The sequence below is a fragment of the Nocardia sp. NPDC050175 genome (assembly GCF_044459885.1).
Taxonomy (GTDB): Bacteria; Actinomycetota; Actinomycetes; order Mycobacteriales; family Mycobacteriaceae; genus Nocardia.
On record NZ_JBITJI010000014.1, the window covers coordinates 111,911 to 169,581 of the forward strand.

Consider the following 57,671-nt stretch of genomic DNA (forward strand, 5'->3'; position numbering starts at 1 on the left):
TCCTGCGGCAGGGCGGCCTTGGCGATCGCGACGAGACCGGCGAACGCCTCGGCGTCGGAGACGGCGAGCTCGGCGAGGATCTTGCGATCCACCTCGACACCCGCGGCCTTCAGGCCCTGGATGAAGCGGTTGTAGGTGATGTCGTTCAGACGCGCCGCTGCGTTGATACGGGCGATCCACAGCTTGCGGAAGTCACCCTTGCGCGCCCGGCGGTCCCGGTAGGCGTAGGTGAGCGAGTGCAGCTGCTGTTCCTTGGCCTTGCGGTACAGGCGCGAACGCTGCCCGCGGTAGCCCTTGGAGGCCTCGAGGATGGAACGACGCTTCTTCTGAGCGTTGACGGCCCTTTTGACGCGTGCCATGGGTCAGTCCTTTGTCGATCTAGGGGGCGCATGCGGCACCCGGCGGTTGGTCAGTTCGGTCGGCGTCCGGAATCCGGAACGCGGTGTGCTTACGGGCTCTTTCGAGCGACCGGCAAGCAATCGCTACCGGTCTCTCAGAGACCGAGCAGCCTCTTCACGCGCGGGACGTCGACGGACGCGACGGCCTCCGTGCCATCCAGACGACGAGTCCGGCGGGACGACTTGTGCTCGAGCAGGTGGCGACGGTTCGCCTGCTGGCGAAGCAGCTTGCCTCGGCCCGACACCTTGAATCGCTTCGAGGCGCCGCTGTGGCTCTTCATCTTCGGCATGGATTCCTCTATCTGTCTCGTCCCGGCGGCCCTCACGGACCGCCGGCTCTTATCGGTATTACTGCGGCGACTCGGCCTGCTCGGCCGGAGCCGCAGCGGGCGTCGTGTCTGCGGCGACGGCTTCAGCGGGCGCGGGGCTCGGCTGCGCAGCGGGCTGCTGCGGCCGCGGAGCTGCGGACTCCTGCTGTGCCTTCACTCGCGTCTTCGCACCCTTGTGGGGCGCGAGGACCATGGTCATGTTGCGACCGTCCTGCTTGGCCGAGGTTTCGACGAACCCCAAGTCAGCCACGTCCGCCGCGAGGCGCTGCAGCAGCCGGTAGCCCAGTTCGGGCCTCGACTGCTCACGTCCACGGAACATGATGGTGACCTTGACCTTCGACCCGGCCTCGAGGAAGCGCATGACATGGCCCCTCTTGGTCGCGTAGTCGTGGTCGTCGATCTTCGGGCGGAGCTTCTGCTCCTTGATCACGGTCTGCACCTGGTTCTTCCGAGACTCGCGCGCCTTCTGCGCCGTCTCGTACTTGAACTTGCCGTAGTCCATGATCTTGCAGACCGGCGGACGTGCATCCGGAGCGACCTCGACGAGATCGAGATCTGCCTCCATGGCGACGCGTAGTGCATCTTCAACACGCACGATCCCAACCTGCTCGCCGCTGGGTCCGATGAGCCGAACCTCGGGAACACGGATGCGATCGTTGATGCGGGTCTCAGTGCTGATGGGGCCTCCTAGGTCAAGCGGTGTCGTCAGGACGACCGCACGCAATAACTGCAACCCCTTTTCAACACAAAAGCCCCGGAGCGGTATTCCGCTACGGGGCCCGAGTCGACCGGTCAGCGCACGCCAAAGCCTCGCGTGCGATCTTGTGCGCGGCTCTCGCGAGAGAACCCCGGCACAAGAAACCCGCCTTCGAGAAGGCGGGTGACCGGACCGTTTGACCTGACGATCGCTCGTCGGCAACGGTGGGAGTCGGGCTCCACTTATCAGCCCCAGGCTCGAAATCTTGGAAGAAGACACAACCAGGGGCGGTCGTCAGCGGAAAGTCTAACATTCTGTTCGGCTATCGCCGAATCGGCCCGGCGACCGCGCGTCGAGCTCGGCCGATTCATCCGGCCGCAGGTCGCGTCGCTAGCCTGATGAGCATGACAGAAGAGCTCGACAACTCCGTGCGCGAACTGGCCGACATCCCCGCGGTCGAGGTGATCAGCCGGGCCGCGGTGATGCTGATGAGTTCGGCGGCGGAGAAGCTCGGGCTCGCGGACGAGGATCCGGAGACCAGCTCGCGGCGCGATCTGGACGAGGCGCGACGGGTGATCACGGCGTTGGCCGGGCTGGTCACGTCTTCGGTGGAGTACCTCGGGCCGCACGCGGGGCCGATTCGTGAGGGGTTGCAGTCGCTGCAGCGCGCGTTCCGGGAAGCGTCGGCGCATCCGGATGAGCCAGGTAAGGGGCCGGGCGAGAAGTACACCGGTCCGGTCTACTGATTCTTCGGCGCTGACCTCGCCTTTCGGCGGGCGCGCACTCCTTGCAATATTGCCCGGTGGGAAAACTTGCCCACCGGGCACGTTTTTTCGGTAGGCTTGGGTCATGCCGGAAGAAGAAGTGCTCGGACTGCGCGAACGCAAGAAGCTCGACACCCGCATGGCGTTGAGTACCGCCGCGCTGGAGCTCGCCTTCGAGCGCGGCATGGAGAACGTCACCCGCGAGGACATCGCGGCGCGCGCCGGGGTTTCGGTGCGCACGTTCAACAACTACTTCACCGGCAAGCACGACGCGATCGTCTATCGGCAGTCGGTGCGCATACGGCGCAGTCTCGCGATATTGCGGGAGCGTCCGGCGGACGAACCGCTCTGGACCGCAATCACCGCCGCGATGCTCGAGCCGCTGGAGTTCGACGGCGCCCAGTTCACCCTGCCGAGTCCGCAGCAACTGGCCGAGATCCGCAAGCTGTTCAACGCGCCGGAGCTGCGGCACGCCTTGTCCAAAGAGATCTCCGACGATTGGCTCGAGCTGATCGCCGAACGCACCGGCACCGACCCGCTGCGCGACATCTATCCGCGCCTGGTCGCCGGCACCGTCGCCACCATCGCGGAAGCGGTCATGGTGGCGTACGCCAATGCCGACCCGCCGGTCCACATCACCACGCTGTTCCGCCGCGCCCTCGCCCAAGTGGCCGCCGGACTACCCGAACCTCCGCGCTGACCTGACAACGCTCACACCACTCTAAAACCCACCATCGAACAAAAGGTGTATTTGTCATGCCCGAAAACTCTGTCGACGTAGTCATTTCCGGTGCCGGACCGAACGGGCTGATGCTCGCCGGCGAACTCGCACTGGCCGGGGTGCATGCCATCGTGCTCGACGAATTGCCCGCGCCCAGCACTCAACCGAAAGCGAACGGCCTTATCGGGCAAGTGATTCGGCTGCTGGACATGCGTGGGCTCTACCACGAGTTCGGCGGCGCGCCCGGTGCGCCGCAGCCGCTACCCGCCTACTTCTTCAGCGGGTTGCCGCTGTCGTTCGCCGAGCTGGCGGACAATCCGATGACCTTGCTCGGCATTCCGCAGCCGAAACTCGTTCGGCTGCTGGAGAAGTGGACAGCCGGGCTGGGTGTGGATATCAGGTGGGGGCACCGGCTCAGTGCGCTGACCCAGCACGACGACGGCGTCGACATCACCGTGACGGGACCTGACGGCGACTATCGCCTCGGCGCTCGATACCTGATCGGCGCCGACGGTGGCAAGAGTTTCGTCCGCAAACAGGTCGGCATCGACTTCCCCGGCTACACCGCGACCGACGGCATCGCGCGGATGGGGCATGTCTGGTTGCCGGACGAGTTGCGGACCAGTGACGGCGGCCTCGAAATTCCCGGGTTCAGGCGACTTCCCTTCGGGCACAACAGACTAGAGCGTGGCGGGTTCGTCTTCGCCGAGTTGGATCCGGGCAGGCCGCTCATCGCCAGCATGGAGTTCGGCGGCGAACCGGTGCCCGAGGGCACACCGATGACCTTCGAAGAACTGCGCGAGAGCGTGCGGCGGGTGCTCGGCGTAGACCTACCGATGGAGCCGCCGCGCGGTCCTGGCCCACATGCACTGCGCCGCATCGACAATCAGAACACCCGCCAGGCCGACCGGTACCGCGAGGGCAACGTGTTCCTCGTCGGCGACGCCGCCCACGTGCATTCCGGCATGGGCGGCCCCGGACTCAACCTCGGCCTACAGGATGCGGCCAACCTCGGCTGGAAACTCGCCGCCTCGATAAATGGTTGGGCCCCAGCAGATTTGCTCGACACCTACCACACCGAACGCCACCCGATCGGCGTCCGCGTAATGATGAGCTCCCTAGCCCAAACCGCCCTCTTCGCCCCCGGCCCCGAAGTAACCGCAATGCGCACCCTCCTCGGCGAACTACTCCAGCAGCCGGAAAACACCGCGTACATCGCCCGCCTGATGTCCGGCTCCGACACCCGCTACGAAACCGACGACCCACACCCACTGGCCGGCCGAATGGTCCCCGACCTCACCCTCGAAACCGCCGACGGCACACAGCGAGTCGCCGAGCTACTACGCAAGGCACGACCGGTCCTGCTCACACTCACCGACGACCCAGCCATCACCGGTGCCACAGATGGATGGCGCGACCGAGTCGACATCGTTCCCGCGACCAGTCCCGACGCACCCGCCACCGCATTGCTGATCAGGCCGGACGGGTACGTCGCATGGGCATCCGACGGACTCGACCAGTCCGACTCGAACCGCCTGCACACAGCGCTGACCCACTGGTTCGGCTCACCACTAACCTGACGCCCCAATAGGTAGTGCCAACACCGCGCGCGGATTGGCCTGCCGCGCATGGATTTGCCAGCCAATTCGCGCGCGGCTGGATAATCCATGCGCGGCAGGGTGCAGTCGGGTGGCGAGTCAGCGGGCGGTACTCGTGCGCGTCGCCAAGGAGAAACTTCGATACCGCATCGGTCCGATCGAGGATCGAGCGTCCGACTCTCGCAGCGCCTGCCCTGGCGCGCACGGATTAGCCTGCCGCGCAACAACTAGCCAGCCAATCCGCGCGACGCCGGACAATCCGTGCACCCAGCACCGCGACGAAGGCCGCACGCATCAGCGGCTTCGGGGCACATGATGCTGACCCGCCGCGCACGAATCATCCGGCCGCGCACGGATTCGTCAGCGAATCCATGCGCGGCCAGACAATCCGTGCGCGGCGGTGCGCTGTGCCTACTCACGGCACGCGCACCCACCGACACGCCGCGCACAGTTTGGTCTGCCGCGCACAGTTTGGTCTGCCGCGCACGGATTAGCTTGCCGCGCATGGGTTTGCCGTTCAATTCGTGCGCGGCCGGACGAATCGTGCGCTGCGCGGTGGGGGCAGTTGGTGGATCAGTGGCGGACGGGCCGACGCTCATCGAGGAGGAACTTCGATACCGGGTCGGCCTGGCCGAGGATCGCGTGGCCGACCTCGGGGAGCACTTGTACTGACGCGTTGGGGACGCAGTGGCGGACGCGGTCGGCGGTTACTGCGGAGTCGAGCATTACGTCGCGGGCGCCGACCATTACCAGCATTGGCATGGTCAGGCTGCGTAGGGCGTCGTCGGAGAATATGGGGAGTCGTTCGGTGCGCGGTTTGTACTGGGTGAAGGTGAGCACAATGTCGTCGAGGACTTGTTCGGTCAACTGTGTGTCCAGGCCGGTGGCGATGCGTGCGGTCTGCCGGACGCCGCGACGTCCGAAGAAGCGGAGGAACAACGCCAATGGGAGCCAGCCCATTTTCTGCGCGCCTATGCCGCCGGGGCACAACAGGGCAAGGCGCGTTATCCGCCCCGGCCTGCGGACGGCATAGTCCAGTGCCACCCAACCACCGAGGGAGGCGGCGACCACCGAAAAGGTCTCGAGCCCAAGGTCTTCCAGCACATCGTCGAGCCACAGCGCGAGTCGATCGGAGTCGAGAGGCGGGCGCGACGGCGCACTGGCGCCGGCCTCGCCGATGATGTCGACCGCGTAGGTGCGGAAATGGCTTGCCCAGGAAGTGATCTCGGCGCGCCACATCGTCGCGTTCGCGCCGGAACCGTGCAGTAACAGAAGCGGCGGCGCGTCCTGCGGGCCCGAGACGACGACGAAGGTCTCCCCCTCGCGAGTCGGCACGAGCAGGTGTTCAGCGGGTACAGGCCATTCCCCAAGCAGTTCCTCGTAACGCTCACGGACCTTGGCCGCCCCGCGCTCGGACTTGTAAATCTTGGTCATGCCACCCCGACGCTCGGTGGCGATGTCTCGCTCGCTCATGACGCGAGCACTCCTTCCATGTATTCGAACAGCCGAGCCGTATCAGCAAGACCGCCAAGGACAATCACTTTCATGCGCGCCCGCTCCGCGTCGTACGCCGTCTCGATCCGCAGCGGCTCGTCATCGGGCGACCGAGTGTTGGCCGCACCCATCAGCAGAGTGGTCAAGCGGTCGGCCATCTCGGCACTGATCGCCTCGACCTGCACGATGCTCGACACCTCGGTGTGCCGCTGCCGCCCCACCGTCTCGCGCACCGGCGCAGGCACCGGCAGCCCCGTGAACGCCTCGAGATCCGCCTCCGCGATCCGATACTGCTTCCCGATCCGCACCGCATTGAGCCGCCCGTCCCGCACGTAGGTGCGGATCGTCCGGACGTGCAGGCCGAGACGCTCGGCGACTTGCTCCACTGAGTACAGGCGATCTGTCACTAAACGACCCTAAACTTCCCTATCGAACATCGCAATAGGGAAGTTTAGGGAAGTTAGATGTGTCTATGGTCCTGACTACGCGCTCGAACGTGTCATGCCGCACTGCGTGGCGGGTTCACGGTGACGGTGTCGATGTGGCAGCGGCGGCCGTCGGTGGTTGTGGGCGGGGTGATGGTTCCGCCGGTTCCGGTGTAGGTGAGCTCCGGGGTGAGGCAGCTTTGCTTGGCTTCGTTCTGGAAGGTGATAGTGGTGTCGGAGAAGACCAGCCGGTTGGGAATCGTCGCGTTGTCCCAGGGCTCGATCGCGAACAGGGCCATGTTCTGCGCCTGCTTGGCCATATTGATGGAGTAGCGCACCGAACCCGATTGTCCGGTAATGGTTTGCGTCCATACACCGGTCGCCGAGTCCAGGGCGATGTCGATGTCGAGGGCCTCGCCAACCTTCAATGACATCGCCCGCCCGGAGTGACAGTCGGCGTAGCGGGGATCTCTGGAGTACACGTTGACGTACTGTCCGGAAATCCACCAGGTCGAGTAGGTCGGCGGCTGCTGCACCGGGGCGCAGGCATCACCCCACGTGAGCACGGGCTGCAAAACACCGAGGCCGATCGGGTAGTAGTTTCTGCCACCGTCGCGAGGCTCGAGCCCGGGCCACAAAAACATTGTTCCCACCCTGGGCGGTTTCGGCGGCACCGTGAAATGCGTCTGCAGCCGCACCATTTCGTTGGCAGCCGGAATCTTGAAATAGATCCGCGACTGCTGATCCGGCTGCAGCGGTATCGGCTGCGTCCTCGGCGCCATCGCTCCGGGCGGCGCCGGAGCAGTCGGCGGCTCCGCCAACGAACTGGGCACGGCAACGAACCCCGCTGCCACTATTGCGATTACGACCGTGACGAGATGACGAGCCGCAGCTCTACGTTTAAGGTTCACACTTGCAAATGGAATCACACGTTATCGCCACCACGAACACCATCGACTGGGGAAACCCAAAAGCCCAGGCCCACCCTTCCCCAATTGCCTTCCCCCGAAAGCAATTACCGAAACCCAACACCCCATTCACCCCAAATCCCTTCGCACACTTAGTTGATTCTTCGAATACCCCCAACAGGTTGAACGAAGCTCACACCCTTTGGATAAGCTGCCCACCTGCTATACCGGGTGTGCAGCTTATCCAAAGGGTGTACACACCACACAAAGAGTGTGTGCATTTCGACCAACGACCAAACCATCGCCTAATATCCCAACTCCCCGAAAGAGTCCGAAACAGCACCACAGCCAGATGACCACCTCGGGAACGCGACATCGTGCACCTGACGCACACCTAAAGCCGGGTACGGCAGGCGACGCGCCCACACTACTCACGGGAAAACGTGGACAGGTCTTCAGCTTCTATGGACTGTCCACCTTTGGAGTCCTAAGAAGCACTTGCCCGGAAAGGTCCACCTTTCCGAGGGTCTCTGGGTGTACTGGTCCGGGTTGGTGTGCCGAGAGATCTCCGGTGGTGTGCTGTCCCAGAGGTTGTCGACTGGTTCATCGGATGACCGGAGTAGTGCTGGGCACGTGAGGTGGGGTCCCCGACCTTAGTTATCGGTCAGGTGCGTGATGTCGCGTTCCAGCGTGGTCATCTGGCTGTGGTGCTGTTCTCGAGCGCTTTGGAAGAAGAGGGCGTGTCGCGTGGAGGTTTGGCGGCCGCTGGGGCTCCGATGCGCGCCCTTTGCGGTGGCCGAACACCCTTTCCTCAACCTGCACACCCGCTGTCCCCGGTGTTCGGCTCACAGAAACGGTGAGCGGCTGACAGAGACGGTGCGGGAGGTCGCTGGGCTCCGATGCGCGCCCTCCCTGTCAGCCGAACACCCTTTCCTTAACCTGCACACCCGCTACAGCGGGTGTTCGGCTCACAGAAACGGTGTTCGGCTGACAGAGACGGTGTGCGGCGGTCCGGGGTCCACGACCACCGGGACCGCTGTCGGCAACAGACGCACTCTCACTCGGGATCTGCACTCGGAATAGGGCCCTAGAGCGAGTGCAGATCCCGAGAGTCAGTGCGGATTTCTAGAGGTGGTGCGGGGTGGGGGGCGGGGCGAGGTCAATAGGTGTGTAGGAACGTGATCGCGCCCTGGCCGTTGGGGCCAGGGCGCGATTGCGTGGTCGGAAGCGGTTCGCTTGCTGCGTGATCAGCGCAGGGCTGCGGCCTTTCGGGCTAAACGCTTCGTGGCGGTTTTTGCTGCGGCTTGCGCTTCGGTCGGCTTGTCGGCCGCGGCTTTGGTGGCCTTCTTCGCAGGTGCTTTCTTCGCAGGAGCCTTGGTGGCCGATGCCTTCTTCGCAGGTAACTTCTTCGCGGACGCAGGTGCGCTCGCTTGTTCCAGTGCATCCCGGAGGAACTGGCCGGTGTAGCTTTCGGCTACGGCGACAATGTCTTCCGGGGTGCCCTGGGCGACGACCATGCCGCCGCCGGAGCCGCCTTCGGGGCCCATGTCGATGACCCAGTCGGCGGTTTTGATGACGTCGAGGTTGTGTTCGATGACGATGACCGTGTTGCCCTTGTCGACCAGGCCGTTGATGACCTTGAGGAGCTTGCGGATGTCTTCGAAGTGCAGGCCGGTGGTGGGCTCGTCGAGGATGTAGACGGTGCGGCCGGTGGAGCGTTTCTGGAGTTCGGCGGAGAGTTTGACGCGCTGGGCTTCACCGCCGGACAACGTGGGCGCGCTCTGACCGAGCCGCACGTAGCCGAGCCCAACGTCCACCAGCGTCTTGAGGTAGCGGTGGATCGAGCTGATCGGCTCGAAGAACTCGGCGCCCTCCTCGATGGACATGTCGAGGACCTCGGCGATGGTCTTGCCCTTGTAGTGCACCTCGAGGGTTTCCCGGTTGTAGCGGGCGCCGTGGCAGACCTCGCACGGGACGTACACGTCGGGCAGGAAGTTCATCTCGATCTTGAGCGTGCCGTCGCCGGAGCATGCCTCGCAGCGACCGCCCTTGACGTTGAAGGAGAATCGGCCCGGCTGGTAGCCGCGCACCTTCGCCTCGGTGGTCGACGCGAACAGAGTGCGGATCTTGTCGAACACGCCGGTGTAGGTGGCCGGGTTCGAGCGCGGAGTGCGGCCGATCGGCGACTGATCCACCTGAACCAGCTTGTCCAGGTCGTCGAGCCCCTTGATCCTGGTGTGCCTACCCGGCACCTGCCGCGCGCCGTTGAGCTTGTTCGCCAGCACGGTCGCCAGGATGTCGTTGACCAGCGTCGACTTGCCGGAACCGGAGACGCCGGTGACCGCGGTGAGCACACCCAGCGGGAAGTCGACGTCGATACCGCGCAGGTTGTGCTCGGTCGCGCCGACCACCGTGAGCAGCCGCTTCTTGTTGACCGGACGGCGAACCAGCGGCAGCTCGATCCGCTCTCGGCCGGAAAGGTAAGCGCCGGTGAGTGATTCGGGCTCGGTGAGCAGCTCCTGGTACGGACCGCTGTGCACCACCCGGCCACCGTGCTCGCCGGCCAGCGGGCCGATGTCCACCACCCAGTCCGACGCGCGGATGGTGTCCTCGTCGTGTTCGACGACGATCAGCGTGTTGCCGAGATTGCGCAGCCGGGTGAGGGTTTCGATGAGCCGCCGGTTGTCCCGCTGATGCAGGCCGATGGACGGTTCGTCGAGCACATACAAAACACCGACCAACCCGGAACCGATCTGGGTGGCGAGCCGAATACGCTGCGCCTCACCGCCGGACAGCGTCGCCGCGGCCCGCCCGAGCGACAGGTACTCCAGACCGACATCGAGCAAGAACCCGAGCCGCGCCTGCACCTCCTTGAGCACCTGCCCGGCGATCGCGGCCTCGCGCTCCCCCAGCGTCAACGAGTTCAGGAACTTCGAGCACTCCCCGATGGACAGATCACTGACCTCGGCGATGGACTTGTTGTCACCGCCGGCGCTGATGGTGACCGCGAGGATCTCCGGACGCAGCCGGGCACCGTTGCAGACCGGGCACGGCACGTCGCGCATGTACCCGTCGTAGTGCTCCTTCATCTGCTCGGACTCGGTGCTCTCCATGCGCCGCTGCAGGAACGGCATCACGCCCTCGAAATCGGCGTAGTACGAACGCTTCCGGCCGTACCGGTTGGTGTAGGAGACGTGCACCTGGTCGGAACTGCCCTCGAGCACGGCCTTGCGCGCCTTGAGCGGCAGGTCTTCCCACGGGGTCTTCATCGAGAAACCGACGGACTCGGCGAGCCCGGACAGCAGCCTGGTGAAGTACTCCGCGGTCTGCCCGCGCGACCACGGCGCGATGGCGCCGTCGTTCAGGCTGAGCGCCGGGTCGGGCACCACCAGGTCCGGGTCGACCTCCTTGCGAATGCCGAGACCGGAGCAGTCCGGGCAGGCGCCGTAGGGCGAGTTGAACGAGAACGACCGGGGTTCCAGGTCTTCGATGTCGAGCGGGTGCCCGTTCGGGCAGGCCAGCCGCTCGGAGAAGCGGCGCTCCCGATCGTGCGCGTGCTCGTCGCGGTCGACGAAGTCCAGCACCACGATGCCGTCGGCCAACCGCAGCGCGGTCTCGATCGAATCGGTGAGGCGCTGTTTGGAATTCGTCTTGACGGCCAGGCGGTCGACGACCACCTCGACGTCGTGCTTCTCCTGCTTCTTCAGCTTCGGCGGATCGGTCAGCGGATACACCACGCCGTCGACCCGCACCCGGGAGTAACCCTGGCTGTTCAATTGGTCGAAGAGATCGACGAATTCGCCCTTGCGGGTACGCACCACCGGCGCGAGCACCTGGAACTTGATGCCCTCCTCCATGGCGAGCACCTGATCGACGATCTGCTGCGGCGTCTGCTTCTCGATCAGCTCGTTACACACCGGGCAGTGCGGCGTGCCGGCCCGCGCGTACAGCAGGCGCAGGTAGTCGTACACCTCGGTGATGGTGCCGACGGTCGAGCGCGGGTTGCGGTTGGTCGACTTCTGGTCGATCGACACCGCGGGCGAGAGACCCTCGATGAAATCGACGTCGGGCTTGTCCATCTGCCCGAGGAACTGCCGCGCGTACGCCGACAGCGACTCCACGTATCGCCGCTGTCCCTCGGCGAAGATCGTGTCGAACGCCAGACTCGACTTGCCGGAGCCCGACAGTCCGGTGAACACGATGAGACTGTCGCGGGGCAGGTCGAGGTCGACCCCCTTCAGGTTGTGTTCCCGAGCTCCGCGCACAGTGAGGCGTTCCGCCACCAGGTGAGTCCCTTCTTGATCGTGTTCGGGTGAACCGACAAACGGGTCCAGACGTATCCGGCCGTCATGCTAAACACACCCACCGACAAGTTTGGCTCGTCCGGGGCGTACCAGCTACAACAGCGCTCGCATCGGCGATATTGCGGTGCGTTCGACGCTAGGTCCGCCGCAGGTCACCGGACAAACCGCGGACCTGCCAGCCCGCCGCGTCCACCGTGACCGACAGCACGTCCGAGCCGACACGCAACCCGCCGACCCGCAACGGCAGGTAGCGAGCGGGGACCACCGGCGCGACCGACAGCACCCCCTCCGGAACACTCGGTTCCAGTCTCAACAGCGTACGCAAAAACAGCAACGGCGCGGCAGCGGCCCACGCCTGCGGCGAACAGGATGTCGGATAGGGCACGGGGATGTCGAATTCGGCGCGGTCGAAACCGCAGAAGAGTTCGGGCAGCCGGTAGCCGAAGCGGGTCGAGGCGTCGAGCACGGCCGCGACCACCTGATTCGCGTGTTCGGTGAACCCGTAGCGCATCAGGCCCGCGGCGCAGATCGCGTTGTCGTGCGGCCAGACCGAACCGTTGTGATAGCTGACCGGGTTGTATGCGCCCATTGACGTGGCCAGCGTGCGGATCCCCCAGCCGCTGAACATCTCCGGCGAGAGCAGGTGGTCGGCGACCCGCTCGGCCTTGTCGTCGTCGATGATCCCGGTCCACAGGCAGTGCCCGATATTCGAGGTGAGCGCGTCGATCGGGCGCTTGTCCCGGTCCAGTCCGATCGCGAACCAGCCGCGATCCGGCAGCCAGAATGCCTCGTTGAAGGCGGTTTTCAACTGTGCGGCCTTGGCGCGCCAGCGTTCGGCGGCCGGGTGATCGCCGGTGCCCGCGGCGAGCGTGGCGCGTGCGACATACGCCGCGTAGGTGTAGCCCTGCACTTCGGCCAGGGCGATCGGCGCTTCGGGCAGCGTGCCGTCGGCGAAGTTGACTCCGTCCCAGGAGTCCTTCCAGCCCTGATTCGCCAGGCCGTGCTCGGCGGCGCAGTGATATTCGACGAAACCGTCGCCGTCCAGATCGCCGTAGCGTTCGATCCACTCCAGCGCGCGATCCGCATGCGGCAGCAACTCGTCGCGGATCCGCGCATCCAATCCCCAGCGGTACAGCTCGCCGAGCAACATCACGAACAGCGGAGTCGCGTCGGCGGTGCCGTAATACGCGGTGCCGCCGCCGAGCAGCAGCGTCGCCGCACGCCCGAACCGCACCTCGTGCGGGATCCGGCCCGGCTGTTCTTCGGTCGCCGCATGCACTTTCGTCCCCTGCAGATCGGCCAGGCTCTGCAACGTGCCGACCGCCAACCTGCGGTCCAGCGGCAACACCATCCACGAGGTGAGCAGCGAGTCGCGCCCGAACAGCGCCATGAACCAGGGCGCGCCCGCGGCCACCACCGCACGTTCCGGATGGTCTGGATCGAAGATGCGCAACGCACCGAGATCGGTGAGCGTGCGTTGCAGCACCGACGCGAAGGTCTCGTCCTCGGTGTGCACGGTCGGCGAGTTCGCATACCACTCGCGCAGTCGTTGCGCTGGCGCGCTGCGGTTCACCGGTGTGCCACAGGGATAGCGCGGCGGAGCGGGATCGGCGTCAAGCGCGGGCAGATACTCGATGCACGCCGACCATTCACCACGTCCGGGAAGTGTTACCTCCCAGCACAATTCACGATCCGTCGCACTGGCTCCGCTACCACTGACCGTCACCGCCACGCCCAGCTCGGCCCGGCTGATCCGAATAGCGCCGTCGATCGCACGCGCCGAGGTGACCACCTCGTGCTCGTGGCCGATGCGACCTTCCTTGACCTCGAAGAGATCAGCGAAATCGGCATCGAGTTCCAACCGAATCGCACACTCCAGCGGCGCACCAGAAAGGTTGCGCACCACTAGATCCTCGCGCATACCGTCCCCGACATGCCTGCCGACGATCACCAGCGCAGTGCTGTCAGCAGTGCCCGCCCGCGGCACGGTCCGAGCAAGCAACGTCGCACTGTACGGCTCGTCGTACCGCACAGTGAGCGGCTCCGGCTCCTTGCCGTCGACGGTCAGCCGCCAATGCGACAGCACCCTGGTATCGCGAACGAACAAGCCCGCCGCACGATTCGGACTGATCGCACCGCTGACCTCGCTGATGCAGAAGGTCGAGCCCTCGACCAAGGTGACCCCGGCATTGATCGCCGTCGGCGCCTCCGTGTCCGAGCCGTCACCCCACGGATGGGTCACTACGCTGCCCCGAGGGCGCTCGGCAAACTCACGCCACCGTGGTGGGCACCATGACCCGGGTCGTCCGGTCGGCCAGGATGCGGCGATACAACCGCTCGTGATCGCGCGCCATGCGCAGCCTGCCGAACCGCTGCTCCGCCGCCGCCCGGCAGTCGCGGCGATCGATGGTGTGCACCTGATCGAGCGCGTCCACCATCTCGTCGGCGTCGCGGCACAGGAATCCGGTCTTGCCGTGCTCGACGATCTCCGGTGCCGCACCGTTGGGGAACGCGAGAACCGGTGTGCCGCAAGCTAAAGCCTCGGCCATCACGAGCCCGAACGGTTCCGGCCACTCGATCGGATTGATCAACGCGTCGGCGTGGCGCACCAGTTCGACCCGGCGCGCAGTGGCTTCCTCACGCGGCTCGGGATCGTCGGGGCCCATCAGTGGACGCACCCGCTCAGTGTAGTAGCGCTGTTCCTCGGGTTCGCGCATCTTGGTGATCATAAGCAGCTTGCGCCGGGCCAGCCTGGCGATCTGCACCGCGCGGTGCACGCCCTTCGTCTCGTTCATCCGGCCGACGAACACCAGGTAACCGCCGCCGCCAGGGCCGAATCGGTGCGCGTCGAGGTCGATACCGTGATGGATCACCTCGGCGATCGGCACGCTGCCCGCCATCCGGCGCTGCGCCTCGGAGATCGCAACGATGCTGGCGTGGCGCGCCATCGAACGGAAGAGTTCCTGGCGCATCTCCGTGAACGGCCCGTGGTTGGTGACGACAACCGGTGGCCCGTCCTGGGTAGCGCCGACGAACGGGCCGAGCGAGGTGTGGTCGTGAATGATGTCGACATCGGCCAGCGTCTCGTACGCCGCGAGCACGTGCATCAGCTCGGCCTCACCGACGCCGATCTGCACGGTCGGATGCTCGTACAGCGAATACCGCCGCACCGGGCAGGTGGAATCGCCCACCGTGAACAGGTGCACGTCGTGGCCGAGTAGGTCGAGACCGACCGAGAGATTGCCGACCACCGCTTCGGTGCCGCCGTAGGCGGGCGGTGGTACCGGGACCCATGGCGGGACTATCTGCCCGATTCTCATGGGCGCCTGCGTTCTTCGACGCCACACCCTTCCGCTGCTGGTCCCCAGTGCGCGCCACAGCCGCTGCAACGCACAAGGACATCGGGTAGTTCGTCGAAGAGATCGGATCCGCAGCCCGGACAGGCGCGGGGCGATCCGAAGATCGCACTGAAATCTAGTGTCGCTGAATATGTCATCGCTCGAGTTCCCACGTACATATGAGCCTTATGGCTCCGCTGCCCAGGGCCCCTCTGGTTGACTTCATTGCAAGCTTACCCGGAACCTCGTTATCTACTCGTGGCTTTCGGGCGCTGCTTTCGTCCCGGTAGACGACGACAGGGAGGCCGACGTGCTCGAGGTATTTCTGGTCGACGATCACGAAATTGTCCGGCGCGGTCTGATCGATCTGCTGGAGGGTGATCCCGAGCTGACGGTGATCGGCGAGGCGGGTGACGTGGCGCAGGCGATGGCCCGAATTCCCATCCTGCGCCCCGATGTCGCGGTGCTCGACGTCCGGCTGCCCGACGGCAACGGCATCGAGCTGTGCCGCGACCTGCTCGCCGAGGTGGAGGGACTGCGCTGCCTGATTCTCACTTCGTACACCGACGAGCAGGCGATGCTCGACGCGATCCTGGCCGGGGCGAGCGGATACGTGGTGAAGAACATCAAGGGCATGGAGCTGGCCGCCGCGATCAAGGCAGTCGGCGCGGGCCGTTCACTGCTGGACAACCGGGCCGCCGCAGCGCTGCGGGCCCGGCTGCGCGACGGCGCGCCCGACGACGACGGCCCGCTGGCCGGGCTCACCGAGCAGGAGCGCAAGCTGCTCGCGCTACTCGGCGAGGGACTCACCAACCGGCAGATCGCGGCGCGAATGTTCTTGGCGGAGAAGACGGTGAAGAACTACGTGTCGAGGCTGCTTGCCAAGCTCGGCATGGAACGGCGCACCCAGGCGGCGGTGCTGGCCAGCAAGCTCGGCGAGCGCTGACGCGCGACATGACCGACGCCGTGCCGCACACCTTGTTCGACACGTTGCGTGCCGTAGTCGACACCGCGACCCGCATCGCTGTCGACAACGCGCGGCTCTATGAATGGGCCCGCACCCGGCAGGCGTGGATCGCCGCGAACCGGGATATCGCCACCGAGTTCCTCGCGGGCACCGAGCCGGATCGGGTGCTCGCGCAGGTGGTCGAGCACGCGCGCACGTTGACCCGGTCGGAGCAGGCGATCCTGGCGGTCGTCGAACCCGGCATTCCACCCGAGGAGGCCACGGAACTCGTTGTGGCGCAATGGTCCAGGGCGGTCGCACCGGCCGAGGGACAGCACGTGCGACTTGTCGACACCGTCGCGGGCAAGGCCTTCGCCGAGCGCACGACCGTGCATCTGGCCGACGCACGGGGCGTCGACCTCGGTGCCCCGCTCGAGTCGGCCGGACCCGCGCTGATCCTGCCGTTGCAGACGGCGGGCATCGTGCTCGGCGTGCTGATCGTGGTGCGCGCGCCCGACGCAGAGCCGTACTCCGACGAACTCGGCTCGCTCGCCGCGGCGTTCACCGATCAGGCCGCGCTGGCCATGCAGCTGGCCGAGGCGCAGCGCCGGGCACGCGAACTCGATGTGCTCGCCGATCGCGACCGGATCGCGCGCGACCTGCACGACCACGTCATCCAGCGGGTCTTCGCGGTGGGCCTCGGCCTGCAGGGCATGGCCGCGCGGGTCGACGATCCGCAAGTCCAGCAACGACTTTCGGATGAGATCGATCGGCTGCAGGAGATCGTGCACGAGATCAGGACGACGATCTTCGATCTGCACGGCGGCGCGGGCGCCTCGCTGCGGCGACGCCTGGAGGACGCGGTCCAGCAGCAGACCGCGGCGACGCCGATCCGGGCGCGGCTGCGCGTCGACGGGCCGCTGTCGGTGGTCGGGCCCGCGCTGGCCGATCACGCGGAAGCCGTTGTGCGCGAATCGGTCAGCAACGCGGTGCGGCACTCGGGCGGGGACGCGGTGACGATAGAGATCACCGTGGCCGACGAGTTGACCATCGTGGTGCAGGACAACGGGTCAGGCGTGCCGGACGACGTAATCGCCAGCGGCCTGGCCAATCTCGCGCAGCGGGCAGCGGAATCGGAGGGCCGGTGCAGCATCGAGCGCGCCGCGTCCGGTGGGACGCGGGTGCACTGGTCGGTCCCGCTGAGCTGAGGTCGGTTATGCCGGTTCGACCAGGCTGAGATCGCCGTCGTAGCGGCGGTACAGCAGCCGGCCGCGGCCGCCGGCCGGGTCGGTGAAGAACAGGAACGGCAGGCCGTGCCGGCACAGCACGTGCGCGGCCTGTTCCTCATCGAGGACGGGCGCCGGTGTCGAATCCACCGTCAGCGGAAGCAAATTCACCGTCGTCGGGCCGCTCACCGCTGAATCCTGGCGGAACAGCCGGACGCCGAGCGGATCGCCCCAGGCCACCACGGCCTCGGTGCCGGAGTCGCTGTCGGTGAACAGGTAGGCGTCGTAGTCCATCGCGTCCATCAGCGCCGTCGCCTCGGCGGGCGTGCCGGTGAGCAGCTCACATTTCTTGCGCCGCACGATCGGGCGCGGCTCGGTGACCTGGGCCAGCGGCGGGCGGGCCGGATCGGGCCAGTCCCGGGACTGGGTCGTCTGCAGCCGGGCCAGCTGCCGGTCGAGCCGTTCGGCGGCGAAGGTCACCGCGAACCCGCCCGGCCCGGTCACCTGCACCCGGGTGGCGATATCGCGACACCGAATGTTGGCCTGTACCACCGTCGCTTCGCCCGCATCGTCGGGCGCGGTGACGCGCACCCTGGTCGCCGCGTCGAGGTGGTGACGGCGTAGCACCCGGCCGATCGCCCGGACCGCCCTCGTCACGTCCACATCCGGCACCGCACCGAAGGTGGTGACGGCTAGATCGAGATCACTTGCGGTGAGCCAGTGTTGTGGTGACGAAGAATGCAACAGCCCCGACGACTTCATGTGACACGCCCTGCCTTCGATATTCAGATCCCGTAGCCCCATGTCACCATCGCAACGCGGTGGCGAACAGGGCCGAAAGTCCCCGAAGGTCGAACTAGACTGGGACAAGGCGCAGTTCGCGCGCCCACCACAAGGGGAAGCCGATATGACCGACGATCACGGCAACGACCCCTATTCCGTGCGCGACACCCTGTCGCAACTGCGCCTGCGTGAATTGCTCAGCGAGGTCAAGGAACGCGTCGAGCTCATTCTCGATTCCCGGGACCGAATGGACGGTTTGGTCGAGGCGATGCTGGCCGTCACCTCGGGCCTCGACCTGGACGACACCCTGCGCACCATCGTGCGCACCGCGATCAACCTGGTCGACGCCCGCTACGGCGCGCTCGCGGTGCGCGGCCACGATCAGCAGGTGGTGCAGTTCATCGACGAGGGCTTCGACGACGAAACCCGCACTGCCATCGGACGATTACCCGAGGGCCACGGCGTGCTCGGCGTGGTGTTCCACCAGTCGAAACCGCTTCGGCTCGATGAACTCACCAATCACCCTGCCTCCGTTGGACTTCCACCACATCATCCGCCGATGCACACGTTTCTCGGGGTGCCGGTGCGTATCCGCGGCGAAGTGTTCGGCAGCCTCTACCTCACCGAAAAGGCGGGCGGGCAACCGTTCACCGACGATGACGACGTGCTGGTCCAGGCGCTCGCGGCCGCGGCGGGCATCGCGGTGGACAACGCCAGGCTCTACGAATCGGCGCGCACCAGGCAGGCGTGGATCGCGGCGACCCGCGACATCGCCACCGAACTGCTGGCGGGCAACCAGTCCGCCAGCGTGCTCGCGCATGTGGTCGAGCACGCGCGCACGCTGACCGGCTCACACCAATCGTTCCTCACCGGGCCCGACGACGACGGCGAGCCGACCGCGCTCGCGGTCACCACCTGGTGCGGGCCCGGCGAAGGCTACGAGGGCAAGCCGGTGCACACCGAGGGCACCGCGCTCGGCGAGGCCTTCACCCGCCGCACCCCGCTGCGCTTCGACGACGCGGCCTCGGTCAACCTCGGCCTCGCGCTCCCCGACGCCGGACCGCTGCTGATCCTGCCGCTGTGCACGCCGGACACCACGCTCGGCGTGCTGACCACCGTGCGCGAAGTCGGCGACGCCCCGTATTCCGACGAGCTGGTCGAGCTGACCGCCGCGTTCACCGACCAGGCGGCGCTGGCCATGCAGCTCGCCGACGCACAGCAGCGGATGCGCGACATCGACATCATCGCCGACCGCGATCGGATCGCCAGAGACCTGCACGACCACGTCATCCAGCGGCTGTTCGCCGTCGGCATCACGCTGCAGGGTGCGGTCGCCAAGGCCACCGTTCCCGAAGTGCGGCAACGCCTTTCCACCGTGGTCAACGACCTGCAGGAGGTGGTGCAGGAGATCAGGACCTCGATCTTCGACCTGCACGGCGGCAACGATAACCCGCTGCAGCAGCGGATCGAGCACGCGATCCGCCAGCAGACCGCCGAATCCACACTGCGGTCCACCTTTTCGGTGTCGGGCCCGCTGTCGGTGCTGGAGGCCGAGCTGGCCGATCACGCGGAAGCCGTTGTGCGCGAGGCGGTCAGCAACGCGGTCCGGCATTCCGGGGCGGACACGGTCGCGGTGGAGATCAGCGTCGACGACGATCTGACGATCGTGGTGACCGACAACGGCTGGGGCATCCCGAATCACGTGGTACGCAGCGGACTACGGAATCTGGAGCAGCGCGCGGAGAAGGCGGACGGGCACTTCGTCATCGGGACAGCCGGGAACACGACCGAAGCGGGCGACGCCATGCCGGGCACCCGGTTGTGCTGGTCGGTGCCGCTGCCGTGAGGACGGATTCTGTCGACCGGCCCTGACCGCCAACCGTCCGCTCGAGCCGGGCAACAACATCGAGCGGTTCGCTGGCCGCCACCGCAACGCCGAGACGGTCGGCTTTCCGCCGAACAGGCAATGTCACAGCGGGTGGCCATACGCGATGACGGCACCGATCCCGGCCAACGTCATATGATCTTGATGACGCCTCTTGTTCGGTTCGGCTCCGGGCACCACCGCGCTCCCGCACCAACTCTTCGGCCGAACCGTGGTCAGCGAGACAATTCCTGGACACCGGTTCTGTAATGATCACCAGACACTGTCCGATCAAGCGCCTGAACTGTGATCGAGGCAATAGCGTCGAGACTGTAGTCGCGTGCCCGTCGATACGAGAATAATCCCATGCTCCACTGGCCGGAATCGGGTCGATGATCGGGGGTTAGAGGTGAGCGAGGACAAGGCAGCCGCCGCGGTCGAAGCGGCCGAGCAGCTAGCTGAGCGCTACCGTTCTCTGGTCGAGCACACGCCCGACGCCATCTGCGTGCACGAGCGCGGCATCGTCGTCTACGTCAATCCCGCCACCGTGCGGCTGCTGGCCGCCGACAGCGTCGACGACGTGGTCGGTAAACCACTCACCCAGTTCGTCCATCCGAGCTCGGTGCCAGGGATGCTGGCCGGGATCAGCCTGCTGACCACCAACGGGGCCGCCACCGAGCCGACCGAGATCACCCTGGTCCGGGCCAACGGCGTACAGATGCCGGTGGAGATCGTGTCGGTGCTCACCCCCTGGCACGAGCACCTCGCCTACCAGGTGGTCATCCACGACCTCACCGCCCAGCGCCTCGCCGAGGCCGCGCAGCAGCGAGCCGAGCAGCACTTCACCACGGTCGTCTCGCAGTTGGAGGAAGGTGTGGTGGTGATCGATCCGGAGGGCCGCATCGAGTCGGCCAACCCGGCGGCCATGCGCATCTTCGGCAGCGACGACGAGCTCATCGGCAAAACGATCCAGTCGCTGCCGCTCACCCTGCTCGACGCGAACGCGCAGCCGCTGGCAGCGACCCGCCATCCGATCGCCCGCACGCTGGCGACCGGCGAGACCATCACCGACTATGTCTTCGGCGTCGACCGGGCCGACGGGCAGCGGCGCTGGCTGTCGGGCAGCAGCAGGCTGCTCAATCCCGGCGACCGCCGCTCGTCCGCGGTGTCCTCGTTCGCCGACATCACCGAATTCCGGGCCAGCAGGCGGCAATTGGAGTACCAGGCCACGCACGACTCGCTGACCGGGCTGGCGAATCGTTCGCTGATCCTGTCCCAGCTGGCCGGCGCGCTGGCCACCAGCGAGAACCTGCCGGTGTCGACGGTGCTGTTCATCGACCTGGACGGGTTCAAGGCGATCAACGACACGCTCGGGCACGCCATCGGCGACACGGTGCTGCAGATCGTCGCGCAGCGGTTGCAGCGCGCGCTGCGCAGCGACGACATCGTCGGCAGGCTCGGCGGCGACGAATTCCTGGTGCTGCTGTCCGGCGGCACCCGGCGGGTGGACCTCGACGCGCTGGTGGCCCGGCTGCGCTCGACGATGGCCGAGCCGATCATCGCGCGCGGGCACCGGATCGAGGTGAACGCCTCGATCGGCGTCACCCCGCTCAACGTCAACGACCGCCGCACCCCCGAGGCCGTGCTGCACGACGCGGACCTGGCGATGTACCGGGCCAAGCCGTCCGGGCATCGTGAGAGTGCGGCCGGCTCGGTACGCAGGCCGAACAGCACCCACGCGTCCTGACGGGTCCGATCGATGATTCTCGAAGAACTTCGCGGGTCGCCGGAATACCTGCGGTGCCCGAAGCTGTTACACCACTTCTATGACATGTCCACGGTCGCCGAGTCGGTAACCGTCGCGCCCAACGCCCCGTGGCAAGCGACGCGACACCGGGTACACCTGCGGATACGGCGACTCCGCCGCAATCGCAGTAGACTCGACAACCTTGTTTTCCGAACGTTCGCGTGCCTATTGCCATGCGTGTGTACCGTTCGCTCGGCTCATCGCGGTGAAGGAGTTCAGTTTGCCCGACCTCACTCAGGACCGTGCCGCTCACGGCAGCGCCGAGCTGCCGCTCGGCGCTGCCGTTCCCGATGGGCGCTGTGCCGATGGTTCGCTCGCTGCGCTCCCGCACAGCAGCGCCGAGCTGCCGCTCGGCACTGCCGTTCCCGATGGGCGCAGTGCCGATGGTTCGCTCGCTGCGCTCCCGCACGACGGCGCGCCCGAGCTGACCCGCGAGACCGAACAGGAACAGAAATACCTGTCGGTGCTGTATGACCGGCTCGACGAGATGCGCGACTACGCCCGCAACCGCTTACGCACCGTGCTGCTGGAATCCGGTGGCACGCCGCAGGCCCGCAGCGAACGCGAGTCGTTCAGCCAGCTCTACAACGAGGACCTCGCCAAATACGATGCGGCAGAACACGGTCTGTGTTTCGGCCGGATCGATCTGGCCGACGAGTACCGCTATATCGGCAGGCTCGGCATCCTCGACGAGAAGGACGATTACGAGACGCTGCTGCTGGACTGGCGCGCCCCGATGGCCCGCCCGTTCTACCTCGCCACCACCGCGGCACCCGACGGCGTGACCCGGCGCAGGCACATCCGTTCGCGCAACCGCAACGTCACCGCGATCAACGACGAATACCTCGACCTGGATGCCGCACGCCAGGCCGGCGCGACCGACGACGACGGCGGGGTCGGTGCCGAAAGCGCGCTGCTGGCCGCGTTGAACGCCGCACGCACCGGCCACATGAACGACATCGTCGAGACCATCCAGCACGAGCAGGACGCGATCATCCGCTCGGAGCACAAGAGCGTGCTGGTGGTGCAGGGCGGGCCGGGTACCGGCAAGACCGCCGTCGCGCTGCACCGCGCCGCCTACCTGCTCTACACCTTCCGCCAGCAGCTGGCCAAGAGCGGCGTGCTGATCATCGGGCCCAACGCCACCTTCCTCGACTACATCGGCCAGGTGCTTCCCTCACTCGGTGAGACCGGCGTGCTGCTGTCCACCATCGGCGACCTGTATCCGGGCGTGAAGGCGACCCGTGAGGACTCGTTGCGGGCGGGCGAGATCAAGGGCTCGCTCGACATCCTGGAGGTGCTCAAGCAGGCGGTGCGGGACCGGCAGGAGGTGCCTGCCGAACCGGTCCGGCTCAGCTTCGACGGCTACCAAGTGACCTTGGATCGCAAGATCGCCACGCGGGCGCGCGGCCGGGCCCGTTCCTCGCGGCGCCCGCACAACTTGGCCAAGCCGATCTTCACCAGCGCGGTCATCGACGCACTCACCGAACAGCTCGCCGAGACCATGGGCTCGGACCTGTCCGGTGGGCCAAGCCTGCTCAGCCGCACCGACATTGCCGAGATCCGTGACGAGATGCGGGCCGATCAGGAGATCCAGCAGGCCATCGGCAAGCTGTGGCCGCTGCTGTCGCCGCAGGACGTGCTCGCCGACCTGCTGGCCGACCCCAAGCGACTCGACCGCGTCGCAGGCACCCTGTCGGCCGAGGATCGCGCGGAACTGGTGCGACCGGACGACGGCGAGTTCAGCGCCGCCGACGCCCCGCTGCTCGATGAGCTGGCCGAACTGCTCGGCGTGGACGACACCGAGGAACGCGAACGCTCCCGGCGCCGCTGGCGGGCCCAGCTGGCCGAGGCGCAGGACGCGCTGGACATCCTGACCGGTTCCGCCCCACAGGATCTCGAAGACGAGCTCGACCCGGAAATCCTGATGGCCTACGACCTGATCGACGCGAGCCAGCTCGCCGAACGCCAGAACGTGCGCGCCAGCCAGACCACCGCCGAGCGCGCGGCGGGCGACCGCACCTGGACCTACGGGCACGTCATCGTGGACGAGGCGCAGGAACTGTCGGAGATGGCGTGGCGAATGGTGATGCGGCGCATCCCGAATCGCTGGATCACCGTGGTCGGCGACGTCGCGCAGACCGGCGACCCGGCGGGCGCGTCGTCCTGGCAGCGGGTGCTGGAACCGTATGTGGCCAAACGGTGGAAGCTCACCGAGCTGACCGTGAACTACCGGACCCCGGCCGAGATCATGGATGTCGCGGCAGACGTGCTCGCCGCGATCGATCCTGCCGCGTCCGCACCACGCTCGGTCCGCGACAGCGGCAACCCGCCGCGCGGATACCGGGTCACCGCAAGCGAAGTCCGCGACCAAGTCGCGAAACTGGTCGCCGAGGAGACCGGGCCAGGCACCACCGCGGTGATCGCGCCGCACACGTTGGTCGAGGAGTTGACCGAGCTGGCCGATGAATCGGTGCGCGTACTGACCGTGCACGACGTGAAGGGTCTGGAGTTCGACGCCGTGTATCTGGTCGAGCCACAAGCGATCCTGGACGAATCCCCACGCGGCCTCAACGACCTGTACGTCGCACTGACTCGCGCGACCCAGCGCCTAGGCGTAGTCCACAGCGAAGACCTGCCCGACGTCCTGACCTCACTGGCCTAACCGCCCGACCGAAGGCCCCCTTCAGTCGGCCATACAGACCAAAGGCGCCCTTCGGTCGAGACTGTTCACTCGACTGAAGGGCGCCTTTGGTCTGTCTGCCGGGCCGAAGGGGGCCTTCGGTCGGGTGGGATGGCTAGCGGGTGGTGTGCACGATCAGGACGTCCGAGCGGGACTTGCGGGCGACGTCCGAGGGGACGGAGCCGAGCAGGCGGCCGGTGAGGGTGTTCAGTCCGCGGTTACCGACGACGAGCAGGTCGGCGTCGACGTCCTTGGTCAGCGTGAGCAGCGACTCGACCGGCTCGCCGACGACGGCGCGCTCGACGATGTTCTTCGCGCCCGCGGCGACGGCCTTGTCCCGCGCGGTGCGCAGGATCTCGTTGGTGGGGGCGGACCCGCGCACCTGGTAGGCCTCTTCCTTGAGCACGTCCGCGGCGGCGGCCACGTCGCGATCGTCGGTCGGGTAGTAAGCACACGCGATGACCAGGGTCGCGTCGGACACTCCAGCCAGCGCAGCGGCCTTCTCGACGGCGACATACGACGAGTCCGAGCCATCAGTACCGACAACAATGGTCCGGTAGGCGGTCATTCTCTCCTCCAACTGTGCGGGTGTCAGGATGCCTACGTCCGGGTGCATACCAAGACGTGCCCCGGCGCAGCGACTTGCGTCGACCCTAGCGGCAAACAGACCGGAAATATCAGAAATCGCAGCACATCACATTGCCGGTGTCCTGGCATTGGCGCCACATGTTCGCCAGGAAATGCGGGAAGGGCATGAGCAAGCTGGGCAGACACAATTGCCTGGCCGGCAAACTGTGATCAAGCACAATGGCGATGAACGGTCTTGTCCCCCTGGGATATTCGTCACATACCAGCGGGGATCGAACAGACATCGGCCCGCCGCGGCGCGCAGATCACGCACCGGGACGGGCCGCTGGAGCCTGGGACTACCGTGCCGTTACGGCCACTGTTGGTAGTTCGCCCAGAATAAGCCGAGAATCGCTCCGATGATGTCCATGCCTTCCTCTCCCTGCAGTAAAAAGGACGCGCAATATTAGCGCGGCAAGCGGGGTCAGAGGTTGAAAAGCGGTCCGGTGATGGTCAATCCGAGGCAGCTGTCGTGGGCGAAGAACGCGAACAGCATCAACGACGCACCGGCGAGCGCCAGATTCTTGTTGAAGTTGATCATGTCGGCCTGCCGCGCCTGCGGATCCGTCTCCTTCCAGAACTGATGCATCATTACCGCGGTCACCACAAGCAGCACCGCGAGCAGCACCGACCCGAGATCGGCCCACACGCCGAGCAACACGCTCAGCCCACCGAGACCGAACAGGGCTCCCGAACCGAGCACCGACAGCTTCGCCATCGGCACACCCTTGCTCGCCGTATAGCCCGTCATCGCTTCGGTCTGCATGAAGTGCCCTAGCGCGGAGCTCAGGAACAACACCGAGAACAACACCCGTCCGATCAACACCACAACATCCATGTCCAGCTCCCTCAATCGGCAGACAGTAGGTAGTGCAACATTCAACTAAGTGCCACGGGAGCTATGCCCCGGGGCCCGCGGTCGAATGGTCGAAAACGGTCGGCCCAGCAACTACGACCTGGTCGGCATGACCTTTGCCGTGACCTCGTTGCGCGAGCGTAGCGAATTCTTGGCGTATTCCAGTGGAGCCATTCCGACTTCCGCGGTGAACTCCCGCGAGAAGTGCGCCTGATCGAAGTATCCCAGTTCCGCGGCCAACGTGGCGAGATCTTCGGTGCGACCGCGGGCGAGCAGTTCGGCGCCGTCCTGCAGACGGTAGCGGCGCAGCACCCATTTCGGGCCCGCGCCGACGTAGCGGCGGAACATGCGCTGCAAGGTGCGGGTCGGTATGTCGAATCGGTCGGTGATCTGGTCGACCCTGGTCAGGTCCTGGTCCTGGGCCATCGCGTCGATGATGCGCAGCACCAGGCGATAGGTCGGATCGTCGGCGGCGGGACGGGCGGCGAGGAAGTCCTCGAGGATGGCGCGGCGTTGTTCGTCGGTGGGCGCGGCGAGGACGCGGTCGGCCAAGCCCTGTGCGTCGGGCATGACGTCGGTCAGTTCGACGACGGTGTCGCGGAAGGAGCCGACGTCGAGTCCGGTGAAGGCGCCGAAGCCGCCCGCACGGAAACGCAGGCCGAATACCTCGCCTTTATCGCTGAGTTCGCGGATGAATTTGGTGGTGCACACGCCGTTGACGAAACCGCCTGTGCGGCTTGCGGATCGCTCGAACGTGACGTTCACGCTCGGATAAGAGAGCACCTCGGCCCGGTAGGGCGGTCTGCCGCGCAGGTCCCATCGCACCGACCAGTACCACTCGACGAATCGGTCCACGGCGGGGCCGGCGGGCAGCCGGGCCAGCGTGCGGTACTTGGCCTGTTCGTCGGGGTGCAGGATGCCGGTGGTGTCCGCGGGGGCCGCCGGGTTCCGGGGCAGTGGCGCGGAATCAGTGCTGCCGGGCATGGTTTCGCTCCCGCCGAGCACCGTGTCGCGTTCTTACAAGACCAACAGCGCGCGGCCGACCAGGATTGATGTCATGACAAACACCGTGAATCCCATTGCCGAGGGCTACCACTCCATCACCTGTTTCCTCGCGGTCGACGACGGCAACAAGGCCATCGACTTCTACACCGCGGTGCTCGGCGCCGAGGTGATCACCCGCAACGATCTGCCGGACGGCCAGCCCGCGCACGCCGAACTGAAGATCGGCGACTCCACCTTGCAGTTGGGCATGCCCATACCGGACAACAACGTGCTCGCCCCGAACGGCGAGTGGGTGCACACCTCGATCGTGCACTACTGCCCCGACGTCGACGGCGTCATCAAGCGTGCCCTCGAACACGGCGCCCGCAGTGCCGAAGAACCCCAAACCTTCGTCACCGGTGACCGTTTCGGCGTCATGATCGATCCGTTCGGCCACCGCTGGGCCGTCATGACCAAGGTCGAGAACGTCTCCCGCGAGGAAGCCGAGCGCCGCGTCAACGAATGGATGGCCACCCAGAGCTGACGCGGGCAACTCGAGGACAGCCGCACCCTTTGCCGCGCCAGACACGGTGTGTCGCACGGCAAGTCGGGGTGCGGATGCCCAGAGAGGGTGCTCGAATACCGCAGGCCCGCAGCTCGCCCCAGCCCCGTCGGGCGGCTCGCGCCGCTGGCCCTCCGGCCTAGGCGGCGCACCCGCGGTACTCAACTCAATCCGGCGGCGTCCATGCCGCGCAGTTCCTTCTTGAGATCGGCGATCTCGTCGCGCAGTCGGCCTGCGAGCTCGAACTGGAGCTCGCGGGCCGCGTTCATCATCTGCGCGGTGAGTTCCTTGACCAGGTCCGCGAGTTCGGCGCGCGGCATCGACTTGATGTCGCGGCCCTCGTAGACGCCCGCGCTGACCGCGCGGCCCGGTTCGCCCTGGGCGCGGCGGCCGCGGCTGGAGTTACGGCCGGAACCGCCGACCGCGACCTCGGTGTCGTCGGCCTCCAGATACACCTGGTCGAGGATGTCGGCGATCTTCTTGCGCAACGGTTGCGGGTCGATGCCCTTCTCCGTGTTGTAGGCGACCTGCTTGGCTCGGCGGCGATCGGTCTCGTCGATGGCGTGCCGCATCGAGTCGGTGATCTTGTCGGCGTACATGTGCACCTCGCCGGACACGTTGCGCGCCGCGCGGCCGATGGTCTGGATCAGGCTGGTGCTGCTGCGCAGGAAGCCTTCCTTGTCCGCGTCGAGGATCGCGACCAGCGACACCTCGGGCAGGTCGAGACCCTCGCGCAGCAGGTTGATGCCGACCAGCACGTCGTACTCGCCGAGTCGCAACTGCCGCAGCAGTTCGATTCGGCGCAGCGTGTCGATCTCCGAATGCAGATACCGCACCCGCAGGCCGAGCCCGAGCAGATAGTCGGTGAGGTCCTCCGACATCTTCTTGGTCAGCGTGGTGACCAGCACCCGCTCGTCCTTCTCGGTGCGCTGCCGGATCTCGTGCACCAGATCGTCGATCTGGCCCTTGGTCGGCTTGACCACCACCTTCGGATCGACCAGGCCGGTCGGGCGGATGACCTGCTCGACCACCTCGCCGCCGACCTGGCCCAGTTCGTAGGGACCCGGCGTGGCCGACAGGTACACCGCCTGGCCGATCCGGTCGGCGAACTCCTCCCAGGTGAGCGGCCGGTTGTCCACCGCGGACGGCAGCCGGAACCCGAATTCGACCAGGTTGCGCTTGCGCGACATGTCGCCCTCATACATGCCGCCGATCTGCGGCACCGTCACGTGCGACTCGTCGATGACGAGCAGGAAGTCGTCGGGGAAGTAGTCGAGCAGCGTCGCGGGCGCCGACCCGGCCGGGCGGCCGTCGATGTGCCGCGAGTAGTTCTCGATGCCGGAGCAGAACCCGACCTGACGGATCATCTCCAGGTCGTACTGGGTCCGCATGCGCAGCCGCTGGGCCTCGAGCAGCTTGCCCTGCCGCTCCAGCTCGGCCAGCCGCACTTCCAGTTCGGCCTCGATGTCGCGCACCGCGCGCTCCATCCGGTCCGGGCCGGCCACGTAGTGGGTGGCCGGGAAAATGCGCAGCACGTCCACCTGGCGAACCACATCGCCGGTGAGCGGGTGCAGGTAATACAGCGCCTCGATCTCGTCGCCGAAGAACTCGATGCGAATCGCGAGTTCCTCGTAGGACGGGATGATCTCGACGGTGTCGCCGCGCACCCGGAACGAGCCGCGGGTGAACGCCATGTCGTTGCGGGTGTACTGCACGTCGACCAGCAGCCGTAGCAGCGCGTCGCGGTCGACCTCGCCGCCGACCTCGAGCTGCACCGACCGATCGAGGTAGGACTGCGGGGTGCCGAGGCCGTAGATGCACGACACCGACGCGACCACCACCACATCGCGCCGGGACAGCAGGCTCGACGTCGCCGAGTGCCGCAGCCGCTCGACATCGTCATTGATCGAGCTGTCCTTCTCGATGTAGGTGTCGGTCTGCGCGATGTACGCCTCGGGTTGGTAGTAGTCGTAGTACGAGACGAAGTATTCGACGGCGTTGTTCGGCAGCATCTCGCGCAGCTCGTTGGCCAGCTGCGCGGCGAGGGTCTTGTTCGGCGCCATCACCAGCGTGGGGCGCTGCAGCCGCTCGATGAGCCATGCGGTGGTGGCCGACTTGCCGGTGCCGGTGGCGCCGAGCAGCACCACGTCGCGCTCCCCCGCCTTGATCCGGCGTTCCAGCTCCTCGATCGCGGCCGGCTGGTCACCGGCGGGCACGTGCTCGCTGACCACCTGGAAGCGCGCGTCACTGCGCTCGATCTCGCCGACAGGCCGATGCTCGGAGTGCGCCAGCGGGGTCTCGCCCGCGACCCTCTCCTCGTAGCCTTCCGTCGGAATCTCGGTTGCGAATGCCATGCTCACCAGCCTAAGCCCAGCCACCGACAGATTTCAGCGGTCGTGCGGGCGGTGGCTGCCGCGGACCCAGGCATGTGGGCCTCGGCCGGGTGTCACCCGCCGCGCCCCGGTGATAAAACCGCCATCGACCGTCCCCCATTCCCAGGCGGGATAAACCTCTGACGAGTAAGTTTTACCGGAGCAATACCAGGCTTTACCGGGACAATACCGTTTCACTCTCAGGCACCGTTATGTGTCCGAAATGTCCCATGCACCAACACATTTCGTAGCCAAAAACATATCGCGTCAATCCGCCCGATCACCATTTCCCGGGTGTACTCTGGCTTGGTTGTTCGGACAACAAAGTTCGGATGTGGCGAAGGACTAGAGCCATGAGAGGTCTGATTCCATTGCTCAATACCGTGCCGACCACCGGCTTCACTGGAAGTATCGCCCGACACATCCGTGCGGCGGTACCAGGCCTCAACAACAACGCCGCCGCCCCGCCGAACACCGCGTTACCGCCCGGCCATCCCCCGCACCGGCCACACGTCGAGTTCTTCAACCTGGCCGAGCACACCAGCACCGACAGCAAGGGCTTCGTCCGCCAGGTCGAGCGCTACCACCACGAACCGTGGGGCGTATATATGGCGCGCATCGTGCCCGTACCGCACCATCACTACCTGGAGTCCTGGCTGCTGCCCGAACTCTCGCTGCGGGTGACGTGCGCCCGCCGGAACCCGGCGCATCACGTCGACCACGACTTCCACCTCGATATCGGCGAGTTCACCCAGGTCGCGCCGAAACGCTGGAAGGCCGTCGACCACTACCTCGACATCGAGGTGCATCGCGGTCATCACGTCGAACTGCTCGGCGTCGACGACCTACTGGCCGCCCACGCGGCCGGATTGGTGGACACAGCGCAGGCGCATCGGGCCTTCGAGTGCGCGACCGCGGCCCTGGACGGACTCGCCGCCAACGACCACTGCGTCGAGGACTGGCTCGCCACCCAGGGCATCACGCTCACCTGGATGTAACCGCGAGGCCACTCGACTCCGGCGTCGCGGCGGTAGATTCTGAATGCATGACCCAGGCACCATCCGTTGACGTGCATCGGCCCAAGGTCGAGTACTTCGACCTCGCGGACCTGACGAACACGGATCCGAAAGGATTCGTGCGGCCGGTCGAGCAGTACCACGTGGAGCCGTGGGGCCTGTACATGGCGCGCACCTCCGACCATGAACAGTTCCACTACATCGAATCGTGGCTACTGCCCGACTTGGCGCTGCGCGCCTCCGTCTTCCACTACCACCCCGAGCACCAGCGGGACCAGGACTTCTACCTCGACCTCGGCGAGTTCGGTCAGGTAGCGCCCGAACGGTGGAAGTCGGTGGACCACTATCTGGACATCATCGTGCGTACCGGTCGCGGCACCGACCTGCTCGACGTCGACGAGCTGCTCGCCGCGCACGCGGCCGGCCTGCTCACCGCCGTCCAGGCCCAGGCCGCCATCGAGACCGCGACCAGCACCATCGACGGCATCGCCGCCAACGACTACCGCCTCGAAGGGTGGCTCGAGACGCGCGGTATCACGCTGACCTGGAAGTAGTGGGAGGCTGAGGCAAAGCCGTTGCGCTGCTAGCGATCCCGCCAAGCGAGCATGCGAGGGTACGCGGCGGAGAACCACGGTTCCTTGACATCCAGGTACGCGGTGGTCTCCTCCGCGCCGGTCAGCCCGGCCGCCTTCGCCTCTGCCGCGCGCTTCACCTCGAGGTATTCGGCTCGGGCGTCAGCATCGGCGCGCAGCCAATCACGGAACAGCAGCGCGTACTCCTGCCCTGGCGAACCATCCACGCGCACATGCACATTGGCGAGGCGACCAGGGTCGGCGTTCTGGTGAAAACGTTTGGTCCACACAGCGACATCCGTGCCCGCCGGATCCTGCGGAGTCGGCCGCGGGCAATCCTCGGTGACCGCCGGACGAACCGGAAAACCCGCTGCGCCCAACGCATCTCGCAGTCCGTCGGCGGCGGCGAGGTCGGCGACGGTGATCTGCAGATCGATCACATCCTTGGCCGGAAGATCCGGCACCGCAGTCGATCCGATGTGATCTATCCGCGACGCGGACGCGCCGCACGCCACCCACAGCCGCGCGATGAGCCGCTGCGCTTGCACAGCCCACTCCGGGTTGGCGGGCACGACCCGTATCTCCTTCCGACGCGCGGGCGTCGCCGTGCGCAGGTTGTGCTCGAACGGCACCAGCCGCTCCTGCCACAACTGCTGCACCACGCCCTCGATTGCTCCAGGCTCCCCACTGTTGTCGAGCAACACATCGGCAACCGCGCGCCGCTGCTCATCGGTGGCCTGCGCGGCAATTCGGGCCCGCGCATCGGCTTCGGCAACGCCACGGAATTCGACAAGCCGGCGCAGCCGAATTTCCGCATCGACATCGACGACAATTACCAAGTTCATCAATGGCGCGAGACCATTCTCGACCAGCAATGGAATATCTTGCACGACAATGGCATCGCCCGGCGCCGCGGCAATGAGTTCGGCGGTGCGTTTACCGACCAACGGGTGGGTAATCGAATTCAAGGTCGCCCTGGATTCGTCATCGGCAAAGGCCTTGGCCGCCAAGGCCGGTCGATCCAGGCTGCCGTCGGCCGCCAGGATCTCGGTGCCGAACGCCGCGACGAGCGCCGCGAGGCCCTCGGTACCTGGCGCGACGACCTCCCTGGCGATCACGTCGGAATCGACGATCACCGCACCGAGGTCGGCGAGGATCCGCGCCACGGTGGACTTGCCCGCTCCCATGCCTCCGGTGAGGCCGATCCGCAACATTCGACCAGTCTCGCATCCCACGCCCGACGGCGGGCTCGCCGCCCACCACCCCTCGACGGGTGACGCAAGGACCGACGTTCGACTACCGCGACACAATCAGCCCGATTACCCATCCGGGCCGTGGTTTCCACCTACCGCCGCCGTAATTGCCCGATCCGTGACGAGCCCGAGACCAATTCGCAACAATTCCGGCCGGACCGGGTAGGTCGGCGACAACTTTCCGACACGCCGGGGCAATTACTTGCGCAAAATACTCTGCGTGGCACTTTCGTTCGGCTAATCTTCGCCCTGGCGATCGGAGCGCCAGCACCAGCAAGCAAAGGAACACCATTGGGCACCAGAATGAACCAGACGGCTCGCCACCGCCTGGGTATGGCGGACGGCGTGCACTGCATCCACATCCCCGCTGTCGCGGCCGCGTTGGCCGAACACCGTCGTACATGGTTCACCGCACTGCTCAACCCGGCCCGACATAGCTTCGCGGCCATGCGAAAACGCTCCGTCGTACCGTCCGTCCGGTGGGTGCCCGCCACCGCAAGCTGACCGAAGACTTCGCGAACTGGTTCGAGAAGTGGCCCAGCCCCCGCCAGGGCTGGGCCACTCTCATGCCCGAATCAACCCGCTCGGCTTGCGCCGGGTACCGGGTTGCTGTGTCGGCATCGAATTCGGCGGCACCGGATAGGGAATCCCGGTTGTCGCCGTACCCAACGCGATATTCGGGCCGCATTGGGCGACCGCGGCATCCATTTTCGGTTTCGGATCCGGCAGCACCGGCTTAGCGATATTCGGTGCCGAGCCGAAATCGAAGGTGGAGGTCATATCGCCGGTGACGCCGCGTCGCCACGCGGTCACATTCGGCACCTCCACTCCGAACCTGGTTTCCAGCAGTCGCAGCTGTGAGGTGTGGTCGAAGGTCTCCGAGGCGACGAGCCCGCCCCGGCTGTACGGCGAAATCACCAGCGCCGGAACGCGATAACCCAAACCTATCGGACCGGCGATGCCCTTCGCGGCGGACACGCGGTCCAGCGGCACGGTGAGGAACTCGCCCGGCGTGCCCGGCGGCGGGGTCGGCGGGGTGACGTGGTCGAAGAAGCCGCCGTTCTCGTCGTAGCTGATGATCAGCGCCGTTTTCTCCCACACCTTCGGGTTCGAGGTGAGGATGTCGAGCAGCTGCACGATGCCGAACGCGCCGAATGCCGCTGGCAGCGCGGGATGTTCGCAGTTCAGCAGCGACGGGATCACCCAGGAGACGGCGGGCAGCGTGTCATTGGCGACGTCGGCTTGAAAGTCGTTGGGGTACACCGGCGCCAGGCCGCGGCGGGCCAATTCCGAGTTCGGGTCCGATGATTGGGTGAAGCAGCCGAGCATGCCGTCGAGGATCACCGAGGACAGCGGGCCGACGTCGCGGTTGTTGTAGACCTTCCAGCTGACGCCTGCCTCGGACAGGTTCTCCGGGTATGTGCGCCAGCTGTATACGTGCTGCGGGATAAGCTTGGGGGTCTCCACCAGCGGGCCGCCCGCGAGGCCGTCCGGGTCGATGGTTCCGCTGATCCAGTACAGCCGGTTCGGGTCGGTGGGGCCGAGCACCGAGCAGTGGTAGTTGTCGCACAGCGTGAAGGCGTCGGCGAGCGCGCTGTGGATCGGAATGTCTTCGGGCAGGTAGTAACCCATCGCCGCGGGCGCGTTGGCGGGGCCGACGCTGGCGACCGACATCGGCATCCACTGGTCGTTGCGGCCGCCGTTCCAGGCGCGGTGCATGCCTTCCCAGGAGTGGTCCGGGTCGTTGATGCATTCGCCGTCGAGCGAGGCGCCGCGGGTGGTGTCGAGGCGGAACGGATTCACAAAGCCGTCCGGGCCGGGGCCGGCACCGGGCGTCCAGCCGTACTGCCGCCAGGCCGACGACGGGTCGTCGAACCCGCGGACACCGGGCAGGGTGCCGAAATAGTGGTCGAAGGAGCGGTTTTCCTGCATCAGCAACACGAAGTGCTCGATATCGCCGAGTCCGCCCATCCCGGCGGGGTCGGCGGCGTAGGCCCGCTCGATGATCGGGTTGGCCCACGAGGCCAACGCGCCCACCGCACCGGCCGCCGCCGCCTTCGCTAGGAATTGTCTGCGATTGAGCCCACTGAATGGCCCCGCTGCGCACATGTCTTCGGCCGACCTTTCCGCCAGGGCTGTCGAGCAGAGTTTCGCGATCCGCGCCGACCATACCCGACGTGCTGCGACGCCGCAGAGAAAGATCGTTTAGGCGAGCCGGGAAGTGAGCAGAACCACGGTGCGGGTTGGTGATTCCTGGATGGTAGCTCGGTAGCTGCCCGAAACATCATACCGTTCTGAGTGTTTCACCCGTTTTGCCCGCTTTCACCCGATCGATGACACGGATTCCCGCGTGGGCGTGGCCAAGTCGGCGGCACCGCGCCGAAACCTGCGCCACACCAGCAATGCGGTGGCACCGAACCCGAGGCACAGCCCGAGCCAGATGCCCGGCGCGCGCCAGCCCAGGCCGAACCCGAAGAGCACCATGGCCGGTACACCGATCGCGAAATAGCCGATCAGCGTGCTCTGCATCCCCGCCTTGGTATTTCCGATGCCACGCAGCAGTCCGATGGACAGGTTTTGCGATCCCTTGCAGTACTGCTGGAAGATCGCGAACCACAGCAGGGTCGAGGCAGCGGCGACGACGGCGGTGTCGTCCTGGTGCGAGCCGAGGAACGGCGTGAGAACGACACTGGGGAACAGGACGTAGCCGAGGCCGACCACGGTCATGAAGGCGAAGCCGATGGCGAAGGTGCGGCGGGCGATGTCCGCCACCGCATCTCGGTCACCCTGTCCGATCGTGCGGCTCACCAGGATCGAAGAGCCTTGGGAGAGGCCGATATTGACCTGATAGACGATGTAGGCCAGCTGGTTGACGATATTGCTCGCGGCCAGTGCCACCGGACCGAAGCTGCCCATCAGCACCGCGGCGATCGACGTGATCGCCGCTTCCGCACCGTAGGTCAACGAGATCGGGGTGCCCATCCGGACGATTCGCGTGATGGTTGCCCGGTCCGCCTGCCACGCCGTCAGCGACAGCAGATCGCCGAGGAGCGGGTCGCGTTTGACGGTGCGCAGATAGAGACCGAACGTCGACAGTTGAACGAGGGTGGTGGACAGGCCGATTCCGGCCAGGCCGAGTTTCGGCATGCCGAGCCAGCCGAAGACGAACAGCGCGTTCAGGAGTGCGTTGACGCCGATCGACAGGAGCGTCACGCGTAACAGAGAGCCTGCCCGGCGGAGGCCGACGGCGAACTGCCGCAACACGTTCAACCACAGCATCGGAATCAGGCCGGGCGCGAGCGTCCACAGGATCGGGCGAGCCAGGTCGAGCACCGCGGGGTCCTGGCCGAGCCAACACAGCGCATAGCCGAGGGTGATCAGGATCAGCGCGCCCGCCGTGGAGGTCACCGTGGCGACAAATGCCGCGGCCCGGACCAAGCCGCGGATCTCGGCGCGGGCCTGCCCATCGATATCGGCACGGCCGGTGCGTTTTTCGCTGCTCCCCACCGCCTCGGCGATCATGTTCCCGACCCCGGTGATCATGCCGACGCACATGGTGCGCAGCTGGTTGTACAGCAGCAGCGCGAGCCCGCCCGCCGCGACGGACGCGACGCCGAGCAGTCCCATCATCGCCAGATCGACGGTGGTCAGCGCCACCTGGGCGAGCTGGAGGCCGGCGATCGGGGCGGCCAGCGCGATGATGGCTCGATACGGTCGAACGTTCACGGGCCCTACGCTCCCGCCCGCTCGACGCCGTATGCCAGCCGTACCGATTCGTCGTAAGCGCGGCAGAGCCTGGTGATTCGCTGCCGCGCGGCACGGTCGTAGAGGCCGCGTTCGTGCAGCCAGTCGTCGTCGTACACGGTGTCGAGGTACTTCTCCCCCGCGTCGCACACCAGCACGATCACCGTGCTACCCGCGGGCACATGCACGAGGCGGCGCAGCGCCACGTGTATTGCGGCGCCGCCGGTTCCGCCGACCAGGATGCCGGTGCGGCGGGCGACCACTCGCGCGGTGGCGAACGCATCGATGTCGCGGACTCGGCAGTCCTCGTCGATGGCGTCGTATTTCACGTTGCCGCCCACCGGGAATCCGGCGGGGCTGCCCGCGCCGGTCTGCCAGTAGCCGCCGCCCGCACCGCCGAAGATGATGGAGCCGGTGGGTTCGACGCCGAGCGCGTAGACCCGAGAGCCGAGCCTGCGGAGCTCTTCGACTGTGCCGCAGAGGGATCCGCCGGTACCGACAGCACCGATGAGGTAGTCGATGTCGGTGTTCAGATCGGCGAGGAGTTCGCGGGCGAGGTCGCGGTAGCCCGCGTTGTTGTGGGGGTTGTTGTGCTGGTCGGGGCGATAGGCGCCGGTCTGTGCGGCGATCTCGGCGGCGATGCGCCTGCGTTCGACGGTGCTCGGTCCGCCGCTCGTGCCGCTGTCTACCGAAACCAGTTGGGCGCCCATTGCTTTCATGGCGCGGAGCTTGTCCTTGGCCGCGTGGTCGTCGACCACGGCGGTGAAGGTGTAGCCGCGTTCCAGGGCCATCAGCGCGAGTCCGGTACCGGTGTTGCCGGAGGTGGGTTCGACGATGTGGCCGCCGGGGCGCAGTTCGCCACTGCGTTCGGCCTGGAGCACCATCTCGCGTGCCATCCGGACTTTCGCGGAGCCGGTCGGGTTGAACTGCTCCAACTTCAGTAGCAAGCGGGTGCCCGTGCCGGTGCGGATGAGTTCGAGGAGCGGGGTGGAGCCGATGAGTTCGGAGGCGGAGCGGACGACGTTCTCGCTGCGCCGAGGCAGCTGGGTGGCGGCCGGTAACGGCAGCACGGCCTGCGCGTTCACTTGTCCAAGCGCCACTGGAACCGATCCTCCTGCGGTGTGATGACTACCTTCGGCGGCAGCGGGAGTTGGTGGAATTCGCTTTCGTTCTTGTCCATCTGATAGCCCGCTGTATTCGGATACAGCAGCATGTCGCCGTGGCCGGGACGTTGCGGCAGCGGCACTTTGCGCCAGGTGAGTACGTCGTATTCCATGCAGCTCGCACCGCCGACGCAGGTGGCGATCGGTTCCGCTGTCGAATCGGGGTTGCGGGGCACCAGGATCGGGTCCGGCAGGAATTCGCTGCCCTTCCATTGTTCGGAGACGCTCATGCTCAGACCGTGCACGGTGGTGATGCCGTAGTCGGCGTTCTGCTTGTAGCCGAGGACCGGGAACACGGTGAAACCCGCGTCGATGAGGAGGGCGCGGCCAGGCTCGATGAAGAGCTGGATGTCGTTGTCACGGAGGTGCTTTGCCAGCGTGTGCCCCTCGAATGCGGTTGTGAGGATGGCGTCCAGCATGTCGGCACCGGTCGGGTCCTGTGCGTACGGATAGAACTTCTCGAACCGTTTTCCGGCGTGGAACCATTCGTCGCGCTGGTGCGTGACGAAGGTGTTCCAGTCGTCGTTGCCGAGGTAGCGGCACGCGAAACCGCCACCTATCGAGAGTGTGGTGAGCGGTAGACCTTGCGCTTTCGTCTTGGCGCACAGCCGGATCAGGTCGAAGGCAAGCTCAGCCCGCGGTGCGACCGCGTAGCCATCCAGGTGGAACGAGAACCCGATCAACTCGACCTGGGGGCGCAGTCGCGCACACAGCGCGATGGCGGTGTCGAGATCTGTTGCCGACAAACCGAATCGGCTGTGCGGTGCGTTCGGCGGCAACGTCCGCAACAGGATGCGCACCGGTCCGGCATTCCGTGCGATCTCCGCGACCCGATCCAGTTCATCGAGTGCGTCGATCGCGACCACACAGTCGTGCCTTGCGGCAAGGCGCAGCAGCCCATCGGTTTTCGCCGCACCAGTCACTCCGATATCGCGGCCGCGGATGCCGTGCGCCAGCGCGTGCACCAGTTCGGGTTCACTCGCGACGTCCACGGCACCATCGAGATCGGCGATCGTCGGCAGCCAGCAGCCTGCCTTGTTGGCCTTCTTGCCGTAGTAGACCTGGCCGCGCACGCCGTGTCCGGCAAGCGTTTTCTGGAAGGAGCGCAGGTTGTCGGCGAACTGTTCCGGGTAGACGACGTGGAACGGGCCGCCGACCGCGTGGTGAATGTCGAAGAGCAGCTGCCGATCCGCGCGCACCCGCCGCTGCCAGTCCTGTTCCAGCGCAGGCAGATCGATCAGCGAGGCATTCAGGACCACAGTTCCACCCGCTGTCCGCGTCCGGCCGCCACCGCGCGGGTGGCCAGTGCGTGGGCGACCGGGATATCGGTGATGATCATGCCGCTGGCGAACGCGAACACCCGATCGGTGTCGCTGGATCGTCCTGTTGCCTTTCCGGCCACGATGTCCGGCAGTTCCGCGTCGATGACCGGACCGTCCGGTCCCGCCAGCCGGCTACCCGTGACGCCGAGTTGCCCGGTGCTGGTGGCGATCGCGTAGTCGGCCGCGCGCAGGGCACCGCTCTCGACGCCCTTGCTGGCCACCGAGATCAGCAGTCCGCCAGGTGGTAGCCATTCGGTGCGCACCTTGGGATGCGCGGCCCGTCCGGAGGCGACGACAACGACGTCGGATTCGGTGACCGCCGACGGCACATCGTCGACGAGCTCGATGTCCCGCTCCGGAAACCAGCGGCGCATGGCGGCAAGGCTTTCGGCGATGCCGTCGGGATGCGTCCCGAACAGCCGCAGCTTCTCCAGCCCAGGCAGCGCGGTCAGCAAGTACGGCAACGTGTTTCGTCCCTGAATGCCCGTCCCGATCATGAGGGCGGCGGTAGCCCCTTCGCGGGCACAGTGTTTCGCGATAATCGCGGTGGTGGCCGGCGTCCGAGCGGCCCCGACGCGCTGGCAGTCCATGAACGCGAACGGGAGACCGGTGGTGTCGTCGTACAGGCTGATCGTCGTGTAGTACTTGTCCGCGCTCGCGCTGCCCTGTCGATAGGACGTCTTGAAACCGAGGTGCTCCAGCGAACTGTCGTAGCCGAGCATCGAATACGACACCGCGTCGCGCTCGGTCTTCGGGATCGGCATCATCAGCTTCACCGGGCAGCGGGAATCGCCGTGCGCGAATGCCAGGTAGCCGTCCTCGACCAGATCGATCACCTCGGCGGGCGGCAGGTCGATATCGGCCAGATCGGTGCGGGTGAGAATGTGCAGTGGGTTACTCATAGGACTCCGATGTGCGAATCGAGAGGACGCCCGGTGGGTGATACCGCGGCGGGAGAAGAGTTGTCGCCCAGGTGCACAACGCGATCCGTGCACACGGCGAGCAGGGCGAGGTCGTGACTGATGAACAGCACTCCGACACCGGTGGCGGCCAGGCCGGTCACCGTGCGGGCCACGGTCGCGGTGGTGGCCGGGTCGAGCATCGAGGTCATCTCGTCACAGAGCAGGTAGTCGGGTTTGGACGCGAGGACCCGGGCGACCGCCGCCCGCTGCAGTTGGCCGTCGGAGACTTGCGCCGGGTATCGATCGAGCAGATCCGCTGTCATGCCGACGGATTCGACGACGGTGTCCCAGTCCACCGGTCCGCGGGCCAGCTCTGCGATGGATTGACGCAGCGGGAGGCGTGGATCGCACGAGCGGCGCGGTGACTGGAACAGCATCGCGATCCGGCCGGTCCTTCGCCGCGGCAAGGGCGCACCGTCGCAGGTGACACGACCGCTGTCCGGTCGTCGCAGGCCCGAGAGGATGTGCGCGAGAGTGGTTTTACCGGTGCCGGAGGGTCCCGCCAACCCGACCACCTCACCGTGCCCGATCTCGATGGATACGTCGGTAAGTACCCGACGACCACCGAGTAGGGCCGAAACATTGTGTGCAGCAAGCGATCGTTGAGTCATGGTGTGCCATATCGGAAGTCGTCGGGCAGATTGACCAGCTCCGGTGTCCGGAACGGCAGTGGCGACAGCCCGTTCTCCGGCAGTGCGGCGAGCAGGTCCTTGGTGTACCGCTCCCGCGGATTGCCGAGAACTGCGTCGGCGCTGCCGGACTCGACTATCCGGGACGCGTACATCACCGAGACATCGGTGCATATCGCGGACTCTCGCAATGCGGTGAGATCGTGCGTGACCAGCAGGACATGGCCGCCACCGGCAGCGAAGTCGCCTAGCAAACCCAGGATCGCCGCCGCCCGCTCGGCGTCGAGTGCCGAGGTCGGTTCGTCGGCGATGATGAGCACAGGATCTCCCGCCAGCGCGAAGGCCATGGCCGCACGCTGCGCCATACCGCCGGACAGCTCATGCGGATACCGCTGCAGTGCAGCGACTTCCAGCCCGACGCGGATGACAAGGTCGACCGGATCATGTGCGGTGCCGAGATACCGGATCGTCTCGGCCAGCTGTGGCCCGATCCGCCGCACCGGCGTGAAGTACGTCATCGCTGACGGCGGCACCCATGCCACAGTGCGGCCGCGCGACCGCCAGATCTCCTGGGTGGTCAGCGTCCGATCGTCGAGCTCCAGCGCTACCTCACCAGTCATGCACGCCCGCTTCGGCAGCAGCCCGGTGATCGTCGCGGCCAACATCGACTTGCCGGAACCGGATTCCCCGATCAACCCATGTACCGTCCCGCGCCGCACCACCAGGTCCGCGGCTGTAACCGCATGCACCGAACGGCCGGGCGCTAGTGGAATACGCACTGTGACCTGACGGAGAGTTAGCGTCATAGCGAAACCTTCTGCCGGACGGCCGATTCAGCAGCCGAGGAGCGGCTGTACGCGATCATGCGGCAACCTCCTGCAGCACTTGGACTTTCTGCTGCCAGTGCCCGCCGAGCAGGGACACCGCGAGCGTGACGAGCACCAGCACCCCGGCCGGGAAGATCAGCAACCACCAATCCCCCAACAGAATCGACGCCTGCGCATCGGACAGCAGCGTGCCCAGCGACGCACGCTGCGGCGGCAGCCCGACACCGAGGAACGACAACGTCGACTCGTGCCAGATCGCGTGCGGGATCAGCAGCACCACACCGATCAGCGCCTGCCCCATCGCGACCGGAACGAAATGCCGCCGGACGATCCGCCACCGGGGCAGACCACGTAACTGGGCCGCCTGCACGAATTCGGCGTGCCGCAGCGCAAGTACCTCGCTGCGCACCACGCGGGCGATGGAGGTCCAGTGGGTGAGCACCAGCGAGAGCACGATGGCGAGCACCGACCCGCGATACATGGCCACGATCAGCAGCGTGAGCAGCAGGCTCGGCAACGAATTCACCGCATCGACCAGCCGCATCGCGATCCGGTCCCACCACCCGCCGAACGCTCCGGCGCTCACGCCGACCAGCACGCCGAGGACCGCCGAACCCACCGCCGTGGTCGCCGCGATCAGCAGCGAGATCCGCATCCCCTGCGCCACCCGTACGAACACATCGCGCCCGGCATTGTCGGTGCCGAACGGGAATTCGAGGCTCGGCGGCCGCCTGCTGATCGAGAAGTCCACCAGCACGTCGTCCACCGGCCGCAGCAGCGGCACCAGCCCGGCGTACAGCGCCGCGACCACCAGCACGCCGACCGCGAGCACCAGCATCGGCCGCGCCCTACCCATCGGCGTCGATCCGCGGATCGATGAGCACCGCGGCCGCGTCGGCGGCCAGGTTGCCGAGCAGCACCACGGCGGTGATCAGCACCGTGAGGATGGCCAGCAGCGGAAAGTCGACGCCGCGTGCGGCGGTCACCGTCGCCGACCCCAATCCTGGCCAGCTGAAGATGGTTTCGACCACGGTGGCGCCGACCACGAGTTCCGGCAGCCGAGCACCGCACAGCGCCAGGAACGGCACGATCGCGACCGGCAGCACGTGCCGAAAGGCGATGACCCGCCACGGCAATCCACGCGCCTTGGCGCCTTTGACCGCGTCGCTGTCGAGGGTGCGGGCCACCGTCTCGCGCAGGCCGAGCACGAGCCACGGCAACTGTGTGACGCCGAGCAGTACGGCAGGCAACACGAGGTGCCTGGCCGTCGAACCGGCGGTGACGCCGCCGCCCGGATCGGTCAATCCCGCGGCGGGGAACCAACGCAGGGTCAACGCGAAGAGCAGGACCGCGCCGAGCGCAAGCACGAACGGTGGAACCGCCTGCAGCACAACCGCGGCCGCGCTGATCGTCCGATCGATGAGCCCACCCCGCCGCAGCCCGGCCCACGCGCCGAGTATCGCCGCGAGCACCACAGCGACCACGCCACCGAGCACACCGAGCAGCAAGCTCCACGGCAGCCGCTCGGCCAGCACCTGCGCGACCGGCTGGCGATACGACCGTGATTCACCCAGCTCACCGCGCACCAGATCGCCCGCCCACGACCACCAGGCCTCGAACCAGTTGCGCTCCAACCCGAGTCGCTCCCGCAGCACCGACCGCTGCACCTCGGTGAATCCGTCACCGTGCGCACCCAGGTACCCGTCGAGCGGGTCGAACGGGCTGGCCGCAGCGAGCGCGAACACCGCGAGCGAGACCAGTCCGGCCAGCGGAACGGCGACGGCGAGCCGCCGGGCGATCAGCCTACTTGCTCTGCCACCCATCAGCGGGTCCAGCGGGCGAGCCCGTACCACGGCCCCCACGCGACGCCGTGCGAGTGCGGCTCGAGCGCGGTCGGGGTGATCCGCCAGCCGTTGTCGCGCAACACATAGACGTGGTTCGTGGTGACCAGCGCCAGCATCGCCGGGTCACGGTGGTATTCGGCCTGGACCTGGCGGTACAGGTCGGTCCGTCGCTGCGGATTCGCTTCCCCGCGTGCGGCATCCAGCAGTTGGTCGATCTTCGGGTTCACGTAGTCCGAGGCGTTGTCCCACTTGGATCCGACACCTGGGGCGGCGTAACGGGAGTGGAGTTTGGTGTAGAGCTGGCTGTCCACCGTGTACGGCTGGCCGCCACCGCCGAGCAGGAACGCGGTGCGCGCCAAGTAGTCCGGCGTCATCCGCTGCTTGTCCACGGCCACCGGGGTGATCTCGATGCCCACCTTTTTCGCATCGGACACCACCGCCATCGTCAGGTCGCGGCGCAGCACTTCCGTTGGGTAGTAGGCGATCTCGAAGGCAGCCCGGTGACCGTCGCGTTCGCGAATACCGTCCGCGCCGACGTGCCAACCCGCGTTATCGAGCACTCGCGCGGCCTCGGACCGGTCGTAGCCGAAATCCTGTGCCGGATCGTAGGTATCGCCGTACACCTGACCGACCAGGGTCGACATGGGAGCACCGTGACCGCCCAGAATATGGTCGACCATCCCCTGCCGGTCGACGGCGAAGTTCAACGCCTTACGGACCGCAGGGTCGCCCGCCACCGGGTTGCCGGACGGCAAAGTGATTGCGCGCCAATCATTCGCCACCGCGGGGACGACCCGGTAACCGTCCTTGGCTGCCGCCTGCGCCAACTCCGGCGGAAGCACCGTCCCGTCGGCACCGTCACGCAGCTGACTCGCTCTGGCGTTGTCGTCATCGGTGCGGCGAATGACGAACTTGCGCACTCGCGCTCGCTCGCCCCAGTAGTCGTCCCGTGCGGTGAGCACCACCTGATCCGGCCGGGATTCGGTGAGGACATACGGCCCGGTCCCGATCGGATACCGATTGAGCTCGGCCCGGTCGGCTGGTCCCGGTCGCGCGAACGCCTCCGCCGGGGCGATCGCCACGAACAGTCGATGATCGAAATCGGCGTACGCGCCCGTCAATTCGAATTCGACGGTGTTCGGCCCGGTCTGCCTCGTAGTGCGCAAGAAGTCGTAGTCTGCGGCGATCGGGGCCGCGAAGGCCGGATCGATCAGCGAGTTATAGGTAGCCACAACGTCTTCCGGACCGAACGTAGTTCCGTCCGAAAAGGTCACGCCGGTCCGGGTATTCACCCGCCACCGCGACAGATCCCCGTCCACCGGCTCCGGCGGCCCAACCGCAAGCACGGGCACGGCCGCCGGTATCCGCTCAGTTACTCCCTCTTCCACCCGATACAAGCTCTCGAAGATCTTCGACTCCCCGTTCTTCCCCTGCCCGAGCAGCGGACTGAAGTCGCCGAGTTCCTCGGTATCGATCACCACGAACTGCTCGGGATCCCCCGCGTTCTGCCCCGGCGTCGAACACGCCGTCAACCCGACTACGAATGCCGTTGCCGCAGCGCACATCCCGATCCGAAATAAAGCCATGCCAGCATCGTAGACTACTGGTAATGATTTTCATTAGCATCATCAGTGAAATCGGACACATGCACCGAGCCGGGCACGACATACCCGCCGACGAGGCGGATACCGGATCGATGGCTAACCTCGAGCTAATCTCCTGGCTGTGCCGATCAGGGAACGCTTGGTGCCGAAGAGCAAGCTGCTGCTGTGGCTCGCCGCCATCGCCGTGTCGCTGCTGCTCGCCGCAGGCACCGTGTACTCCTGGACGCACGCGGGCAGCAGGCACGCTCCGGTCGCGGAAATCGGCACCACGGTGGCCAACTACGCCGAGGCGGAAGCTGTTGTGACGCCGCATCTTCCGCAGGATCAGGTGGTCCCCCGGCTGTCCACCGGCGTGCTGGTCAATTCACTGCAGTTCGTCAACGCGCACAACATCAAGGCCACCGGGCATATCTGGCAACACATACCCGCCGACTTTCCGGCGAACATCGAGCTCGGCGTCCAGCTGCTCGAGGCCGAGGACCCGCACTGCCCGAAAAAGGTCTTCGAGTACCCGCTAGGGGCGTGGCGCGTGGTCGTCTGGTCGTTCTCGACGATCATCCGGCAGCAGTTCAACTACGAGGACTATCCGCTGGATCACCAGGACATCTGGCTGCGGATGCGCCCGGTCGACATGATCCACCAGGTCCAGCTGGTGCCGTCGTTCGAATCGTTTCCGCCGTGGGATGCGCACGCACTCAACGGCTTGGACCCCGGCCTGGTGTTCGGCGATTGGGAGCCCGACTACACGGCGTGGAGCCTGAATCACCAGGCGTACAGCATGCTGGCCCAACCCGGTCTGGCCAATACCGACGAGCTGTATTTCAATGTCGGCGTCAGCCGCGGCCTGCTCGGCCCGCTGCTCGGACGGATCGTTCCGGTGCTGCTGCTCGCCGTGCTGATGTTCCTGTCGCTGTTCGTGATCACCACCGATCCCGACCGGCGGCCGATCTCGGGCTTCACCGCCTTCGCGATCATCACCTTCTCGGTGTCCACCGTGCTCGTGGTCGCGGTCAACGACAATGCGGCGAGATCGGAGATCGGCGCCTCAGGCATCTCCTATATCGAGTACTGGTATTTCACGCTGTACATAATGACCCTGCTCGTCGCGCTCAATGCGACGATGCTGCTGCACGGCGCCTTCAGCAAGGTCGTCACCTGGCGGGACAACCTGGGGCCGAAGATCCTGTTCTGGCCGTTGTTCACCGGCATCATGTTCGCGGCGACCGTCGGCTATCTCGGGCTGTGAGCTACGACCGGACGACCAGCAACCACACCGGCAACAGCAGTAGCGCCACCAGCGAGGTCTTGGCGACGACCGACGCGGCAAGGTCCACGTCGGTGTCGTAGCGTTGGGCGAAGATGAACAGGTTCTGCGGCGCGGGCATAGCGGCGATCAGCACCAGATAGGTCAGCCAGGTGCCGTGAATACCGAAGAGGTACTTGCAGATCAGCAGCGCGAGCAGTGGGAAAGCCAGGCATTTGAACGCGATCAGCGCGTACTCGTCGCGCAGCGTGCCGCGCAACCGCAGGCCCGTTCCGCCGAGGTGCAGGCCGAGTGCGAACAGCGCAACGGGTGCGGCGGCGTTGCCGGCGAAGGACAGCGCATCCAGCAGCCAGCGCGGCACCGGCACCTCGGCGGCGTTCGCGGCGATCCCGAGATAGCAGGCCACGACGATGGGCGTCGCCAGTGCCGCAAGCACCCCGCGCAGTACGGCACCGCTCGCCGGTCTGTCCGGATCATCTTGTGCGGCACCGAATTCCATCACCGCGATGACGACGACGGTGAGCACACAGACCTGCAGCAGAATGACCGGGAAGATCGGCGCGACGTCACCGAACAGCAGCACGAACACTGGGATCGCGAAGTAGGTCGTATTCACCTGCACGCCGGCCATGATCCGCAGCGCGACGCCCCGCGCGTCGGCCCCGGTCACCCGCCTGGACCAGAACCCGACGGCCACCATACCGAGCAGCGCGGTCACCAGATACGCGGCGATGGCCCGCGGATCGAATAGCCGCGCCAGATCGCTCGAGTAGAGCGAGCCGACCAGATAGCACGGGATCGCGAACAGAAAAGCGAACTCGGAGAACGCCTTCGACACCTCGGCTCCGATGATCTTGCGCCGCGCGAAGACCACTCCGGCACCGAACACCAGCGCCACCGGGGCCAGTTTCCCGGCGGTAGCAACGAGATCACTCACGGGCTACAACCCGAGCGAACGGACCAGGTCCAGCATCTCGGTGTGGAAAAGCTTTGCAGGGTCGCGGGATTGGGGCACCAGGTGGCCGTACACCTCGAGCGCGATCAGGCCGTGCATGCGGCCCCACATGCGCAGCGCGAGGCCGAGTGCGGCGGGTGACAGTTCGGGAAAATCCGCGAGGACGTGTTCGACGAGACCTGGGTCGAATTCGGACCACGTTGTGTCACTGACGGTTTGGCGCTCTTCCGCGTGCGGCCACGCGGCGGCCGTCAAGCCGACGAGGCCGGTGCAGGCGCGCAATTCGGCGGCCATGGCGGGACCGCCCGGCGGCGGCTGGTAACCAGGCACCGGGTCGCCGTAGATGAGCCGGAACTCCGCGGGGTGGGCGATCGCCCAGTCGCGCACGGCCTCGCCCCAGGCCACGATCCGCCCGGCCGGGTCGTCGACGGACACCGCGTCGCGCGCCGCCTCGACCCGGTCGACCAGGGCGGTGTAGACGTCGGAGATCAGCGTGGTGATCAGATCGTCGCGGGTGGCGTAGTAGCCGTAGATGGCGCCCGCGGTCATGCCCATGTCGCGGGCGATGGCACGCAACGAGATCGCGTCGGGACCACCCTCGGCCAGCAACCGCAGCGCAATGGCCTTGATTTCACCGGATGCCTGCTCGCGCATGCGCTCTCTGCGACTCTTCACGACCTCCACCACGGTTGACACTCTACAGCGTTTGTCTACTATCTACCGTGCTGTTACTGAACGGCGTGTAGTAAATGAACAGTGCATAGGGAGTGGATCGTGGATATCGGGATTTTCGGCGCGACGGGTGTCATCGGCAGTCGGGCGGTCGCCGAGGCAATGCAGCGCGGGCATCGGGTGACCGCGTTCACCCGGGATGCGGCTCGGTTCCCCGCCGAGCGGGGGAAAGCGGCCTGGCAGGTCGCCGATTGGCTCGACGCCGACAGCATCGCGGCGGCGATCGCCGGTCTCGATGTGGTGATCAGCGCGGTCAATGCCGGGCACGGTATCGCCGACACCATCGCCAACGCAGGCGATTTCGTTGCCGGGGCCGAGGCGATGGTCAGCGCGCTGGAACAGCAGCCGCGGGTTCGGGTGATCGCCGTCGGCGGTGCGGGCAGTTTGGAGATCGCGCCTGGACGGCAATTGGTTGATACCGGTGCGGCGTTCGTCCGCACTCTTACCGAGGACCTCGCGGTGCCTGCCGAATACGTCGAAGTGGTGCGGGCGCTGCGGTCGGCCTTGAATGTCTATCGGCTGTCCAACCGCAACTGGACCTACCTCAGTCCGTCGTCGGGTCGGGTCAATCCCGGTGCGCGCACGGGTCGTTTCCGCGTCGGCGGCGATCAGGTGCTCCTCGGCGGGGACGATATCTCCGCCGAGGATCTCGCCGTCGCCTTGCTCGACGAGGTGGAGCAGCCGCGCTTCATCCAGCGCCGCTTCACCGTCGGCTACTGAAACCTGTCGTACCCCTCTGCCACAATAGAAACCAGGTCGGACGTCGATCGAGTTGTTGCCCAACGTAATTGGCAACTCGACCGAGGAGGCGCAATGCCTGACGTTCCAGCTTCGATGCCCGACCCGCGTGACCCGATGTCCATCGATGTCGACCGGCTGGTTGAGCTGGCGGCTGAGATCGAACGGCATCGGCACCTGCTGCGATCCGCCGCCGAGGGATACCGGTGGCGGGTCGCCCAGCGGGTGGAATACCTCGACCCGCCGGACCGCGACATGCGCCTCGCGCATGCGGAACGGCTGATCGAGGCCTTGATGATCGACCCGGTCCGGCACAACGACCTCGATCTCGACGCCTACCGCGCGGTCCGCGACGGCGCACCGATCGAGTTCGACACCGACCGCCGAACCTTCGTCCTGCGCAGGCCAGGCCGAGCCCCCCTGCCGATCCGCCCCGGCCTGCCCGAACACCGCCTCGGCGTAATCGCCCGCCTCGCCGGCCTCGGCCTCCGCCTGGAGCAAATCCAGGTCGTCGCCCTCACCACAACCCAAGGCATAGCCCCACCCAAACCCCCAACAACCCCACCCCAAGTAAACCGCGGCACAACCAAGCCCTCCCGCCGCCTCGGCCAGTCCGCCATCAAAACCGGAAGCGCCACCCCAACAACCGACTTCGGCGCCTTCCACTAGCACCGCCGCGTGCGCGCCGCCGATCTTCGGCGCCCTGCCGCCCTGACGAGCGTCACGCTCGCGCCGAACCAACGACCGCACCGACGCCGCGAACTCACTTGACGTACGTTGCGTGCTCTTGACGTAGGTTGCAACCTGCGTCAAGAGGATGCTTCGTGCGTCAAGTGAGCGGGTTAGGTACGAGGTCGTCGGCAGGGATTACTGGGCAGGCCAGGTCGAGGGGTACACCTCCTGACGCCTGGGGCGGCAGCCTCGCCGGTGGCTGTCGTGTGTCGCAAGCATCCGGCCACACGCCTCGACTTGCCGCACCTGGAATTTTGCAGGCGTGTCAGCGCGGCGAGTCACCGTGCTCTATCAGAAGGCGTGCGGCTGACACTTCAGCCAGCATGGCGACCGTCTACGCTGACCGCCAGCGCCTTCAACCAGACACCTTGCCGCAGTATCCCACTGCCGCAACCGCACGCCTTCTGCTGCAACCACCGCAACTCGCGACACCGCACAGATCGAGGCGAGTCATATGGTCGCCAAACGATCTCGTAGAGCAACCATATGGCTCACTTGACCTTGAACACCCCTGCGGCACCGTCCAATCAGCAACCAACACCGAACCCCTAACCCTTTGCCCAACCTGCACACCCGGCATACGAGGTGTGCCGCTCACACAAAGGGTGAGCGGCCTCCAACGCGCCACGCCGACACCAGAATCCGCACCTTAACTCGGGATCGGCACTCGGAATAGGGCCCTATTCCGAGTGCCGATCCCGAGAGAGAGTGCAGATCCTGGGCATACCGGTTCGCCGAGCACCTCGCGGGCCCGATCGGCCACCGAACACCCTGCTCTTGTCCAAAGCGTTTGTGACGTAACCACAGCCAGATGACCCACCTCGGGAACCCGACATCGCACACCTCACGCACACCTAAAGCCGGGTACGGTAGGCGACGCGCTCAGCACTACTCACGGGAAACGTGGATACGAGAGCCGAGATTCGCTGATTATCGAGCTCTCGAAACGCCACCACAGCCAGATGACCACCTCGGGAACGCGACACCGCACACCTCACGCACACCTAAAGCCGGGTACGGTAGGCGACGCGCCCAGCACTACTCACGGGAAACGTGGATAGGTCTTCAGCTTCTATGAACTGCTCCACCTGCGGAGTCCTAAGAAGCACTTGCCCGGATAGGTGCACTATTCCGAGGGTCTCTGCGTGTACTGGTCCGGGGTGTTGTCCCAGAGACCTCCGGTGGTGTGCTGCCCCCGGGGTTTTCGACTGGTTCATCCGATGACCGGAGTAGTGCTGAGCACGTCAGGTGGGGTCCCCGACCTTCTCTACCGCGGCCTGGGGTAATGAAGGTGCGGTTGGAGCGGGAGGACTGGCTGTGGTGCCGTTCTAGAGCGTTATTTCCGGTGCAGCAGGCGTCGGAGGCCTGTGCGCGGCAACAGTCGGATGCAGCGAAACCGACTTGACGTACGTTGCGTGCTCTTGACGTAGGTTGCAACCTGCGTCAAGAGGATGCTTCTTACGTCAAGTGGGCGGTTAGAGGTTTACGAGGTCGTCGGCAGGGGTTACTGGGCAGGCCAGGTCGAGGGGTACACCTCCTGACGCCCGGGGCGGCAGGCTCGCCGGTGGCTGTCGCGCGGCGAGTACGCGGTCACGCCCGCTGCCGCAGACGCACGCCTTCTGGCAGGCGCACGGGTGTCAGGTCGGCAAGTCGGGGTGCGGGAAATCAGAAGGCGTGCGGCTTGGCTGGATATCTGATAGTCCCTTGCTAACTTTCCCTCCGTATTCGTATGCTGGGCGGCAGCAGCTGATAGTGACTGTCAGATAGCGAACCTTGGAGGGGTCATGGCACAACCCACCGTTCTCGAGCGGCCGGAACCGCCGCACCGTGCAGTGCGGTGGGGGGCGGCTGGGCGGTGGGGGGTTGCGATGGCCCGGCATCGGAAGGTTGTGTTGGGGGTTTGGTTGCTGCTTGTGGTGGTGGGTGGGGCGGCGTATCCGGCGTTGCATGCGCGGCTTGGGACGCCTGACTATTCCGTGCCCGGTTCTGATTCGGTTGCGGTGGATCAGCTTGTTGCGGAACACTTTTCAAAGTTCGGCATCGAGCAGGATCTCATCGTCTTCCACTCGGCCGAGGGCACTGTCGATACGCCGGCGTATCGCGCGACGATCGATCGGACCATCGGCATCGCCAAGCAGACCTCGGGCATCGCCGGGGCGATCGGGCCGTTGGACGGCAATGCCGCTCAGATATCCGCTGATCGGCACACCGCGTTCGGCATCGTTGGTGTGGACGGTGATATCTCGGAACGAGTGCGGGTCGTGCAGGGATTGCGGTCGGCCATTGAGACCGGGGGCGGCGAGGACACGCAGGTCATGCTGACCGGGTATGCGCCGATCCAGGCCGAGATGATGCAGATCGAGACGAGCGATCTGCAGCGCGCCGAAACGCTCGGCATTCCGGTGGCGACGGTCCTGCTGGTGTTGGCGCTTGGTGCGGTGACCGCCGCGCTGCTGCCGATCACCGTGACCGCGGCGGGCATCGCGATAGCGGTCGGCGCGCTGTTCGGCCTGACCACCTTCCTCGCCTTCGACTCACTGGTGCTTTCGGTGGCGACGATGATCGCCACGGGTACCGCGATCGATTACGCGATGTTCATCGTCAGTCGGTTCAACGAGGAGTTGACCCGCCGTGGCGTCCGAAACCGCCGGGACAGCAACGCTATTCAGCAGGCGGTCGGCGCGGCGATGGACACGACCGGACGGACGGTCCTCGCGTCCGGGCTCATCGTGATGATCTCGTTGTGCTCACTCGCCGTTGTCGGGTTGCCGATGTTGAACGGGATCGCCGTCGGCGTGGTCACCGCGGTGATCGCGACGATGACCGGCGCGTTCACCCTGCTACCCGCGCTTCTTGCGACGCTGGGCCCGGCGGTTAATCGCGGCGCGCTGCCCGCTCGGATGCGCCCTGCGGAGGTTCGATCGACGACCGGCTCGAGCGCGTGGGCGCGGTGGGCGCACACGGTGATGGCGCGGCCCGTGCTGTTCGGCGTGGTCGGTGTCGCGCTCTTGCTCGTGGCAGCGGCGCCGCTCACCGGCCTGCGCTACGGCGTCGACGTCGGGACCGAGGCCCTCACCGACCGCCCGTCGGGACAGGCGATCGCCCTGGTCGAACAGAACTTCACCCCCGGCCTGCTCGCCCCGATCGAGGTGGTCGCGACCGGTGCGGACGGGTCGCCGTTGACCAGCGACGCCCGCGCGGAAGCCGACCGGTTCCTCGGCCAACTCTCGCACGATGACCGGATCGCGACCGTGCTGCCGCAGTACGCGGACGGCCGGGTGTTCGCCGCCGTGGTCCCTCGCGCGGCCTTCGGCTCGACCGCAGGCACCGACCTGGTCACCGATCTGCGTTCCCGCGCAGCAGCTCTCGGCAACGCGGAGGTCAAGGTCGGCGGCACCACGGCGCTGTTCGTCGATGTGTCCCAACGGATTACCGGCCGATTCCCGTGGGTGATCGCCCTGGTACTCGCCGTCTCGCTCGCCTTCCTGATTGTCGCGTTCCGCAGTATCGTGCTGGCGCTCAAGGCAATTCTGCTGAACCTGCTGGCCACCGGTGCGGCACTGGGTATTACGGTCGCGGTGTTCCAGCACGGCGTCGGCGAATCCGCGCTCGGGTTCCACAGCACCGGATTTCTCCAGATCTATCTGCCGATGCTGGTTTTCGCGGTGCTGTTCGGGCTGTCGATGGATTACGAGGTGTTTCTCATCCGCCGGATGAAGGAACACTGGGACACCCACCACGACAACGCGGCGGCGGTCGCCGATGGACTACAGCGCACAGCGCGGCCGATCACCGCGGCCGCCGCGATCATGGTCGCCGTCTTCGCCAGCTTCGTGACCGCGAATGTGCTGGAGCTCAAGCAGATCGGTTTCGCACTGGCCGTCGCCATCGCGATCGACGCGGTGCTGGTCCGACTGGTGCTGGTGCCCGCGTTCATGCGGCTGTTCGGCCGCTGGAACTGGTGGCTACCGAAGCTACGGGCAGGCCGCGCGACTAGCGGAACATGATCTCGATCTGATCGATGATCGATCCGATGGCCTCGGTGTAGACATCCTTCAGCCGTCCGGCGAAATCCCGTCCGGCCCAATGGTCCAGCGCCGCCACACAACCCCAGACCGCGGTGGCCGCCGCCATCCGCACCCGTAAATCGTTGGCGTCGAAGCCGGTTCGCGCGGCGAACAGCGTCCGGAACTGATCCTCCAGGTCACGCATCTGCTTGGTCTGGCCGACCTTGATCTCCGGGACCGCGGCCGTGTACTGCAGCCGCTGGCGGATCCGGTGCTCGGCCTCCTCGGTCAGCAGCGATTCGGTCAACAGCGGCAGCAGCATTCGTGCGACAGCGATCAGGTCCGCGGGTTCAACCGTCGCTTCCCCACCCGCCGTGCGGATCGCATCCAGGATCTTCGGATCCGCCTCGTCGTAGAGGACGAGCATCTCCTTGGTGCCGAAGTACCGGTAGACCGAGCTCGGCGAGACCCCGGCCTCGGCGGCGACCCGTTCGATCGTCACGTTGCGGTACCCGTGCGCGTCGAAGAGATCCAGCGCGACCCGCTGAATCCGGCTCATCGCCTCGATCTTCCTGCGCTCCCAGGAAGTGGACGGAAGCTCTACCGCGGCATCGGACATCACCGTTCAGGATACCGGGAGCCCACTCCGGTATCGGCCAACTCGGCCCCGAAATGGGCGAAGGCCCCGGTCCAGTGGACCGGGGCCTTCGTCACACGTACCTATCAGGCGTTGCCGGAGAGCTTCTCCCGCAGAGCCGCCAGCTGCGCGTCGCTGGCCAGCGAACCGCCGGCCGACTCGGACGAGCTGGAGGACGAGGAAGAGGACGCTGCCTGCGAACCGCCACTCTCGGAGGAGTAGTTCGACGAGCCGCCACCGTTCGCGGCCTCGGCCGCGGCGTCGGCCGCCATCTTCTCCATCTGAGCGGTGTGCATCTTGTGGCGACGCTCGGCCTCGGCGTACCGGCCTTCCCACTCTTCGCGCTGCTTGTCGAAGCCCTCGAGCCACTCGTTGGTGTCGGGATCGAAGCCCTCGGGGAAGATGTAGTTGCCCTGGTCGTCGTAGCTGTCGGCCATGCCGTACTTCGACGGGTCGAACTCGGCGTGGTAATCCTCGTTCGCCTGCTTCAGCGACAGCGAGATCCGGCGACGCTCGAGGTCGATGTCGATGACCTTGACCATCGCGTCGTCGCCGACGGCGACAACCTGGTCCGGGACCTCCACGTGGCGCTCGGCCAGCTCGGAGATGTGCACGAGGCCCTCGATGCCCTCTTCGACGCGCACGAACGCACCGAACGGAACCAGCTTGGTGACCTTTCCGGGCACGATCTGGCCGATCGCGTGGGTGCGGGCGAACTGACGCCACGGGTCTTCCTGAGTCGCCTTGAGCGACAGCGAAACCCGCTCGCGATCCAGGTCGACGTCGAGCACCTCGACGGTGACCTCGGTGCCGACCTCGACAACCTCGGACGGGTGGTCGATGTGCTTCCAGGACAGCTCGGAGACGTGCACCAGGCCGTCGACGCCACCAAGGTCCACGAAGGCACCGAAGTTGACGATCGAGGAGACCACACCCTTGCGGACCTGGCCCTTCTGCAGCTGGTGCAGGAACTCGCTGCGGACCTCGGACTGGGTCTGCTCGAGCCATGCGCGGCGGGACAGGACCACGTTGTTGCGGTTCTTGTCCAGCTCGATGATCTTGGCCTCGATCTCCTTGCCGACGTACGGCTGGAGGTCGCGGACACGACGCATCTCGACGAGCGAGGCAGGCAGGAAGCCGCGGAGGCCGATGTCGAGGATCAGGCCGCCCTTGACGACCTCGATGACGGTGCCCTTGACGGCCTCGTCCTTCTCCTTGAGCTCCTCGATCGTGCCCCACGCGCGCTCGTACTGAGCCCGCTTCTTCGACAGGATCAGGCGGCCTTCCTTGTCCTCCTTGGTGAGAACAAGAGCCTCGACCTCATCACCCACGGAAACGACCTCATTCGGGTCGACATCGTGCTTGATGGAGAGTTCGCGGGAAGGGATGACGCCTTCGGTCTTGTAACCGATGTCGAGCAGGACCTCGTCGCGGTCGACCTTGACGATGGTTCCTTCGACGATGTCGCCGTCATTGAAGTACTTGATCGTGGCGTCGATGGCGGCGAGGAAATCCTCGGCGGAGCCGATGTCATTGACGGCTACCTGCGGCGAGGTGACGGTGGTGGGCATATGTCGGTTTGCTCCGGACGGATTGTGGTCGGTTGCGGACATTGGAACTTTCGGTACGCTGGCGAATTCACCGCGGTGGTGTGAAGACGGACACTAGGAACGTACCGCACGTAACGCACGTGAAACTCAGCACGGGTGGTTGACTCCGGTACGGCTGTACCTAAGGCACTCGCGCGTTCAGCGTACGCGACCTTGGTCCAGCCGGGCAAACCGGTCCGGCCGCCACGCCGGGATACGCTGGCGGCGTGTCGGAAGATCGCCATGCAGAGGCAAACACACTGCTCGGAACCGCGGGTACCGCGCGCACCCGGATCGGCTCCGCCGCTAGTCAGCAAGCCAGCCGCCGCTGGTGGGATGCCGACGCGGGCCAGTACCACGAGACGCACGCCGATTTCCTCGGCGTCGATTCCCCAGACGGCGAATTCGTCTGGTGCCCGGAAGGGCTGCACGAGGGCGATATGCGATTCCTCGGGGACATTGCCGGTAAGCGGATCTTGGAGATCGGCTGCGGGTCGGCGCCGTGCGCGCGCTGGCTGGCCGGGCAGGGCGCGCATCCGGTCGGGCTCGATCTGTCGATGGGGATGCTGGAACGTGGCCGGGCCGCGATGGAACGCGGCGGGCCGCAGGTGCCGCTGATCCAGGCGGGCGCGGAGACGCTGCCCTTCGCCGACGAATCGTTCGACCTGGCCTGCTCGGCGTTCGGCGCGATCCCGTTCGTCGCCGATTCGGAACAGGTGATGCGCGAGGTCGCCCGCGTGCTGCGCCCCGGTGGGCGCTGGGTGTTCTCGGTGAACCATCCGATGCGCTGGATCTTTCCCGACGATCCCGGCCCTGCGGGGCTCACTGCCGCTATCCCCTACTTCGACCGCACTCCTTATGTAGAGGTCGACGCCGATGGTGAGCCGACTTACGTCGAGCATCACCGCACTATCGGCGACCGGGTGCGCGAGATCGTCGCGGCCGGGCTGCTGGTGGTGGACATCGTGGAACCGGACTGGCCGGAATGGCTCGACCGCGAGTGGGGCCAGTGGAGCCCGTTACGCGGCGAGATCTTCCCCGGCACCGCCATCTTCATCACGGAGAAGCCGGCGTAGGCGGCCCAAGCCCGCCTCCTGCGCACGTTTCCGCAAGCCGCGCACGAGATTGCCAGCAATTCCGTGCGCAGCAGCACAACTCGTGCGCGGCTGCACAGCTACACAATTCGCGCTCAGCTGTACAACTCGTGCGCGGCGGGACAACGCGTGCGCGGCGAGCTGCACCATCGCGGTTTGCTGGGCGGTACGGGCGCAACAGGTCCTCGGTCAGGACCGTAGCGGGCCTGCGAACGGGGGTAGGGCGGCGAAGCCGGGGGCGAGTTGGGCGGTGGGGACGGTGCGGGCGACCCAGCGGCGGGCTCGGGTGAGCGGGTGGTCGGGGAATTGCTCGTCCCAGCGCATGTCGTCGGCGGCGTTGTAGGGCAGTCGGCCGCTGAGACCCGGTGCGTACGGGTGCGGCGGGAACATGTTTTCGTAGCCGATCTGCGACATCAGGACGGCTTCGCGGACGCCGGTGGTGCCGGTCTCCGGGCAGAGGATCTGGAATACCGCGCTGCAGCGATCCTTCGGCACGATGATCGAGGCGACAAAAGCCAAGCCGCTCGGCTGGTTCGGTAGCGGAAACTTCTCCATCCGCAGCAGTGCGGGCTCCCGGTCCACCCAGATGACGAAAGCCTCGATCAGGCAACCGGATTCGGCGGATCGCTCCGCCAACCCACGCCGCAGCACGTCCACGTCGTCCAGCGGCGCGGGCAGGTCAGGGACCAGATCGAAGTAGGTCATCGTGACGATGTCCCCGGCACTCGGATCGCGCCACGAGTTGCTGTCGATCGGCTGAAGCCCACTGGTGTCGAACGTGATTGGCACGCCCTCACGGTAGCCGCCCGACAACACGCCCCCATCGGCATGGTCCGCACCCGTCGAACAACGACCGAAGGCGACCTCCACCCCGTCTGAACGGAGGAAGGTCGCCTTCGGTCGGTTATTTCGGTTTGCGGCCCGCCTGTTCAAGGGCGAGGCGTAGGGCGTATTCGATTTGGGCGTTGATGCTGCGTAGGTCGTCGGCCGCCCACTTGGCGATGGCCTCGTGGACGGCCGGGTCGAGCCGTAGCAGGAGCTTCTTGCGCTCGGCCATGGCGTCGGCGCTCAGTTGTAGAGGGAGCCGGTGTTCACGACGGGCTGGATGGCTCGGTCGCCGCAGAGGACAACCAGGAGGTTCGACACCATGGTGGCGCGGCGCTCCTCGTCCAGCTCCACCACGCCCTGCTCGGTGAGCTTGTCGAGCGCGAGGCCGACCATGCCGACCGCGCCCTCGACGATCTGGGTGCGGGCGGCGACCACCTGGGCGGCCTGCTGGCGGACCAGCATGGCCTGGGCGA

At 66.3% G+C, this 57,671-nt stretch carries 48 protein-coding genes (2 of these 48 running past the window's edge); 16 read left to right on the forward strand and 32 right to left on the reverse strand.

Annotation, left to right across the window (positions count from 1 at the left end; translation table 11 throughout):
• The 3 genes from rplT to infC form a co-directional block, all read right to left on the reverse strand.
• Positions 1 to 359 carry the 5' portion of a 50S ribosomal protein L20 gene (gene rplT / locus ACIBK2_RS36680; RefSeq protein ID WP_107655317.1) on the reverse strand. The gene continues 22 nt to the left of window position 1, outside the view, so the window shows 359 of its 381 coding nt (coding positions 1–359); its start codon is at positions 357 to 359; its stop codon lies beyond the left edge, outside the window.
• Between the two features lie 134 nt (positions 360 to 493).
• Complete coding sequence (gene rpmI, locus ACIBK2_RS36685; RefSeq protein ID WP_135236040.1) at positions 494 to 688, reverse strand: 50S ribosomal protein L35; 195 nt, start codon at positions 686 to 688, stop codon at positions 494 to 496.
• 58 nt (positions 689 to 746) lie between these two features.
• Positions 747 to 1,460 (reverse strand): translation initiation factor IF-3, encoded by a 714-nt coding sequence (infC, locus tag ACIBK2_RS36690; protein WP_379288989.1) that lies wholly within the window; start codon positions 1,458 to 1,460, stop codon positions 747 to 749.
• 368 nt (positions 1,461 to 1,828) lie between these two features.
• Between infC and ACIBK2_RS36695 the strand changes: the two genes are divergently transcribed.
• The 3 genes from ACIBK2_RS36695 (at position 1,829) to ACIBK2_RS36705 (ending at position 4,489) form a co-directional block, all read left to right on the forward strand.
• Positions 1,829 to 2,170, forward strand: a complete 342-nt coding sequence (locus tag ACIBK2_RS36695; protein WP_396974326.1) for a DUF1844 domain-containing protein — start codon at positions 1,829 to 1,831, stop codon at positions 2,168 to 2,170.
• 103 nt (positions 2,171 to 2,273) lie between these two features.
• Positions 2,274 to 2,888: a TetR/AcrR family transcriptional regulator gene (locus ACIBK2_RS36700; RefSeq protein ID WP_396974327.1), complete on the forward strand. Its 615-nt coding sequence runs from the start codon at positions 2,274 to 2,276 to the stop codon at positions 2,886 to 2,888.
• A 56-nt stretch (positions 2,889 to 2,944) separates the two neighbouring features.
• Positions 2,945 to 4,489, forward strand: coding sequence for an FAD-dependent monooxygenase (locus ACIBK2_RS36705; RefSeq protein ID WP_396974329.1), 1,545 nt, complete (start codon positions 2,945 to 2,947; stop codon positions 4,487 to 4,489).
• 591 nt (positions 4,490 to 5,080) lie between these two features.
• On the opposite strand, the gene ACIBK2_RS36710 is transcribed toward ACIBK2_RS36705, so the two are convergent.
• The 6 genes from ACIBK2_RS36710 to ACIBK2_RS36735 form a co-directional block, all read right to left on the reverse strand.
• Positions 5,081 to 5,980 (reverse strand): alpha/beta fold hydrolase, encoded by a 900-nt coding sequence (locus ACIBK2_RS36710; protein ID WP_396974331.1) that lies wholly within the window; start codon positions 5,978 to 5,980, stop codon positions 5,081 to 5,083.
• A complete protein-coding gene (locus tag ACIBK2_RS36715) occupies positions 5,977 to 6,408 on the reverse strand; it encodes a helix-turn-helix domain-containing protein (RefSeq protein ID WP_396974333.1) in 432 nt (143 codons plus the stop codon). The genes ACIBK2_RS36710 and ACIBK2_RS36715 overlap by 4 nt, the downstream gene beginning before the upstream one ends.
• Before the next feature lie 92 nt (positions 6,409 to 6,500).
• On the reverse strand, positions 6,501 to 7,259 hold the full coding sequence (locus ACIBK2_RS36720) for a hypothetical protein (protein WP_396974335.1): 759 nt from the start codon (positions 7,257 to 7,259) through the stop codon (positions 6,501 to 6,503).
• A gap of 1,322 nt (positions 7,260 to 8,581) precedes the next feature.
• Positions 8,582 to 11,617: an excinuclease ABC subunit UvrA gene (uvrA, locus tag ACIBK2_RS36725; RefSeq protein WP_396974337.1), complete on the reverse strand. Its 3,036-nt coding sequence runs from the start codon at positions 11,615 to 11,617 to the stop codon at positions 8,582 to 8,584.
• 157 nt (positions 11,618 to 11,774) lie between these two features.
• Complete coding sequence (locus ACIBK2_RS36730) at positions 11,775 to 13,880, reverse strand: glycogen debranching N-terminal domain-containing protein (RefSeq protein ID WP_396974339.1); 2,106 nt, start codon at positions 13,878 to 13,880, stop codon at positions 11,775 to 11,777.
• A 28-nt stretch (positions 13,881 to 13,908) separates the two neighbouring features.
• Complete coding sequence (locus ACIBK2_RS36735; RefSeq protein WP_396974340.1) at positions 13,909 to 14,958, reverse strand: glycosyltransferase family 4 protein; 1,050 nt, start codon at positions 14,956 to 14,958, stop codon at positions 13,909 to 13,911.
• A gap of 328 nt (positions 14,959 to 15,286) precedes the next feature.
• On the opposite strand from ACIBK2_RS36735, the gene ACIBK2_RS36740 reads away from it, so the two are divergent.
• Both ACIBK2_RS36740 and ACIBK2_RS36745 read left to right on the forward strand, forming a co-directional pair.
• On the forward strand, positions 15,287 to 15,922 hold the full coding sequence (locus ACIBK2_RS36740) for a response regulator (RefSeq protein ID WP_379289500.1): 636 nt from the start codon (positions 15,287 to 15,289) through the stop codon (positions 15,920 to 15,922).
• An 8-nt stretch (positions 15,923 to 15,930) separates the two neighbouring features.
• The gene (locus tag ACIBK2_RS36745) at positions 15,931 to 17,130 is read left to right on the forward strand and encodes a GAF domain-containing sensor histidine kinase (RefSeq protein WP_396974343.1); all 1,200 of its coding nucleotides are present in this window, start codon (positions 15,931 to 15,933) and stop codon (positions 17,128 to 17,130) included.
• A gap of 6 nt (positions 17,131 to 17,136) precedes the next feature.
• On the opposite strand, the gene ACIBK2_RS36750 is transcribed toward ACIBK2_RS36745, so the two are convergent.
• Positions 17,137 to 17,910 (reverse strand): sigma 54 modulation/S30EA ribosomal C-terminal domain-containing protein, encoded by a 774-nt coding sequence (locus ACIBK2_RS36750; RefSeq protein ID WP_396974344.1) that lies wholly within the window; start codon positions 17,908 to 17,910, stop codon positions 17,137 to 17,139.
• 145 nt (positions 17,911 to 18,055) lie between these two features.
• On the opposite strand from ACIBK2_RS36750, the gene ACIBK2_RS36755 reads away from it, so the two are divergent.
• The 3 genes from ACIBK2_RS36755 (at position 18,056) to ACIBK2_RS36765 (ending at position 24,267) form a co-directional block, all read left to right on the forward strand.
• The gene (locus tag ACIBK2_RS36755) at positions 18,056 to 19,777 is read left to right on the forward strand and encodes a GAF domain-containing sensor histidine kinase (RefSeq protein WP_396974591.1); all 1,722 of its coding nucleotides are present in this window, start codon (positions 18,056 to 18,058) and stop codon (positions 19,775 to 19,777) included.
• A 427-nt stretch (positions 19,778 to 20,204) separates the two neighbouring features.
• A complete protein-coding gene (locus tag ACIBK2_RS36760) occupies positions 20,205 to 21,542 on the forward strand; it encodes a diguanylate cyclase domain-containing protein (protein WP_396974345.1) in 1,338 nt (445 codons plus the stop codon).
• Positions 21,543 to 22,026: 484 nt separating this feature from the next.
• A complete protein-coding gene (locus ACIBK2_RS36765; RefSeq protein WP_396974593.1) occupies positions 22,027 to 24,267 on the forward strand; it encodes a HelD family protein in 2,241 nt (746 codons plus the stop codon).
• A 133-nt stretch (positions 24,268 to 24,400) separates the two neighbouring features.
• On the opposite strand, the gene ACIBK2_RS36770 is transcribed toward ACIBK2_RS36765, so the two are convergent.
• From ACIBK2_RS36770 to ACIBK2_RS36780, 3 genes are all read right to left on the reverse strand, one after another.
• Complete coding sequence (locus ACIBK2_RS36770) at positions 24,401 to 24,853, reverse strand: universal stress protein (RefSeq protein WP_396974347.1); 453 nt, start codon at positions 24,851 to 24,853, stop codon at positions 24,401 to 24,403.
• Between the two features lie 483 nt (positions 24,854 to 25,336).
• Positions 25,337 to 25,750, reverse strand: coding sequence for a DoxX family membrane protein (locus ACIBK2_RS36775; RefSeq protein ID WP_396974348.1), 414 nt, complete (start codon positions 25,748 to 25,750; stop codon positions 25,337 to 25,339).
• Between the two features lie 111 nt (positions 25,751 to 25,861).
• A complete protein-coding gene (locus ACIBK2_RS36780; protein WP_396974349.1) occupies positions 25,862 to 26,752 on the reverse strand; it encodes a DUF6597 domain-containing transcriptional factor in 891 nt (296 codons plus the stop codon).
• Between the two features lie 73 nt (positions 26,753 to 26,825).
• On the opposite strand from ACIBK2_RS36780, the gene ACIBK2_RS36785 reads away from it, so the two are divergent.
• Positions 26,826 to 27,296, forward strand: a complete 471-nt coding sequence (locus tag ACIBK2_RS36785; protein WP_396974350.1) for a VOC family protein — start codon at positions 26,826 to 26,828, stop codon at positions 27,294 to 27,296.
• Positions 27,297 to 27,475: 179 nt separating this feature from the next.
• On the opposite strand, the gene uvrB is transcribed toward ACIBK2_RS36785, so the two are convergent.
• The gene (gene uvrB / locus ACIBK2_RS36790; RefSeq protein WP_396974351.1) at positions 27,476 to 29,668 is read right to left on the reverse strand and encodes an excinuclease ABC subunit UvrB; all 2,193 of its coding nucleotides are present in this window, start codon (positions 29,666 to 29,668) and stop codon (positions 27,476 to 27,478) included.
• Positions 29,669 to 30,039: 371 nt separating this feature from the next.
• Here uvrB and ACIBK2_RS36795 point away from each other — a divergent pair, with 371 nt between their 5' ends.
• Together ACIBK2_RS36795 and ACIBK2_RS36800 are read left to right on the forward strand one after the other, a co-directional pair.
• Positions 30,040 to 30,684 carry a DUF402 domain-containing protein gene (locus ACIBK2_RS36795; protein ID WP_379289485.1) on the forward strand — a complete coding sequence of 215 codons (645 nt, stop codon included), beginning with the start codon at positions 30,040 to 30,042 and terminating at the stop codon, positions 30,682 to 30,684.
• A 47-nt stretch (positions 30,685 to 30,731) separates the two neighbouring features.
• On the forward strand, positions 30,732 to 31,256 hold the full coding sequence (locus tag ACIBK2_RS36800; RefSeq protein ID WP_396974353.1) for a DUF402 domain-containing protein: 525 nt from the start codon (positions 30,732 to 30,734) through the stop codon (positions 31,254 to 31,256).
• Positions 31,257 to 31,285: 29 nt separating this feature from the next.
• Here ACIBK2_RS36800 and coaE read toward each other — a convergent pair whose 3' ends face one another.
• The 11 genes from coaE to ACIBK2_RS36855 all read right to left on the reverse strand — a co-directional run bounded on the left by coaE (position 31,286) and on the right by ACIBK2_RS36855 (position 44,604).
• Positions 31,286 to 32,488 (reverse strand): dephospho-CoA kinase, encoded by a 1,203-nt coding sequence (gene coaE / locus ACIBK2_RS36805; RefSeq protein ID WP_396974354.1) that lies wholly within the window; start codon positions 32,486 to 32,488, stop codon positions 31,286 to 31,288.
• 603 nt (positions 32,489 to 33,091) lie between these two features.
• Positions 33,092 to 34,636 (reverse strand): phospholipase C, encoded by a 1,545-nt coding sequence (locus ACIBK2_RS36810; RefSeq protein ID WP_396974356.1) that lies wholly within the window; start codon positions 34,634 to 34,636, stop codon positions 33,092 to 33,094.
• A gap of 213 nt (positions 34,637 to 34,849) precedes the next feature.
• Positions 34,850 to 36,253 (reverse strand): MATE family efflux transporter, encoded by a 1,404-nt coding sequence (locus ACIBK2_RS36815; protein ID WP_396974358.1) that lies wholly within the window; start codon positions 36,251 to 36,253, stop codon positions 34,850 to 34,852.
• A gap of 5 nt (positions 36,254 to 36,258) precedes the next feature.
• The gene (locus tag ACIBK2_RS36820; RefSeq protein WP_396974360.1) at positions 36,259 to 37,371 is read right to left on the reverse strand and encodes a PLP-dependent cysteine synthase family protein; all 1,113 of its coding nucleotides are present in this window, start codon (positions 37,369 to 37,371) and stop codon (positions 36,259 to 36,261) included.
• Positions 37,353 to 38,693, reverse strand: a complete 1,341-nt coding sequence (locus ACIBK2_RS36825) for an alanine racemase (RefSeq protein WP_396974362.1) — start codon at positions 38,691 to 38,693, stop codon at positions 37,353 to 37,355. The genes ACIBK2_RS36820 and ACIBK2_RS36825 overlap by 19 nt, the downstream gene beginning before the upstream one ends.
• Positions 38,684 to 39,658 (reverse strand): ornithine cyclodeaminase, encoded by a 975-nt coding sequence (locus ACIBK2_RS36830; RefSeq protein WP_396974364.1) that lies wholly within the window; start codon positions 39,656 to 39,658, stop codon positions 38,684 to 38,686. Before ACIBK2_RS36830 ends, ACIBK2_RS36825 begins: the two co-directional genes overlap by 10 nt.
• Positions 39,655 to 40,329: an ABC transporter ATP-binding protein gene (locus ACIBK2_RS36835; RefSeq protein WP_396974366.1), complete on the reverse strand. Its 675-nt coding sequence runs from the start codon at positions 40,327 to 40,329 to the stop codon at positions 39,655 to 39,657. The genes ACIBK2_RS36830 and ACIBK2_RS36835 overlap by 4 nt, the downstream gene beginning before the upstream one ends.
• The gene (locus ACIBK2_RS36840) at positions 40,326 to 41,153 is read right to left on the reverse strand and encodes an ATP-binding cassette domain-containing protein (RefSeq protein ID WP_396974368.1); all 828 of its coding nucleotides are present in this window, start codon (positions 41,151 to 41,153) and stop codon (positions 40,326 to 40,328) included. The genes ACIBK2_RS36835 and ACIBK2_RS36840 overlap by 4 nt, the downstream gene beginning before the upstream one ends.
• A 55-nt stretch (positions 41,154 to 41,208) precedes the next feature.
• Positions 41,209 to 42,030, reverse strand: a complete 822-nt coding sequence (locus tag ACIBK2_RS36845) for an ABC transporter permease (protein ID WP_396974370.1) — start codon at positions 42,028 to 42,030, stop codon at positions 41,209 to 41,211.
• Entirely contained in the window at positions 42,023 to 42,997 is a 975-nt protein-coding gene (locus ACIBK2_RS36850) for an ABC transporter permease (protein ID WP_396974372.1), read from the reverse strand. The genes ACIBK2_RS36845 and ACIBK2_RS36850 overlap by 8 nt, the downstream gene beginning before the upstream one ends.
• A complete protein-coding gene (locus tag ACIBK2_RS36855; RefSeq protein WP_396974374.1) occupies positions 42,997 to 44,604 on the reverse strand; it encodes an ABC transporter substrate-binding protein in 1,608 nt (535 codons plus the stop codon). Before ACIBK2_RS36855 ends, ACIBK2_RS36850 begins: the two co-directional genes overlap by 1 nt.
• Positions 44,605 to 44,743: 139 nt before the next feature.
• On the opposite strand from ACIBK2_RS36855, the gene ACIBK2_RS36860 reads away from it, so the two are divergent.
• Positions 44,744 to 45,868, forward strand: a complete 1,125-nt coding sequence (locus tag ACIBK2_RS36860; protein WP_396974375.1) for a hypothetical protein — start codon at positions 44,744 to 44,746, stop codon at positions 45,866 to 45,868.
• 1 nt (position 45,869) lies between these two features.
• Here ACIBK2_RS36860 and ACIBK2_RS36865 read toward each other — a convergent pair whose 3' ends face one another.
• Both ACIBK2_RS36865 and ACIBK2_RS36870 read right to left on the reverse strand, forming a co-directional pair.
• On the reverse strand, positions 45,870 to 46,823 hold the full coding sequence (locus ACIBK2_RS36865) for an AEC family transporter (RefSeq protein ID WP_396974377.1): 954 nt from the start codon (positions 46,821 to 46,823) through the stop codon (positions 45,870 to 45,872).
• Positions 46,824 to 46,826: 3 nt separating this feature from the next.
• A complete protein-coding gene (locus ACIBK2_RS36870; RefSeq protein ID WP_396974378.1) occupies positions 46,827 to 47,516 on the reverse strand; it encodes a TetR/AcrR family transcriptional regulator in 690 nt (229 codons plus the stop codon).
• 99 nt (positions 47,517 to 47,615) lie between these two features.
• On the opposite strand from ACIBK2_RS36870, the gene ACIBK2_RS36875 reads away from it, so the two are divergent.
• The 3 genes from ACIBK2_RS36875 to ACIBK2_RS36885 all read left to right on the forward strand — a co-directional run bounded on the left by ACIBK2_RS36875 (position 47,616) and on the right by ACIBK2_RS36885 (position 53,050).
• Complete coding sequence (locus tag ACIBK2_RS36875) at positions 47,616 to 48,293, forward strand: NAD(P)-dependent oxidoreductase (protein WP_396974380.1); 678 nt, start codon at positions 47,616 to 47,618, stop codon at positions 48,291 to 48,293.
• Positions 48,294 to 48,386: 93 nt separating this feature from the next.
• A complete protein-coding gene (locus ACIBK2_RS36880; protein ID WP_396974381.1) occupies positions 48,387 to 48,980 on the forward strand; it encodes a hypothetical protein in 594 nt (197 codons plus the stop codon).
• A 1,931-nt stretch (positions 48,981 to 50,911) separates the two neighbouring features.
• Positions 50,912 to 53,050 carry an MMPL family transporter gene (locus ACIBK2_RS36885; RefSeq protein WP_396974383.1) on the forward strand — a complete coding sequence of 713 codons (2,139 nt, stop codon included), beginning with the start codon at positions 50,912 to 50,914 and terminating at the stop codon, positions 53,048 to 53,050.
• Here ACIBK2_RS36885 and ACIBK2_RS36890 read toward each other — a convergent pair.
• Positions 53,037 to 53,669: a TetR/AcrR family transcriptional regulator gene (locus tag ACIBK2_RS36890; protein ID WP_396974385.1), complete on the reverse strand. Its 633-nt coding sequence runs from the start codon at positions 53,667 to 53,669 to the stop codon at positions 53,037 to 53,039. The two genes, ACIBK2_RS36885 and ACIBK2_RS36890, sit on opposite strands and share 14 nt — an antisense overlap.
• 104 nt (positions 53,670 to 53,773) lie before the next feature.
• The gene (gene rpsA / locus ACIBK2_RS36895) at positions 53,774 to 55,258 is read right to left on the reverse strand and encodes a 30S ribosomal protein S1 (RefSeq protein WP_396974387.1); all 1,485 of its coding nucleotides are present in this window, start codon (positions 55,256 to 55,258) and stop codon (positions 53,774 to 53,776) included.
• 245 nt (positions 55,259 to 55,503) lie between these two features.
• Here rpsA and ACIBK2_RS36900 point away from each other — a divergent pair, with 245 nt between their 5' ends.
• Positions 55,504 to 56,352, forward strand: coding sequence for a class I SAM-dependent methyltransferase (locus ACIBK2_RS36900; protein ID WP_396974388.1), 849 nt, complete (start codon positions 55,504 to 55,506; stop codon positions 56,350 to 56,352).
• 207 nt (positions 56,353 to 56,559) lie between these two features.
• Here ACIBK2_RS36900 and ACIBK2_RS36905 read toward each other — a convergent pair whose 3' ends face one another.
• From ACIBK2_RS36905 to ACIBK2_RS36915, 3 genes are all read right to left on the reverse strand, one after another.
• Positions 56,560 to 57,159 carry a hypothetical protein gene (locus ACIBK2_RS36905; RefSeq protein WP_396974390.1) on the reverse strand — a complete coding sequence of 200 codons (600 nt, stop codon included), beginning with the start codon at positions 57,157 to 57,159 and terminating at the stop codon, positions 56,560 to 56,562.
• Positions 57,160 to 57,274: 115 nt separating this feature from the next.
• Complete coding sequence (locus ACIBK2_RS36910; RefSeq protein ID WP_110293694.1) at positions 57,275 to 57,427, reverse strand: toxin-antitoxin system HicB family antitoxin; 153 nt, start codon at positions 57,425 to 57,427, stop codon at positions 57,275 to 57,277.
• Positions 57,428 to 57,438: 11 nt separating this feature from the next.
• Positions 57,439 to 57,671: the end of an SPFH domain-containing protein gene (locus ACIBK2_RS36915; RefSeq protein ID WP_396974392.1), read on the reverse strand. It continues 652 nt past the right edge of the window; 233 of the gene's 885 nt are visible here — the last part of the coding sequence; the start codon falls outside the window, past its right edge; it ends in the stop codon at positions 57,439 to 57,441.

What these genes read in the sequence shown, in the direction of transcription:
- rpmI (WP_135236040.1), bottom strand. Translation starts at nt 688, where the DNA reads ATGCCGAAGATGAAGAGCCACAGCGGCGCCTCGAAGCGATTCAAGGTG.
- ACIBK2_RS36695 (WP_396974326.1), top strand. Translation starts at nt 1,829, where the DNA reads ATGACAGAAGAGCTCGACAACTCCGTGCGCGAACTGGCCGACATCCCC.
- ACIBK2_RS36700 (WP_396974327.1), top strand. Translation starts at nt 2,274, where the DNA reads ATGCCGGAAGAAGAAGTGCTCGGACTGCGCGAACGCAAGAAGCTCGAC.
- ACIBK2_RS36705 (WP_396974329.1), top strand. Translation starts at nt 2,945, where the DNA reads ATGCCCGAAAACTCTGTCGACGTAGTCATTTCCGGTGCCGGACCGAAC.
- ACIBK2_RS36710 (WP_396974331.1), bottom strand. Translation starts at nt 5,980, where the DNA reads ATGAGCGAGCGAGACATCGCCACCGAGCGTCGGGGTGGCATGACCAAG.
- ACIBK2_RS36735 (WP_396974340.1), bottom strand. Translation starts at nt 14,958, where the DNA reads ATGAGAATCGGGCAGATAGTCCCGCCATGGGTCCCGGTACCACCGCCC.
- ACIBK2_RS36745 (WP_396974343.1), top strand. Translation starts at nt 15,931, where the DNA reads ATGACCGACGCCGTGCCGCACACCTTGTTCGACACGTTGCGTGCCGTA.
- ACIBK2_RS36750 (WP_396974344.1), bottom strand. Translation starts at nt 17,910, where the DNA reads ATGAAGTCGTCGGGGCTGTTGCATTCTTCGTCACCACAACACTGGCTC.
- ACIBK2_RS36755 (WP_396974591.1), top strand. Translation starts at nt 18,056, where the DNA reads ATGACCGACGATCACGGCAACGACCCCTATTCCGTGCGCGACACCCTG.
- ACIBK2_RS36770 (WP_396974347.1), bottom strand. Translation starts at nt 24,853, where the DNA reads ATGACCGCCTACCGGACCATTGTTGTCGGTACTGATGGCTCGGACTCG.
- ACIBK2_RS36775 (WP_396974348.1), bottom strand. Translation starts at nt 25,750, where the DNA reads ATGGATGTTGTGGTGTTGATCGGACGGGTGTTGTTCTCGGTGTTGTTC.
- ACIBK2_RS36780 (WP_396974349.1), bottom strand. Translation starts at nt 26,752, where the DNA reads ATGCCCGGCAGCACTGATTCCGCGCCACTGCCCCGGAACCCGGCGGCC.
- ACIBK2_RS36785 (WP_396974350.1), top strand. Translation starts at nt 26,826, where the DNA reads ATGACAAACACCGTGAATCCCATTGCCGAGGGCTACCACTCCATCACC.
- uvrB (WP_396974351.1), bottom strand. Translation starts at nt 29,668, where the DNA reads ATGGCATTCGCAACCGAGATTCCGACGGAAGGCTACGAGGAGAGGGTC.
- ACIBK2_RS36795 (WP_379289485.1), top strand. Translation starts at nt 30,040, where the DNA reads ATGAGAGGTCTGATTCCATTGCTCAATACCGTGCCGACCACCGGCTTC.
- ACIBK2_RS36800 (WP_396974353.1), top strand. Translation starts at nt 30,732, where the DNA reads ATGACCCAGGCACCATCCGTTGACGTGCATCGGCCCAAGGTCGAGTAC.
- coaE (WP_396974354.1), bottom strand. Translation starts at nt 32,488, where the DNA reads ATGTTGCGGATCGGCCTCACCGGAGGCATGGGAGCGGGCAAGTCCACC.
- ACIBK2_RS36810 (WP_396974356.1), bottom strand. Translation starts at nt 34,636, where the DNA reads ATGTGCGCAGCGGGGCCATTCAGTGGGCTCAATCGCAGACAATTCCTA.
- ACIBK2_RS36830 (WP_396974364.1), bottom strand. Translation starts at nt 39,658, where the DNA reads ATGAGTAACCCACTGCACATTCTCACCCGCACCGATCTGGCCGATATC.
- ACIBK2_RS36835 (WP_396974366.1), bottom strand. Translation starts at nt 40,329, where the DNA reads ATGACTCAACGATCGCTTGCTGCACACAATGTTTCGGCCCTACTCGGT.
- ACIBK2_RS36840 (WP_396974368.1), bottom strand. Translation starts at nt 41,153, where the DNA reads ATGACGCTAACTCTCCGTCAGGTCACAGTGCGTATTCCACTAGCGCCC.
- ACIBK2_RS36845 (WP_396974370.1), bottom strand. Translation starts at nt 42,030, where the DNA reads ATGGGTAGGGCGCGGCCGATGCTGGTGCTCGCGGTCGGCGTGCTGGTG.
- ACIBK2_RS36850 (WP_396974372.1), bottom strand. Translation starts at nt 42,997, where the DNA reads ATGGGTGGCAGAGCAAGTAGGCTGATCGCCCGGCGGCTCGCCGTCGCC.
- ACIBK2_RS36855 (WP_396974374.1), bottom strand. Translation starts at nt 44,604, where the DNA reads ATGGCTTTATTTCGGATCGGGATGTGCGCTGCGGCAACGGCATTCGTA.
- ACIBK2_RS36880 (WP_396974381.1), top strand. Translation starts at nt 48,387, where the DNA reads ATGCCTGACGTTCCAGCTTCGATGCCCGACCCGCGTGACCCGATGTCC.
- ACIBK2_RS36885 (WP_396974383.1), top strand. Translation starts at nt 50,912, where the DNA reads ATGGCCCGGCATCGGAAGGTTGTGTTGGGGGTTTGGTTGCTGCTTGTG.
- ACIBK2_RS36890 (WP_396974385.1), bottom strand. Translation starts at nt 53,669, where the DNA reads ATGTCCGATGCCGCGGTAGAGCTTCCGTCCACTTCCTGGGAGCGCAGG.
- rpsA (WP_396974387.1), bottom strand. Translation starts at nt 55,258, where the DNA reads ATGCCCACCACCGTCACCTCGCCGCAGGTAGCCGTCAATGACATCGGC.
- ACIBK2_RS36910 (WP_110293694.1), bottom strand. Translation starts at nt 57,427, where the DNA reads ATGGCCGAGCGCAAGAAGCTCCTGCTACGGCTCGACCCGGCCGTCCAC.